63 protein-coding genes, 1 tRNA gene and 1 pseudogene (1 of these 65 only partly in view) are annotated in these 53,401 nt (G+C 63.0%); 46 read left to right on the forward strand and 19 right to left on the reverse strand.

Annotated elements, in window-relative coordinates:
- On the reverse strand, positions 1-814 hold an 814-nt coding region (locus tag HMPREF2886_RS20395; protein WP_168172028.1), incomplete at its 3' end, for an STN domain-containing protein.
- 119 nt (positions 815-933) lie between these two features.
- On the reverse strand, positions 934-1,740 hold the full coding sequence (gene vqsR / locus HMPREF2886_RS20400) for a transcriptional regulator VqsR (RefSeq protein ID WP_033973495.1): 807 nt from the start codon (positions 1,738-1,740) through the stop codon (positions 934-936).
- A 152-nt stretch (positions 1,741-1,892) separates the two neighbouring features.
- Here vqsR and HMPREF2886_RS20405 point away from each other — a divergent pair, with 152 nt between their 5' ends.
- Positions 1,893-2,996, forward strand: coding sequence for a polyamine ABC transporter substrate-binding protein (locus tag HMPREF2886_RS20405; RefSeq protein ID WP_033978109.1), 1,104 nt, complete (start codon positions 1,893-1,895; stop codon positions 2,994-2,996).
- 206 nt (positions 2,997-3,202) lie between these two features.
- Positions 3,203-3,775, forward strand: a complete 573-nt coding sequence (gene qteE / locus HMPREF2886_RS20410) for a quorum threshold expression protein QteE (protein WP_003090369.1) — start codon at positions 3,203-3,205, stop codon at positions 3,773-3,775.
- 66 nt (positions 3,776-3,841) lie between these two features.
- On the opposite strand, the gene HMPREF2886_RS20415 is transcribed toward qteE, so the two are convergent.
- From HMPREF2886_RS20415 to HMPREF2886_RS20450, 8 genes are all read right to left on the reverse strand, one after another.
- Positions 3,842-4,801 carry an aliphatic sulfonate ABC transporter substrate-binding protein gene (locus tag HMPREF2886_RS20415; protein ID WP_033973493.1) on the reverse strand — a complete coding sequence of 320 codons (960 nt, stop codon included), beginning with the start codon at positions 4,799-4,801 and terminating at the stop codon, positions 3,842-3,844.
- 134 nt (positions 4,802-4,935) lie between these two features.
- A complete protein-coding gene (locus HMPREF2886_RS20420) occupies positions 4,936-5,892 on the reverse strand; it encodes an ABC transporter substrate-binding protein (RefSeq protein ID WP_033973492.1) in 957 nt (318 codons plus the stop codon).
- A gap of 11 nt (positions 5,893-5,903) precedes the next feature.
- A complete protein-coding gene (locus tag HMPREF2886_RS20425) occupies positions 5,904-6,890 on the reverse strand; it encodes an aliphatic sulfonate ABC transporter substrate-binding protein (protein WP_070748204.1) in 987 nt (328 codons plus the stop codon).
- A gap of 107 nt (positions 6,891-6,997) precedes the next feature.
- On the reverse strand, positions 6,998-8,149 hold the full coding sequence (locus HMPREF2886_RS20430) for an acyl-CoA dehydrogenase family protein (protein ID WP_033978106.1): 1,152 nt from the start codon (positions 8,147-8,149) through the stop codon (positions 6,998-7,000).
- A gap of 4 nt (positions 8,150-8,153) precedes the next feature.
- Complete coding sequence (locus HMPREF2886_RS20435; protein WP_033978105.1) at positions 8,154-9,236, reverse strand: LLM class flavin-dependent oxidoreductase; 1,083 nt, start codon at positions 9,234-9,236, stop codon at positions 8,154-8,156.
- Between the two features lie 9 nt (positions 9,237-9,245).
- Complete coding sequence (locus HMPREF2886_RS20440; protein WP_033973486.1) at positions 9,246-10,190, reverse strand: ABC transporter substrate-binding protein; 945 nt, start codon at positions 10,188-10,190, stop codon at positions 9,246-9,248.
- A gap of 9 nt (positions 10,191-10,199) precedes the next feature.
- Positions 10,200-11,267: an LLM class flavin-dependent oxidoreductase gene (locus HMPREF2886_RS20445; RefSeq protein WP_003130938.1), complete on the reverse strand. Its 1,068-nt coding sequence runs from the start codon at positions 11,265-11,267 to the stop codon at positions 10,200-10,202.
- Positions 11,268-11,606: 339 nt separating this feature from the next.
- Positions 11,607-12,503, reverse strand: coding sequence for a LysR family transcriptional regulator (locus tag HMPREF2886_RS20450; RefSeq protein WP_057388990.1), 897 nt, complete (start codon positions 12,501-12,503; stop codon positions 11,607-11,609).
- Between the two features lie 112 nt (positions 12,504-12,615).
- Here HMPREF2886_RS20450 and HMPREF2886_RS20455 point away from each other — a divergent pair, with 112 nt between their 5' ends.
- The 5 genes from HMPREF2886_RS20455 to HMPREF2886_RS20470 all read left to right on the forward strand — a co-directional run bounded on the left by HMPREF2886_RS20455 (position 12,616) and on the right by HMPREF2886_RS20470 (position 17,819).
- Entirely contained in the window at positions 12,616-13,221 is a 606-nt protein-coding gene (locus HMPREF2886_RS20455) for a 3-mercaptopropionate dioxygenase (RefSeq protein ID WP_003097613.1), read from the forward strand.
- Entirely contained in the window at positions 13,218-14,801 is a 1,584-nt protein-coding gene (locus tag HMPREF2886_RS20460) for a rhodanese-related sulfurtransferase (RefSeq protein ID WP_070748206.1), read from the forward strand. Before HMPREF2886_RS20455 ends, HMPREF2886_RS20460 begins: the two co-directional genes overlap by 4 nt.
- A gap of 855 nt (positions 14,802-15,656) precedes the next feature.
- Positions 15,657-16,025, forward strand: a complete 369-nt coding sequence (locus tag HMPREF2886_RS34345) for a hypothetical protein (RefSeq protein WP_128722327.1) — start codon at positions 15,657-15,659, stop codon at positions 16,023-16,025.
- 79 nt (positions 16,026-16,104) lie between these two features.
- Positions 16,105-16,698, forward strand: a complete 594-nt coding sequence (locus HMPREF2886_RS20465) for a hypothetical protein (RefSeq protein WP_031634371.1) — start codon at positions 16,105-16,107, stop codon at positions 16,696-16,698.
- A 5-nt stretch (positions 16,699-16,703) separates the two neighbouring features.
- Entirely contained in the window at positions 16,704-17,819 is a 1,116-nt protein-coding gene (locus HMPREF2886_RS20470) for a helix-turn-helix domain-containing protein (RefSeq protein ID WP_023083466.1), read from the forward strand.
- A 16-nt stretch (positions 17,820-17,835) separates the two neighbouring features.
- On the opposite strand, the gene HMPREF2886_RS20475 is transcribed toward HMPREF2886_RS20470, so the two are convergent.
- Positions 17,836-18,897: a phage portal protein gene (locus tag HMPREF2886_RS20475; protein WP_058128931.1), complete on the reverse strand. Its 1,062-nt coding sequence runs from the start codon at positions 18,895-18,897 to the stop codon at positions 17,836-17,838.
- Positions 18,897-20,657, reverse strand: coding sequence for a terminase ATPase subunit family protein (locus HMPREF2886_RS20480; protein WP_070748284.1), 1,761 nt, complete (start codon positions 20,655-20,657; stop codon positions 18,897-18,899). Before HMPREF2886_RS20480 ends, HMPREF2886_RS20475 begins: the two co-directional genes overlap by 1 nt.
- A 155-nt stretch (positions 20,658-20,812) precedes the next feature.
- Here HMPREF2886_RS20480 and HMPREF2886_RS20485 point away from each other — a divergent pair, with 155 nt between their 5' ends.
- The 12 genes and pseudogenes from HMPREF2886_RS20485 to HMPREF2886_RS20535 all read left to right on the forward strand — a co-directional run bounded on the left by HMPREF2886_RS20485 (position 20,813) and on the right by HMPREF2886_RS20535 (position 27,148).
- Entirely contained in the window at positions 20,813-21,634 is an 822-nt protein-coding gene (locus HMPREF2886_RS20485) for a GPO family capsid scaffolding protein (RefSeq protein WP_015967183.1), read from the forward strand.
- Between the two features lie 35 nt (positions 21,635-21,669).
- The gene (locus HMPREF2886_RS20490; protein WP_022580433.1) at positions 21,670-22,686 is read left to right on the forward strand and encodes a phage major capsid protein, P2 family; all 1,017 of its coding nucleotides are present in this window, start codon (positions 21,670-21,672) and stop codon (positions 22,684-22,686) included.
- Positions 22,687-22,691: 5 nt separating this feature from the next.
- On the forward strand, positions 22,692-23,393 hold the full coding sequence (locus HMPREF2886_RS20495) for a phage terminase small subunit (RefSeq protein WP_022580432.1): 702 nt from the start codon (positions 22,692-22,694) through the stop codon (positions 23,391-23,393).
- A 103-nt stretch (positions 23,394-23,496) separates the two neighbouring features.
- On the forward strand, positions 23,497-23,958 hold the full coding sequence (locus HMPREF2886_RS20500) for a head completion/stabilization protein (RefSeq protein WP_022580431.1): 462 nt from the start codon (positions 23,497-23,499) through the stop codon (positions 23,956-23,958).
- Positions 23,958-24,170 (forward strand): tail protein X, encoded by a 213-nt coding sequence (locus HMPREF2886_RS20505; protein ID WP_003098378.1) that lies wholly within the window; start codon positions 23,958-23,960, stop codon positions 24,168-24,170. Before HMPREF2886_RS20500 ends, HMPREF2886_RS20505 begins: the two co-directional genes overlap by 1 nt.
- Positions 24,171-24,194: 24 nt before the next feature.
- Positions 24,195-24,548, forward strand: a complete 354-nt coding sequence (locus tag HMPREF2886_RS20510) for a putative holin (protein WP_023127747.1) — start codon at positions 24,195-24,197, stop codon at positions 24,546-24,548.
- 1 nt (position 24,549) lies between these two features.
- A complete protein-coding gene (locus tag HMPREF2886_RS20515) occupies positions 24,550-24,822 on the forward strand; it encodes a phage holin family protein (protein WP_015967189.1) in 273 nt (90 codons plus the stop codon).
- A complete protein-coding gene (locus HMPREF2886_RS20520; RefSeq protein WP_023127748.1) occupies positions 24,819-25,625 on the forward strand; it encodes an N-acetylmuramidase domain-containing protein in 807 nt (268 codons plus the stop codon). Before HMPREF2886_RS20515 ends, HMPREF2886_RS20520 begins: the two co-directional genes overlap by 4 nt.
- Positions 25,511-25,984 (forward strand): annotated as a pseudogene (gene lysB / locus HMPREF2886_RS35060) (Rz-like lysis system protein LysB); the annotation flags it as partial. The gene HMPREF2886_RS20520 and the pseudogene lysB, both read left to right, overlap by 115 nt.
- Positions 25,908-26,177: an Rz1-like lysis system protein LysC gene (lysC, locus tag HMPREF2886_RS34855; RefSeq protein ID WP_228482461.1), complete on the forward strand. Its 270-nt coding sequence runs from the start codon at positions 25,908-25,910 to the stop codon at positions 26,175-26,177. The pseudogene lysB and the gene lysC, both read left to right, overlap by 77 nt.
- Complete coding sequence (locus tag HMPREF2886_RS20530; protein ID WP_070748210.1) at positions 26,161-26,697, forward strand: phage tail protein; 537 nt, start codon at positions 26,161-26,163, stop codon at positions 26,695-26,697. The genes lysC and HMPREF2886_RS20530 overlap by 17 nt, the downstream gene beginning before the upstream one ends.
- A complete protein-coding gene (locus HMPREF2886_RS20535; RefSeq protein ID WP_023089204.1) occupies positions 26,690-27,148 on the forward strand; it encodes a phage virion morphogenesis protein in 459 nt (152 codons plus the stop codon). The genes HMPREF2886_RS20530 and HMPREF2886_RS20535 overlap by 8 nt, the downstream gene beginning before the upstream one ends.
- Positions 27,149-27,157: 9 nt before the next feature.
- Here HMPREF2886_RS20535 and HMPREF2886_RS20540 read toward each other — a convergent pair whose 3' ends face one another.
- A complete protein-coding gene (locus HMPREF2886_RS20540; RefSeq protein ID WP_070748212.1) occupies positions 27,158-27,586 on the reverse strand; it encodes a helix-turn-helix domain-containing protein in 429 nt (142 codons plus the stop codon).
- Between the two features lie 177 nt (positions 27,587-27,763).
- On the opposite strand from HMPREF2886_RS20540, the gene HMPREF2886_RS20545 reads away from it, so the two are divergent.
- The 14 genes from HMPREF2886_RS20545 (at position 27,764) to HMPREF2886_RS34350 (ending at position 39,928) form a co-directional block, all read left to right on the forward strand.
- Positions 27,764-28,336: a phage baseplate assembly protein V gene (locus HMPREF2886_RS20545; RefSeq protein ID WP_070748214.1), complete on the forward strand. Its 573-nt coding sequence runs from the start codon at positions 27,764-27,766 to the stop codon at positions 28,334-28,336.
- Positions 28,333-28,677 (forward strand): GPW/gp25 family protein, encoded by a 345-nt coding sequence (locus tag HMPREF2886_RS20550; protein WP_070748216.1) that lies wholly within the window; start codon positions 28,333-28,335, stop codon positions 28,675-28,677. The genes HMPREF2886_RS20545 and HMPREF2886_RS20550 overlap by 4 nt, the downstream gene beginning before the upstream one ends.
- Positions 28,674-29,591 (forward strand): baseplate assembly protein, encoded by a 918-nt coding sequence (locus HMPREF2886_RS20555; RefSeq protein ID WP_070748218.1) that lies wholly within the window; start codon positions 28,674-28,676, stop codon positions 29,589-29,591. The genes HMPREF2886_RS20550 and HMPREF2886_RS20555 overlap by 4 nt, the downstream gene beginning before the upstream one ends.
- Positions 29,588-30,205 (forward strand): phage tail protein I, encoded by a 618-nt coding sequence (locus HMPREF2886_RS20560; protein WP_033985172.1) that lies wholly within the window; start codon positions 29,588-29,590, stop codon positions 30,203-30,205. The genes HMPREF2886_RS20555 and HMPREF2886_RS20560 overlap by 4 nt, the downstream gene beginning before the upstream one ends.
- Positions 30,202-32,019 (forward strand): phage tail protein, encoded by a 1,818-nt coding sequence (locus HMPREF2886_RS35065; protein ID WP_070748220.1) that lies wholly within the window; start codon positions 30,202-30,204, stop codon positions 32,017-32,019. The genes HMPREF2886_RS20560 and HMPREF2886_RS35065 overlap by 4 nt, the downstream gene beginning before the upstream one ends.
- A gap of 9 nt (positions 32,020-32,028) precedes the next feature.
- Positions 32,029-32,463, forward strand: a complete 435-nt coding sequence (locus HMPREF2886_RS20570; protein WP_070748222.1) for a phage tail assembly chaperone — start codon at positions 32,029-32,031, stop codon at positions 32,461-32,463.
- A gap of 100 nt (positions 32,464-32,563) precedes the next feature.
- Complete coding sequence (locus HMPREF2886_RS20575) at positions 32,564-33,739, forward strand: phage tail sheath protein (protein ID WP_070748223.1); 1,176 nt, start codon at positions 32,564-32,566, stop codon at positions 33,737-33,739.
- Positions 33,740-33,795: 56 nt separating this feature from the next.
- Entirely contained in the window at positions 33,796-34,311 is a 516-nt protein-coding gene (locus tag HMPREF2886_RS20580; protein ID WP_023093077.1) for a phage major tail tube protein, read from the forward strand.
- Between the two features lie 54 nt (positions 34,312-34,365).
- A complete protein-coding gene (locus tag HMPREF2886_RS20585) occupies positions 34,366-34,695 on the forward strand; it encodes a phage tail assembly protein (RefSeq protein ID WP_034070824.1) in 330 nt (109 codons plus the stop codon).
- 8 nt (positions 34,696-34,703) lie between these two features.
- Positions 34,704-34,823 (forward strand): GpE family phage tail protein, encoded by a 120-nt coding sequence (locus HMPREF2886_RS33610; protein WP_083318584.1) that lies wholly within the window; start codon positions 34,704-34,706, stop codon positions 34,821-34,823.
- Positions 34,813-37,527, forward strand: coding sequence for a phage tail tape measure protein (locus HMPREF2886_RS20590; protein ID WP_070748225.1), 2,715 nt, complete (start codon positions 34,813-34,815; stop codon positions 37,525-37,527). Before HMPREF2886_RS33610 ends, HMPREF2886_RS20590 begins: the two co-directional genes overlap by 11 nt.
- Positions 37,528-37,532: 5 nt before the next feature.
- Positions 37,533-37,973 (forward strand): phage tail protein, encoded by a 441-nt coding sequence (locus tag HMPREF2886_RS20595; protein WP_015967206.1) that lies wholly within the window; start codon positions 37,533-37,535, stop codon positions 37,971-37,973.
- Positions 37,970-39,241 carry a phage late control D family protein gene (locus HMPREF2886_RS20600; RefSeq protein WP_070748227.1) on the forward strand — a complete coding sequence of 424 codons (1,272 nt, stop codon included), beginning with the start codon at positions 37,970-37,972 and terminating at the stop codon, positions 39,239-39,241. The genes HMPREF2886_RS20595 and HMPREF2886_RS20600 overlap by 4 nt, the downstream gene beginning before the upstream one ends.
- 123 nt (positions 39,242-39,364) lie before the next feature.
- Entirely contained in the window at positions 39,365-39,928 is a 564-nt protein-coding gene (locus HMPREF2886_RS34350) for a hypothetical protein (protein ID WP_139148416.1), read from the forward strand.
- 93 nt (positions 39,929-40,021) lie between these two features.
- On the opposite strand, the gene HMPREF2886_RS34355 is transcribed toward HMPREF2886_RS34350, so the two are convergent.
- The 5 genes from HMPREF2886_RS34355 to HMPREF2886_RS20615 form a co-directional block, all read right to left on the reverse strand.
- A complete protein-coding gene (locus tag HMPREF2886_RS34355; protein ID WP_126453141.1) occupies positions 40,022-40,618 on the reverse strand; it encodes a hypothetical protein in 597 nt (198 codons plus the stop codon).
- Positions 40,611-41,477, reverse strand: a complete 867-nt coding sequence (locus tag HMPREF2886_RS34360; RefSeq protein ID WP_126565998.1) for a hypothetical protein — start codon at positions 41,475-41,477, stop codon at positions 40,611-40,613. Before HMPREF2886_RS34360 ends, HMPREF2886_RS34355 begins: the two co-directional genes overlap by 8 nt.
- 216 nt (positions 41,478-41,693) lie before the next feature.
- Positions 41,694-42,101: a hypothetical protein gene (locus tag HMPREF2886_RS20605; protein ID WP_070748230.1), complete on the reverse strand. Its 408-nt coding sequence runs from the start codon at positions 42,099-42,101 to the stop codon at positions 41,694-41,696.
- Between the two features lie 145 nt (positions 42,102-42,246).
- Entirely contained in the window at positions 42,247-42,714 is a 468-nt protein-coding gene (locus tag HMPREF2886_RS20610) for a hypothetical protein (protein WP_058128948.1), read from the reverse strand.
- A 36-nt stretch (positions 42,715-42,750) separates the two neighbouring features.
- Complete coding sequence (locus tag HMPREF2886_RS20615; RefSeq protein WP_226342740.1) at positions 42,751-43,182, reverse strand: helix-turn-helix domain-containing protein; 432 nt, start codon at positions 43,180-43,182, stop codon at positions 42,751-42,753.
- Between the two features lie 325 nt (positions 43,183-43,507).
- Between HMPREF2886_RS20615 and HMPREF2886_RS20620 the strand changes: the two genes are divergently transcribed.
- The 10 genes from HMPREF2886_RS20620 to HMPREF2886_RS20665 all read left to right on the forward strand — a co-directional run bounded on the left by HMPREF2886_RS20620 (position 43,508) and on the right by HMPREF2886_RS20665 (position 51,722).
- Positions 43,508-43,978: a YmfL family putative regulatory protein gene (locus HMPREF2886_RS20620; RefSeq protein ID WP_034086376.1), complete on the forward strand. Its 471-nt coding sequence runs from the start codon at positions 43,508-43,510 to the stop codon at positions 43,976-43,978.
- The gene (locus HMPREF2886_RS20625) at positions 43,975-44,268 is read left to right on the forward strand and encodes an ogr/Delta-like zinc finger family protein (protein WP_034063875.1); all 294 of its coding nucleotides are present in this window, start codon (positions 43,975-43,977) and stop codon (positions 44,266-44,268) included. The genes HMPREF2886_RS20620 and HMPREF2886_RS20625 overlap by 4 nt, the downstream gene beginning before the upstream one ends.
- Positions 44,265-44,615: a hypothetical protein gene (locus tag HMPREF2886_RS20630; protein ID WP_070748232.1), complete on the forward strand. Its 351-nt coding sequence runs from the start codon at positions 44,265-44,267 to the stop codon at positions 44,613-44,615. The genes HMPREF2886_RS20625 and HMPREF2886_RS20630 overlap by 4 nt, the downstream gene beginning before the upstream one ends.
- Positions 44,616-44,686: 71 nt before the next feature.
- The gene (locus HMPREF2886_RS20635) at positions 44,687-44,920 is read left to right on the forward strand and encodes a hypothetical protein (protein WP_003098410.1); all 234 of its coding nucleotides are present in this window, start codon (positions 44,687-44,689) and stop codon (positions 44,918-44,920) included.
- The gene (locus HMPREF2886_RS20640; protein ID WP_070748234.1) at positions 44,917-47,634 is read left to right on the forward strand and encodes a toprim domain-containing protein; all 2,718 of its coding nucleotides are present in this window, start codon (positions 44,917-44,919) and stop codon (positions 47,632-47,634) included. Before HMPREF2886_RS20635 ends, HMPREF2886_RS20640 begins: the two co-directional genes overlap by 4 nt.
- Before the next feature lie 44 nt (positions 47,635-47,678).
- Positions 47,679-48,032, forward strand: coding sequence for a DUF7673 family protein (locus HMPREF2886_RS20645; RefSeq protein ID WP_070748236.1), 354 nt, complete (start codon positions 47,679-47,681; stop codon positions 48,030-48,032).
- An 11-nt stretch (positions 48,033-48,043) separates the two neighbouring features.
- Entirely contained in the window at positions 48,044-48,250 is a 207-nt protein-coding gene (locus HMPREF2886_RS20650; RefSeq protein WP_083318585.1) for a TraR/DksA family transcriptional regulator, read from the forward strand.
- A gap of 59 nt (positions 48,251-48,309) precedes the next feature.
- Complete coding sequence (locus HMPREF2886_RS20655) at positions 48,310-48,561, forward strand: hypothetical protein (protein WP_070748238.1); 252 nt, start codon at positions 48,310-48,312, stop codon at positions 48,559-48,561.
- Positions 48,554-50,332, forward strand: coding sequence for a DNA cytosine methyltransferase (locus HMPREF2886_RS20660; protein ID WP_070748239.1), 1,779 nt, complete (start codon positions 48,554-48,556; stop codon positions 50,330-50,332). Before HMPREF2886_RS20655 ends, HMPREF2886_RS20660 begins: the two co-directional genes overlap by 8 nt.
- A 220-nt stretch (positions 50,333-50,552) precedes the next feature.
- Complete coding sequence (locus HMPREF2886_RS20665; protein WP_015967222.1) at positions 50,553-51,722, forward strand: Arm DNA-binding domain-containing protein; 1,170 nt, start codon at positions 50,553-50,555, stop codon at positions 51,720-51,722.
- A 121-nt stretch (positions 51,723-51,843) separates the two neighbouring features.
- Here the strand turns inward: HMPREF2886_RS20665 and HMPREF2886_RS20670 are convergent.
- Positions 51,844-51,933: transfer RNA gene (locus HMPREF2886_RS20670), tRNA-Ser, on the reverse strand.
- 129 nt (positions 51,934-52,062) lie between these two features.
- On the opposite strand from HMPREF2886_RS20670, the gene HMPREF2886_RS20675 reads away from it, so the two are divergent.
- The 3 genes from HMPREF2886_RS20675 to tusC form a co-directional block, all read left to right on the forward strand.
- Positions 52,063-52,731, forward strand: a complete 669-nt coding sequence (locus HMPREF2886_RS20675; protein ID WP_033978087.1) for a Bax inhibitor-1/YccA family protein — start codon at positions 52,063-52,065, stop codon at positions 52,729-52,731.
- Positions 52,732-52,841: 110 nt separating this feature from the next.
- Positions 52,842-53,237: a sulfurtransferase complex subunit TusD gene (gene tusD, locus HMPREF2886_RS20680; protein ID WP_033973479.1), complete on the forward strand. Its 396-nt coding sequence runs from the start codon at positions 52,842-52,844 to the stop codon at positions 53,235-53,237.
- On the forward strand, positions 53,234-53,401 hold the beginning of the coding sequence (gene tusC, locus HMPREF2886_RS20685; protein WP_003090389.1) for a sulfurtransferase complex subunit TusC. 192 nt of this gene lie beyond the right edge of the window; 168 of the gene's 360 nt are visible here — the first part of the coding sequence; its start codon is at positions 53,234-53,236; its stop codon lies beyond the right edge, outside the window. The genes tusD and tusC overlap by 4 nt, the downstream gene beginning before the upstream one ends.

The following is a 53,401-nucleotide window of genomic DNA, read 5'->3' on the forward strand; positions in this document are numbered from 1 at the left end:
GGATGACGTTGATCACCCCGGCGATGGCGTCCGAACCATACTGTGCCGAAGCGCCGTCGCGCAGCACCTCGACCCGTTCGATGGCGTTGATCGGGATGGTGTCCAGGTCGACGCCGGTGGAGCCCTTCTCCAGCCCCCCGCTGATATTGAGATTGGCCGTTTCGTGGCGACGCTTGCCGTTCACCAGCACCAGCACATGGTTGGGGCTCAGCCCGCGCAGCGACTGCGTGTGGGTCAACGCCGAGGCGTTGAACGGCTGGGCCTGGCGGGTCAGCGAGGGCAGCAGTTTGACCAGCGCATCGCGCAGGTCGACCGCGCCGCTGCTGCGTAGCTGGGTAGCGCTGACCACATCGATCGGGCTCAGGCTGTCCTGCGCTCTCACATCGCTCTTGCGCGTGCCGGTGACCACCACGGTGGACAAGGTCGGCGCCACCGCCGCACCTCGCGTCTCCTGCTCAGGCGCCTGTCCGCGGCGCAGGACGAAGGCACCGCTTTCGTCCTGCGCGTATGCCAGCCCGCTGCCGGCCAGGGCACGCCGCAAGGCATCCTCGACACTGAGCCGGCCGCGGATATCCGGTCCGCGCAACCCCGCCACCAGGCGCTGGTCGAAGGCGATCGGCACATGTCCCTGGCGCACGATGTTCAACAACACCTCGGCCAGTTCGCCGGGCGCTATGTCGAATACCCGGGGCGCCGTGGCCACGTCGCGCGGCCCACCGTCGGCGGCCTGCACCTCGCCCTGCAGCGCGCAGGCGAGCCCCACCGCACAGAGCACGGGGGTCAACGAACGAGAGGAAAGACGTACATCGGGCATGGTCGAATCGTCCTGGATGGAATTCGCCCATGAGTGCAATCCGACGCCGGCTTTTTCAGCATCGGGCAATATGAATTTCGCATAACCTTATGCGCCCGGATTCCTCCGCAGGCGGCACACTAGCGTGCGTCGGCGAGCCGCGGCGCGGGCGGGTTGATCAATAGCGCGAATATCTCGGAGTGGGACTTCACGTTCAGCTTCGCGTAGATGTGCCGGCGATGCACCTTGATGGTGGCGATCGACAGCGTCAGCCGATCCGCTATTTCCTTGTTCGAATATCCATCCAGCATCAGCCGGATGACATCTGACTCCCGCGCGGTCAGCGGCGATATCAACCCTCTCCAGGGCTGGACTTCCACCTCCGCCGCTGCGATCGGTTTCGCCTCCTCCCTGACCGCATCCTCGAAGTGGATGCGTTTTTTCATCAGCGCGATAACCCACGGGCGAAGCAACTCGAACAGAGCGATCTGCTCTGCACCGAAGCGGCTCTCGCTGCCCAACGACAGGCACAGGGTTCTTTCGCCATCCAGCGGGACGTTATATTGAACTTCGTCCGTCACCACATAGTGCGCAAAGTACGTATTGTAATATTCGGTCGTTTCGAAATCTTCGGAGACGATATCCGCAAGATGAAAAAGCCCGCCGCGCCGACAGTTTCTGGATACCTGGTAGAAAGGATCTTGCAGATAGAGTCCGGTTATATATCGACTGATCAGCGGGTCCGGCTCGACTTCTTCTCTCTCCTCCTCCATGAAGGAAAGAATCAAGGGACTGGAATCGCTGAATATCAGGGCCGCCCAGTTGTCGACGGGGGCGAACTGGCCGAGGGTCTGCGCCAGGAACCGCCAGAAGAGCGGCCGGTCCAGCGCTTCGAGCAACTTTCCCAGTGACTCGTGCCAGGCGCCGCCGTGCAATGCGATATCCACACAACTACTCCTCTGGGATTAGTCACTCGGCGTTATGTCATGAAGAGTTCCAATGTGCATAATATCGATGCCTTCGAAGATAGCCACAGGTCAGAACTACCAGTTCTGGTAGGTGCAAAATCCAACTTGTTTCGTTTCGGAAAGGGAATCCAATGAAAAAAGTTTGTGCACTGGCGTTATCGATCCTGACGACGATCGGTGCGACAGCGGCGGACAGTGCATGGGCTGCGCAAACCAGCGTCCATCTTTACAACTGGTATGACTTCATCGCCCCGGAAACGCCCAAGGCCTTCCAGCGGGAGACCGGCACCCGTGTCGTCCTCGACACCTTCGACAGCGCCGAGACCGCGCAGGGCAAGCTGATGGTCGGCCGCTCCGGCTACGACGTGGTGGTGATCACCTCCAACATCCTGCCCGGGCTGATCAAGGCGGGCGTCCTTCAGGAACTCGACCGCGACCGGCTCCCCCACTGGAAGAACCTCGACGCGGACATCCTCGGGAAGCTTCAGGCCAACGATCCCGGCAATCGCTATGCCGTACCTTATCTCTGGGGAACCACCGGGATCGCCTACGACGTGGACAAGGTCCGCAAGCTGCTCGGCCCCGACGCGCCGGTCGACTCCTGGGACCTGATCTTCAAGGAGGAGAACATCTCCCGCCTCAGCCAGTGCGGCGTGGCCACGCTGGACTCCTCCACCGAGCTGGTGTCCATCGCCCTCAACTACCTGGGCCTGCCGCACAACAGCCAGAATCCCGAGGACTACCAGAAAGCCCAGGAACTGTTGCTGAAGGTTCGCCCCTACATTCGCTATTTCGACTCCTCCAGAGTCGACACCGACCTCTCCAACGGCAACGTCTGCGTGGTGGTCGGCTGGCAAGGCACGGCGTACATGGCCCAGGTCAACAACGAACAGGCCGGGAACGGTCGCCATATCGCCTACAGCATTCCCCGGGAAGGCTCGCTGGTCTGGGCCGAGAACATGGTGCTGCTCAAGGACGCACCGCATCCGCAGCAGGGTTATGCGCTGATCGACTACCTGCTGCGTCCGGAGGTCATCGCCAGGACCTCCAACTACGTGGGCTATCCGAATGGCAACCAGGCGGCGCTGCCGCTGGTAGAGCGGAAGCTGCGGGAAAACCCGGCGGTTTACCTGAGCAAGGAAACCATGGCGACCCTCTTCCCGCTGGAAACCCTGCCACTGAAGGTCGAGAGAATCCGTACCCGGGTCTGGAGCCGGGTCAAGACCGGGAGCTGACACCCGCCCGAGACGCCCCCTGGAAGCAGGGGAGCGCCCGGAGCCAGAAAAATCCAGCGAGGTCCGCCAGGACCGGCGCTCGCGCTCTTCACCGGGCGAGGCTCTGCCTCGTCCGTCAGGATGCGGCTTGCCGGCTGACCTGCGACCGATAGAGATACCTCTCCCCCAGGGCGGGAAAGCCCCGGGCATGCCTGATGGAGAAAACCATGCTTATCCATTTCTGCCCCAGGCTGCTGACGCCTGCGGGGTTCGACCTGCCGTGCGAGCTGATCGACATCCGCATCAAGGAGTTCGACCTGCACCTGCTTGGCGGGCGCGACGTGGTGGCGCGTCACCCCCTCCCCGACAAGCGCTACCACGTGGCCTGCCGCAAGTCCGGTTGCAAGGCGGTGAATGGCCTGCTGGTGGACGTCGAAAAGCACGTTCCGCTGTTCACCGTGGACACCCGCTGGAGCATCGACGCCGAAGTGGTCCTGCGCCACCGCGTCGAGTACGTGGTGCTCGACGCCGAGCACGATGCGGTGAGCGACTACATGCTGCTGTGGTGCGACGAGGTGCCCAACTACTTCCTCGGCCAGAGCACCCCGGCCATGCAGGTTCCGTTGATGGAGTTGATGCGCGGCAATGCGTTGCAGACCGAGCGGCAGGATGTGTTCCGCCTGCCGACGCTGAGGTCCGAACGCCTGCGCCAGGGCAACGCCGATGCCAACCAGCATCTTCCGAGCCGTGAGCAGGCATTCCACGTCAAGGCCGAGCAGATCAGCTATGGGCTGGCTTGAAGGACACGCGCCAGCGGCAAGCTACGCTGGCCGCCGGTGCCGCGCATCACAGGGCAGCCGCGCCGCTCAGTGCCGCGGCTGCCATATCTCCACGGCGCGCGCATCCACCGGTTTGGGTAGCAGTCCCTGGGCGTGGAAGGCGTCGGCGATGCGCTGTTGCTCGTCGAGGCCGTCTGCGCTCACCGGTTGCACGTCGTAGCTGCGCCGCGCATTAGCCTGCTCGACGGTAGCGGCATCGAGATTGCCCCACAGCGGCCCCAGCACCTTGGCCGCGTCGGCCGGGTGGCTCTTGAGCCAGCGCCCGGTGCGCTGCAGTTCGGCGAAGACCTGCTGGAGCACTTCAGGATGTTTCCTGGCGTAGTCGCTGGAGGCGAGGTAGTAGCGCTGGTAGCTGGCCAGGCCCTGGCCGTCGGCCAGTACCCGCGCGCGTTGTTGGCGCTGGGCGCTTGCCACGTAGGGGTCCCAGGTCACCCAGGCGTCGACCTTGCCGTTCTCGAAGGCGGCGCGGCCGTCGGCTGGCGTCAGGTAGGCTGGCTGGATGTCGGAGAACTCAAGCCCCGCGCTGGCCAGCGCGGCGATCAGCAGGTAGTGGCTGCCGGCGGCCTTGGTCACGGCGATGCGCTTGCCCTTCAGCTCGGCCAGGGACTTCAGCGGCGAATGTTCGCCGACCAGTATCGCCTGCGCCGCGGGCGAAGGTGTTTCGCGGGCGAAATAGGTCAGGCGAGCGCCCGCCGCCTGGGCGAACACCGGCACGGTGTCGGCGACGTCGGCGGAGAGATCGACGTTGCCGACATTGAGCGATTCGAGCAACGGCAGGCCGCTGGGGAACTCATGCCAGGACACCCGGATGCCCTGCCTGGCCAACTCGCGCTCGAAGGTGCCCTGGCTGCGGATCAGGGTCAGCAGAGTCGAAGATTTCTGGAAGCCGATGCGCAGGACCTCCTCGGCCTGTGCGCCACCAATGCCCGAGAGGACGACGGAAGCGGCAAACACGATGGCCAAGCGACGCAGGAATAGACGAGACATGCGATGACTCCTCGGATAGGTGCGAGCGCCCGCAGGGACGGAGTTCCGGCTGCCGGCGACGGAATGGATAGATTATTGGAATAAAAAACAATCGATGAATAACTTATGGTTATCCATTAATGCCCGGGCAGCGCCTACCGGATATCCGCATCCGACGCCTGCCAGACCGCAAAGCCGCTGGCGAAGGTCGGCCGCACATCGAGGCGCTGCGGCATCAATCCATGGGCCTGGTAGAAATCGGCGGTCTCCTGCTGCTGGCCGAGCGTTCGCTCATCCAGCGCCTGCCAACGCAAGCGCCGGCGTTCGAACTGCAAGCGCGCGGCGTCCTCGGGGAAGCCGATGACCTGCGCCAGGCTTCGCGAATACTCGTCCAGGTGCAGGTACGCCCAGCGCTGGGCGCTGGCCAGGCGTTGCAGGTAGTCCTGCAGCACGGCGCGCTTCGCCGGATCGGCCAGTGCGCTATCGGTAGCAGCGAGGAAGCTGTTGCCAGCCCACAGGCCGCGACCGTCGACCAGTACCCGAGCCTTGTCGGCGGTCTCCGCGAACGCGGTGTAGGGCTCCCAGGTCGCCCAGGCATCCACGGAACCATTGGCGAGGGCCATTTTCGCGTCCACCGGGCCGAGGAAGCGGAATTCGACGTCCTTCTCGCCCAGCCCGACCGAGGCCAAGGCCTTGAGCGCGACGAAGTGGCCGATGGAACCGCGCCCGGTGGCAATGCGCTTGCCTTTCAGGTCGTTGGCCGAGCGCAGCGGCGAATCCCCTCTCACCAGCACGGCGGTACCGTAGGGATCGGATTTGTCGACGGCGATGGCCTTCAGCCGGGCACCGGCGGCCAGGGCGAAGAGCAATGGCGCGTCGCCGATGATGCCGGCATCCACCGCACCGGCATTGAGTGCTTCGGCGAGGGGGGCGGCGGCGGGGAATTCGAACCAGCGGATGTCGTAGGTCAGGTCGTCCAGCGCGCCGGCAGCCTCCAGCTGGGCGCGCATGTTGCCTTTCTGGTCGGCCAGGCGCAGGGTCACGCGCTCGTCGGCACAGGCCTGGCCGACGAGCAGGCAGAGAAGCAGGAACAGGCTCAGGGTCTGACGCATTCCGTAACTCCTCAACGCTGGCCGACGCGGAGGTCGGCGGGCAACTGGCGGGCTACTTCGGCAGCACCGGCGGACAGGCTGAAGTCGAACGCCGGGGCGACCTCCAGCGACTTCGGCAGCACGCCTTCGGCATGGAAGAAATCGGCGGCGGTCTGCAAGGTGGCGGCAATCTCCGGACCGAAGACCACAGGACTGATGCGCGCCTCGCCAACCCAACGCCGAGTGACTTCGCGCGGCATGTTCAGATCCTTGGCCAGGGCCTCGGCGAACGCCTCCGGGTGCCTCAGGGCCCATGCCTGGGCACGCGCCAGGCGGGTCAGCAGGTCGCTGATCGCGGCCTTCTTGCCGGCGATCGCAGCGTCGCTGGCCAGGGCATAGGAGTAGCCGGTCATGATCCCGGCTCCGTTGTCGATGACCCGCGCCTGATCGAGCAGCACGGCGCTGGAGGTATAGGGCTCCCAGGGTACCCAGGCATCTACCGAGCCACGCACGAGGGCGGCGCGGCCGTCCACCGGACCGAGGAAGGAAAAGCTTATGTCCTGCGGTCCGAGGCCGGCGCGACGCAACGCGCCAAGGGCGAGGAAGTGCCCCCAGCCACCGCGATTGACGGCGATGCGCTTGCCCTTGAGGCCGGCCACCGAACGGATCGGCGAGTCCTTGCCGACCACCAGCGCCACGGTCGCCGGGTTGAAGTGCCAGGCGCCCACCGCCTTGAGCGGCGCGCCGGCAGCGTAGACGAAGAGAAACGGGATGTCGCCGGTAAAGCCTATGTCCAGGGCCCCGGCGTTGAGCGCCTCGAGCACCGGTGCACCGGAGGGGAACGCCGACATTTCCAGCTTGTACGGCAGGTCGTCGAGCTCGCCGGACGCACGCAGGGCGGCGTAGCGGTCGCCTTTCACATCGCCCAGGCGCAGGCTGATGAGGTCGGCGGCGCTGGCGGCTCCAGCCAGCAGGGTCGCGGCCAGCAGGCCGGCAAGCACACACAGGGGTCGTTTCATGGGCAATCTCCAGGCAGCTCCGCACGGAGCCGGGGCTATCCTGGGCTATCCGTTCCGCCGGTGCGGTCGCCGACAAGGCCAGGGTCGAGAATCGTGGGAGGTACGTTTCAAAGACTCAGCGCCGCCCTCCCCGCCGCGCTCCAGACGCTATCTTTCTGCGGCGTGTGGACACGTCCGCAAAGCACGTCGCGGTAGTGCCGCTGTAGCGGATTGTGCCGGCTGAGGCCATGGTTGCCGCTCAGTTCCAGGGCCTTCTCGACCACCGCCAACGCGTTGTCGATGACCGCGACCTTGAGCAACCCGGAGTCGCTGGCGGGCAACTGTCCGCAGCACGCGGCATCGAGCAGCAGGCGATTCTGCAGGAGCAGGCCGTCGATCCCGCCGAGCGCCTCCTGCATCCTCGGCAGGCTCGCCAACGGCGCGCCGAGACTGGCCGGCACGCGCTCGCGCAGCCAGCCGACGAGCCACTCGCGGGCGCTCCCGGCGATACCGTCGTAGAGCGCACCAAGCAACACCGCGCTAGCCTGGGCGAAGTCGCGCAGCACGGCCTGGTCCGGCGCCGGAGGCTGGTCGTGGGGATGCAGGCCGATGGCGTTTTCCAGAGGCACCGCCACCTCTTCGAAGAGCACCTCATGGCTGCCACTGGCGCGCATGCCCAGATGGTCCCAGCTCTCCACGATACGGATGCCTGGGCTGTCGCGGCGCACCAGCCAGGTACCCAGGCGTGGGATCGGCTCGTCGCTGCGCGCCCATACCGCCAGCCAGGTCAGGCCGGGAATGCCGGTGGTGTAGAGCTTGTGCCCGGACAGCCGCCAGCCGTCGCCGACACGCCGCGCCAGCGTACCCGGCAGACCGCCGCGTGATGGCGAACCCAGCTCGGGCTCCACGCGCAGGCTATTGATCAACGCCCCCTGCTCCAGCACCTCGCGCGCCACGCGCCGCTTGAGCGCGCCGGGCCAATCGGGGTTATCGGCCAGGCGCCGCAGATGCAGGTACTGCATGCACAGCACCAGCGCCGTGGAGGGCTCGCCGCGGGCCACCGCGCCGATTACCCGGCGCAGCTCGCCGAGGCTGGCGCCGGGACCGCCGAGCGCAGGCGGCAGGGCCAGGGCGAGCAACCCGTGGTGTCGCAGCAGGGCCAGGTTGGCATGGGGAAAATCTCCGCTGCGGTCATGGGCATCGGCGCTTTCCGCCAGTTGCCGGGTCAGTTCCGGCAGCCGTTCGTCGAACGCCGCCGAGGGAGTCTGCAGGACGGCCATGGGATCAGGCCGTAGCGCGCCGGCGCTCGCGCTCGGCGACTTTGGCGCGGGTCAGCGGGATCAGCTCGCGGCCATATTCCACGGCATCGGCGAGGGGATCGAAACCGCGGATGAGGATATTGCGCACGCCCAGGTCGTAGTAGGCGAGCAGCGCATCGGCCACCTGTTCCGCGGTACCGACCAGGGCGGTGGAGTTGTGCCCGCCGCCGACCAGCCTGGCGATTCCGGTCCAAAGGCGCTCGTCGAGGCGCTCGCCCTGCTCCACCGCCTTGAGCAGACGCTGGGCGCCGACGCTCTGCGGCTTGCCCTTGGGGAAGCCGGCCTCGCCCAGGCGCGCGCCGGCGCTTGCGCGTATCGCCTCGGCCTTGGCCCAGGCCTCGTCCTCCGTGCGCCCGAGGATGGGCCGGAACGACAGGCTGAATTCCACTTCGCGACCATTCGAGCGCGCCTGTTCGCGCACAGCGGAGATGGTTTCGGCGGCCTGTGCCAGGGGTTCGCCCCAGAGCATGAACACATCGGCCTGCTTGCCGGCGACCTTCAGCGCGGCTTCCGAGGAGCCGCCGAAATACACCGGGATGTGCGGTTTCTGCTGCGGACGGATGGCCGAGAAGGCTTGCTCCACGCGGTAGTGCGCACCGTGGAAATCGAAGGGTTCGGTGCTGGTCCAGGTACGCTTGAGCAGTTCGATGAATTCGTCGCTGCGGGCATAGCGCTGGTCGTGGTCGAGATAATCGCCGTCCTTGCGCTGGTCGGCGTCGCTGCCGCCGCTGATGATGTGCACCGCCAGGCGCCCGTCGAGGAGGTGTTCGAGGGTCGCCAGCTTGCGCGCGGCCAGGGTCGGGGCGACGAAACCGGGGCGGTGCGCCAGCAGCAGACCGATCCGGGAAGTGGCCAGGCCAGCGGCGGCGGCCACCAGGAATCCATCCGGCTGGTCCGACCAGTAGCCGACCAGGATTCGATCGAAGCCGGCCTCTTCGTGGGCACGGGCGAAAGCGGCGATATAAGGCTTGTCGAGGATAGGTCCGACCGGCTCGAGGGTCTCCGAGGCCAGGCGATGGCCGATCATGCCGAGAAACTGGATGCTCATGGTCCGTACTCAGTGGAAGGCTTCGTTGAAGGACGTGTCGATCACCGTGGAGGTGTCGAACGGCTTGGGCAAGGCACCGGTCTGCAGCAGGAAATCCGCGGTCTCCTGGTAGTCGGCGGCGGCCTGGGCGTCTACCGGGCCGACGCTCATGCCGGCCTGGCCGATCCAATGGCGGGAGACTGCCCGGTCGAGATTGGCCTTCTGCGCCCAGAGGTCGGCGTACTGCTCCTTGTGTGCCTCGACCCAGGCCCGTGCCTTGCGCAGGCGGCCGAGGAAGTCGGCGATCTGCGCGCGCCTGGGCTCGATGGAGGCAGCGTTGGCGGCGATGCTGGACAGCCCCGGCATCAGGTCGCGGGCGGTGAGAATCGGCCGTGCGCCGGAAACCACGATCTGCTGCGAGATATACGGTTCCCACACCGGAAAGGCATCGATGCTGCCGCGCGGCAAGGCGGCGGCGGCGTCGATCGGCATCAGCTTGACGAACGCCACGTAGTCCTTCGGCAGGCCGGCTTTCTCCAGCGCGCGCAAGGTCAGTTGCTGGCTCCAGGCACCGGGCCAGTAGGCGACTTTCCTGCCCTTGAGATCGGCAATGCTGCGCACCGGAGAATCCTTCGGCACCAGCAGGGCTATGGTATCGGGGTTCTGCCGCGAGACGCCGACCAGCTTCACCGGCGCCCCCTTGGCGGCGAGGAAGATGAAGCCCGAGTCGCCGAGGAAACCCAGGTCCAGCGCTCCGGCCTGCAACCCTTCGGCCACCGGCGCGGCGGACTGGAAATGCTTCCATTCGACCTGGTACGGCGCGCCTTCGAGAACTCCCGAAGCCTCCATGGAAGCCCGCACGTTGTAGTAGTTCTGGTCGCCCACACGCAACGTCGGCAGGTCTGCGGCCTGGGCCAGGGAAGCGCCGAGCAGAAGCGTGACGAAGCTGGCTAGCAGGTATTGCTTGAGTTTCATCGGAGTTCCTCAACCGGCGTGCCGCAACAGCGGCAGGCGGGCGATATGGTCGTGTATGGCGGGAATCAGGCCCTGGCCGTAGCGCACGGCGTCGCCGAGCGGATCGAAGCCTCGAATCAGGAAGGTCGAGACGCCCAGCCGGTAGTACTCGCCAAGCGCAGCGGCGACCTGCTCGGGGGTGCCTACCAGGGCGGTGGAATTCCAGCGCGCCCCGGTCAGCCGGGCCACACCGGTCCACAAACGGCTGTCGAGCACCTCGCCCTGCTCGGCGGCGGCCAGCAGGCGCTGCGAACCGACGTTCTGCGGCTGGTGGTCGCGCAGCGGCAGGCCGAGGCGCGCACGGTTCTCGCGGACCTGTTCGAGCACTTCGGCGGCACGCTTCCAGGCGGCCTCCTCGGTATCCGCGACGATCGGCCGGAATGACACCGAGAAGCGCGGATCACGTCCCTGGGCCTTGGCGGCGGCGCGCACTCGGCGGATATGCCCGTCGACTGCGGCCAGCGGCTCGCCCCAGAGCATGTAGGTATCGGCGTGCCTGGCGGCGACCTCGATGGCTGCGTCGGAGGAGCCACTGAAATAGATCGGTATGTGAGGCGACTGGCGCGGGCGCACCGCTGGCGAGGCGCCCTGGAAGCGGTAGAACTCGCCGTCGAAATCCACCGGTCCCGTGGCGGTCCAGATAGCACGCAGGGCTTGCAGGTATTCGTCGGTACGGGCGTAGCGGCGATCATGATCGAGGTAGTCGCCATCGCGCGCGAGATCCTCGTCGTTACCGCCACTGACTACGTTCAGGGCCAGGCGGCCCTCGCTGAACTGATCCAGGGTGGCCAGTTGGCGTGCCGCCAGCGGCGCTGCGATCACCCCCGGGCGATAGGCCAGGAGAACGCCAAGGCGCCGGGTGGCAGCGGCGACGAAGGAACTGACCACCGCGCCCTCGGCGGCATTGCTGAAATACCCCACCAGCACCCGGTCGAAGCCGGCGTCCTCATGGGCCTGGGCGAAACGCCGGACGAAACCGGCGTCCACTGCCTCCCCCAACGGCTGGTCCACCTCGGAACTCGGTGTGGCGGTGATCATGCCGAGAATTTCCACGCTCACGCTGTTGCCCTCGCCTGGGCCGCTCGACTGATAAGGTTGGCGGCTGTCGTTATAAGAAAAACATCTGCATGGGTGCTTTTCTTAGAAGCTACAGGCTGAAACTACATGATGGAAATTCATTTTTGTCATATCTTAATATGCTAAATACGCATATTTAGCTTTTCCGTCTTTGCGTTTCCCAGGGCGGACACTATGCGTAGCCGCCCTCGCTCCCTCTTCCCTCTTAAGCGAAAAGGGGCTCGCAGGGGAATGTTGATCCCGACTGCCGCCCCTTCTCATTCACGCGCCCGTCTCCCGGGGATCTCCCGGCGCCGCTACTCAACCGGCTTGCATATCCAACCCCTCGGCCACCGCCCTGCCGAACAGCCGTGCCGGCGTTTCGAGGTTGCCCAGCAGGCGCGGACGCACCAGCCAGAGCTGGATCAGCGGCTGGAAATCCTCCAGTTGCAGCACCCGCAACTGATCGCGGTAGCGGCTACGCGCCAGGGCCGGCGCCGGCACCAGGCCGAGCCCCCGGCCCGCGGCCACCAGGCCCAGTTGCAGCTCGCTGCCGAAAGTCTCGAGGTTCAGTTGCAGGCCCAGGCCCTGGTCGGCCAGGGCCCGTTGCAGGCCGGCACGGAAGCCGCAGCCATCGGGGTTGAGCACCCAGCCATGGTGGTAGCAATCGAGCAGGCGTCGCGCCTGGATGGCACTGTCGCGGGCGACCACCACGCAGAGATCCATGCGCCCCAGGGGCGTGGCGCCGAGTTCTTCGGGGAACACCTTGCTTGGCGGAAACAACACCACTGCCGCGTCCAGTTCGGCATTCTCCAGGCGCGCCAGCAAATGGCTACCCCAGCCAGTGCCGACCTGCGCGCGCAGCTCCGGGTACTCGTCGGCCAGCCGCCGAAGGGCATCCAGCAACACCACCTCGCCGATACTCTGCGGCACGCCCAGGCGCAGCACGCCACTTGGTGCGGCGTCACCGGCCACCAGTTCGCGCAGGCCATCCACCTCGCGCAACACCCGCCGGCACTGTTCGTAGACCCGCAGTCCGCTGGCGGTGGGTTTGAGCGGCTTGGTATTGCGGTCCAGCAATGCCACTCCGAGGGACTCCTCCAGGCTCTGCACCCGCCGGGTGATCGCAGACTGGGTCAGGCCCAGGCTCTCGGCGGCCTGGCTCAGGGAAGCGTTGCGGATCACCGCGACGAAGGCGTCGATGTCATCGATTTTCATGGGGCCGGCACCAATTGCATTTCTCGCATATTAGCTTAGATTCAAAATGCATTTCAGGAATAAAAAAGCGTTTGCTACCGTACCGCCAGAACTTCCCGGAGTGAATCCCCGCATGTCATCCATCCTGCGCCTCGACCGCCTGCGCCAGTTCATCGGCGAGCTGGCGACACTGCTCGACAGCCGTCCCGACGAATCCACCCTGCTCGCCCAAGCCCACCCCCTGCTGGCCGAGCTGGTGCGCCAGGACGACTGGCTGCCGGAAGACTGCGCCCGTCCCGATCCACAGCGCTACCAACAGTACCTGCTGCATGTCGACTCGCGGCAGCGCTTCTCGGTGGTCAGCTTCGTCTGGGGGCCGGGCCAGATCACACCGGTACACGATCATCGGGTCTGGGGCCTGATCGGCATGCTCCGCGGGGCCGAATACTCGCAGCCGTACGCCTTCGATGCGGGTGGGCGTCCGCATCCCAGCGGAGCCCGTCGACGCCTGGAGCCCGGCGAGGTCGAAGCGCTGTCGCCACGCATTGGCGACGTGCACCAGGTCAGCAACGCCTTCAGCGACCGCACATCCATCAGTATCCACGTCTACGGCGCCAATATCGGCGCGGTACGGCGTGCCGTGTTCAGCGCCGAAGGTGAGGAAAAACCCTTCATTTCCGGCTATTCCAACAGCCGCTTGCCCAATATCTGGGACCTGTCGAAAGAGAACCCCGCATGAGCCAGATCGCCGTACGCACCTTCCACGATATCCGCGCCGCTCTCCTCGCCCGCCGGGAGCTGGCGCTGCTCGACGTGCGCGAGGAGGACCCGTTCGCCCAGGCCCATCCCCTGTTCGCCGCCAACCTGCCGCTGTCCAGGCTGGAACTGGAGATCCATGCCCGGGTGCCGCGCCGCGACACGCCGATTACCCTCTACGACGACGGCGAAGGCCTGGCGCCGGTCGCCGCGCAACGCCTACTCGACCTCGGCTACAGCGACGTGGCCTTGCTCGATGGCGGCCTGTCCGGTTGGCGCAACGCCGGCGGCGAGCTGTTCAGGGATGTGAACGTGCCGAGCAAGGCCTTCGGCGAACTGGTGGAGGCCGAGCGCCACACGCCATCGCTGGCCGCGGAGGAAGTACAGGCTTTGCTCGACGCCAGGGCCGACGCGGTGATCCTGGATGCCCGTCGTTTCGACGAATACCAGGCCATGAGCATCCCCGGCGGCATCAGCGTGCCCGGCGCCGAACTGGTGCTGCGCGTCGCCGAACTGGCGCCGGACCCGCGCACCCGGGTGATAGTCAACTGTGCCGGGCGCACCCGTAGCATCATCGGTACCCAGTCGCTGCTCAACGCCGGCATCCCCAACCCGGTGGCGGCACTACGCAACGGCACCATCGGCTGGACGCTGGCCGGCCAGCAACTGGAACACGGCCAGACGCGACGCTTCGGTGCGATCTCGCAGGACACTCGCAAGGCCGCCGCCCAGCGCGCCCGTGCCGTCGCCGACCGCGCCGGCGTCGAACGCCTCGACCTGGCCGGACTGGCCCAATGGCAGGACGAGCACGACCGCACCACCTACCTGCTCGACGTACGCACGCCCGAGGAATACGAAGCCGGCCACCTGCCTGGCTCCCGCTCCACGCCCGGTGGCCAGCTGGTTCAGGAAACCGACCATGTCGCCAGCGTGCGCGGCGCGCGCCTGGTACTGGTGGACGATGATGGCGTGCGCGCCAACATGAGCGCCTCCTGGCTGGCCCAGATGGGCTGGCAGGTCGCGGTACTGGACGGGCTCTCCGACGCCGACTTCAGCGAGAGAGGCGCCTGGAGCGCGCCGCTGCCGAGGCAACCCCGGGCCGACACCATCGACCCGACCACCCTTGCCGGCTGGCTGGGCGAACCGGGCACCCGGGTGCTCGACTTCACCGCCAGCGCCAACTATGCGAAACGCCACATCCCCGGCGCCGCCTGGGTATTGCGCAGCCAGTTGAAGCAGGCACTGGAACGGCTGGGCACGGCCGAGCGCTACGTACTCACCTGCGGCAGCAGCCTGCTGGCGCGCTTCGCCGTGGCGGAAGTCCAGGCACTCAGCGGCAAGCCGGTGTTCCTTCTCGACGGCGGCACCAGCGCCTGGGTCGCCGCCGGCCTGCCGACGGAAGACGGCGAAAGCCTGCTGGCGTCGCCGCGCATCGACCGCTACCGCCGCCCCTACGAAGGTACCGACAATCCGCGCGAAGCGATGCAGGGCTACCTGGACTGGGAGTTCGGCCTGGTGGAACAACTCGGTCGCGACGGAACCCACGGCTTCTTCGTGATCTGAAGCCATTACCCGGCGAAATCGGAGAGTCATCGAATCGACGCCGGGCAGGCTGCGGAAACGATCCGGAAGAGCAGCACCCCGAAAATGCAAAAGCCCCGCTCAGCGGGGCTTTTCAGTACGCGGATATGGCGGAGGCGGTGAGATTCGAACTCATATGAAACGCCCCAACCTCGCTAGAGGCCGCATTATTCCTGGGCCCTACTGTTCATTTTCACTCGCGTTTGTTCCCAGAGTGTTCCCAGCGTGTGCAAGAGAGCCTGGAAGCCTCCCGTCAGACCTGCCGTCCCAGGGCAACAGCCGGATTTCATGTTGACCCATTGAAATGGGGTAATTTTGGTAATCTCTCTTTGAAAAATAAATTTTTACCTTTAATTTCAATAGCTTATGAAAAATCCTTAAAGGTAATAATATGGTAATTTTGAGGTAATCGAATTACCTTTCTCGAAGGTAAGCTCCTCAATTCACCACCCCCTTAAAAATCAATAAGTTACAGAAAAATTACCTTTTCAATTACCCTAAATTACCTTTCAAGGTAATCGCTGAAAGCCAGGAACCACGCGGCCTTCAATCATCTTCAACTGTCAAATTACCAAAATTACCTTTTCCCAAGGGGTCGAGAGAAAACCAGGCAAGGAGAGGGCTTTGGCCGCTCCCAGAAAAGCACCTGCTCTGCAGGGTTTCGCAGGGATTCATCACCGCAGAAAGCCACCAGCAGCGCCCCGCCAAGCCTGCTGGCTGGGGTCCGCAGAAAGTGCAGAAAAAGAGGTCTATTTAGAGCGGAGGCGTGGCGGGGGGACGACTGCGCGCGCCAACTGATATTCTGGCTCCAGACGCCTGTTTGCGAAGGGGATATGGATGGGAGAAGCAAAAAATCGTGGCTCGAAGGCTGAGCGAGTCCAACAAGCAAGAGAACGGCAAAGCCAGGTAGCAGAGTCGCTAGGCCTCAAACGCCGTCCACTTTCAGACATCAAAGCCGAGCTTGGCCTACCCGACTCAGCCGCCTTCCACGGTTACGCGGTTCACATACCTGCCTCTGATGAGTTCCTATGCAATATCAAGGAAAGCGATCTCCAATCTGCAAGGCAGTGGATCAAAGGTCCAGCAGCAGCGCTCTGCTTCGATGAGATCGACGAAGCCATCGCACTCGTGCGACAGGATCGTGGAGAGATGGTTGTCGGCGTTTTCGAGACCGAGAGTCAATACCACGTCGCAGAGGTGTTCTGACTCCGCCCACCTGGTTGACAAAAGTAGAAATTTGCCAGATTCTTTGGTTGACAAAAATCCGTTTTTGCCAGGAACCCTCATGAGCAGCCGACACCCATCTTCGTTTTTCCCTGACCTGACTGACGAGCGCCTGGCAAAAATTGCCGAACTCCTGCTCGACATCCGCTTCAACACTCTGCGTGAAATGGATTCGCCTTATGACGACTCCTATACCCGGGAGGCAACCGTTTTCGGACGGTCCCGAAACCTGCTCATTGAGCAGTGTCTGAGCCGCAGATACAGTTGGTTGAGTTTGGCAAACCCTGGCATGGACGTCACCTTCCGCATTGGCAGTGTTCCATGCCGTTTTTTCCGAGATGACCCAGAAAACCCTGACAAGAAGGGTTTCTTCAAGCGCAACGCCGTTGATGACTTGCTTGCTGAAGACGATAGCACTCCAGTGATGTGGCGATTCGTAGTCGAGCGGGCATTGACCGACGAAGACGAAGACAGAGTCTTCTTCATCGGATACAACGTTTACCAAGATAAAGTGTCTCAATGGGCCTACGGTGCTTCGGGTCCAGTACTTCACAGTGTGGATCACGAAACTCCTGCTTCCAGAGAGCTGCAGCCTGCTGAGGTTGACGTCCGTGATGACTCCATTGAAAAGAGCGATAAAGCTCAATCTGAGTGAAGTAGATGAACACCGTTTTTGACGGAGCATCTCTCAGACTAGCCCGCGTTTTTAGCGGGCTAGCTCTTGAAGAGGTAGCGGAAAAGGTCGGCAAAACTCGCCAGTACCTTCATAAACTAGAAACAGGGCAAGGATCGCCAACAGAGCAACTTATGGGCGACCTCGCAGAGGCCTTAAAGGTAGAGGTCGGTTTCTTCGCGCCTAAGCCACACCGATTGAATGAGGACCAATTTCACTTTAGGAAGCTACTCACCACCAAAAATACCATCAAGCAGGTTGCTATCGCCCGAGGCGAAATGATCGACTCTTTGATCAAGTTTCTTGACCAAGAGCTTCGGCTGCCCCCCATAGGTATTCCTAGCATTCCAATGGTACAGTCCTTTGAGGACATCGAGCGCGCAGCCGAGCATTGCCGAAAAGAATGGGAGCTTGGTCTAGGCCCTATAGCCAATATGACTCGACTCGCAGAGAACCTGGGAGCTTTGGTAACTACATTCCAAGGGTTATCGAAGGAAATCGACGCCCTCTCAGTGTCCGTTGAGCGCCCTTTCATCGTACGTAACTCTGCGAAAGAGAGTGCTTGTCGGCAGCGGTTTGATATTGCTCATGAACTAGGACATCTAGTCATGCACGAAGGTATTGTTACCGGCGACCGGGTTACTGAGGGGCAAGCCAATAGGTTTGCCAGCGCCCTACTTCTACCTCGTTCCATGATGGCTAAACTATTCCCACGTCCCAATGGTAGTAGGCTTGACTGGAAGGGAATGCGTGAGTTCAAGTTGACTTGGAAGGTCAGCAAGGCCGCAATTCTTTATCGAGCAAAACAACTGGATCTCATCACCGAGACTCAGTATAAGACTGGGGTAATGACACTAAAAAAATATGGCGAGTCAGATGGAGAGAAAGATGATTATCTGATCGACCAAGAGCCGCCAGAGATGCTTGCCCGATCTTTTTTCATTCTTGCAGAAAAGAAGGGTATACGTGCAACTGAAATCGCAAAGGCTCTTCAAGTTAAGCCGGAATTCCTTCGAGAACTTACGGGCTTGGAGTCCTTGGTTTTAGGACCTACGACCGCTCCTCCCACTCGGGGAGCGGCCTATCTAAGATTGGTGAAGTGACCCTGACCAGCTAGCTCTAGTTCAACTTAGTGCTAGCTGGTTCGAATTGTCGAAACCTAACAACCTCCTCCTCGATAATTTCATTTAATTGCTGCAAGCGCGCCTGCATTGGCTCCAGTTCCAGGCTAGCCCAGACCGCTGCCGCGTCGCTGATGGATCCGAACCCACCAGCGTTCTGCGGCACCACCCCCATCAGCTGCGGATATACCCGCAGGCCGGCAAGTTGGTCGTCGCGGCTGATGTTCTTGATCGAGCCGAACTCATCCTTCGCTGCCACCTCGCTGACCGGAATCAGTTGGATCCCCTCCTTCTTCCCGTTCGGCGCGTAGACGAACAGGTTGCGGAAATTGCCCGGCCCCTTCGCGGTCTTCAGCGCCGTGCGCAGCGCGTCGATGTCTTCCTCGTTCTGTGCGGCGTCGGTCATGTAGAGGATGAAGCCGGCGTGGCTCCCGTTGTTGTAGTACTTACGCCGGAACAGCGTGGCCGACTCGTTCAGCAGGGCACTCTGCAGGGCGCAGAACCACTCTGGCACTCCGTAGATTTCCTGATTGATGTCGGCCTCGCGCAGCTGGATCACGCTGCCCTTCTCGAATTCGTGCTCATCCTTCCAGCTACGCACCTGATAGAACGTCTCCAGATCGGTGCCGCGGCGCATGTACTTGGCCAGCGGCGCCTGCAGCGGCATCCGCGTACCCAGGCGAGAACGAGGCTGCTCGAGGTAGGCCGAGCCGAATGTCAGCCAGTCCAGGGAGAACTGCTCGAACGTCGCCCGGCTGAGCAGGCGGTGCGGGATGAAGGTCTTGGCCAGCATGTTGCGCTTGAACTTCAAGCCCGACTGCAGGTAGACGCTCGACCCCACCGCCTTGGCCAGCCCCTCCATGGAAAGCGGCGGCTCGTACCACCGCCCGTTCGACCAGCACTCGAGATAGTCGAGGATGCCCCGGCCGTCGAGCACAGGCATCGGATCACCGAAGGTGAAGGCCTCGGCACGGCCGCCCTGGCGCGGGATGAACTCGCCTTCCTGGGCGGACTGGACTGTAACCGGCTGCTGGCGGCGGTGGCTGCGACGTTTGCTCATCAGAAAATCTCCATGCGCCCGGTATTCGCGGGGGTCTGCCCCTCGAGCGGCTCGTTCTGCAATGCGTGGAATAGCGCCCAGGCCAGATCGGCGTGGCCGGTGTTGTCGTTGCGGCCGGCGGTGTAGGTGAACTGGCGTCCACCGGCCGTGATGGTCTTGCGGATAGCCATCAGCGCCTGGGCCAGGTCGGTCCAGCCGGCGTCGAATTCGAGGCGGCCGTTCTTGATCACCGACCAGGCCTTCATGACCAACTGCGTCTTCACCTCAGGCGAGTAGCTGAAGGTGCGCACCCCCGGGAAGAACTGGCGCACCAGTTGCGCGACGCCAGACCCCATCCCGGTGGTGTCGACGCCAATGTAGGTGACCCAGTAGCGCTGGGTCATCTTGCGGATGAATTCGGCCTGCTCGGCGAAGTCCTTGCCGCGGAACTGATGGCGCTCCAGCACGCGGAACTTGCCGCCCGGTACCGCCGGCGGCGCCACCACCACCAGACCCGCAGTGTCGCCCGTCTCGGCGGGGTCATAGCCCAGCCACACCTGGCGATCACCGAACGGCCGCAGCGCGAACGGCTTGTAGTCCTCCGACCACAGGTCCCAGCTATCGACCATGCATGGCTGCAGCATGGTCAGCGGGAAAATGCTCGCGCCGTCGTCGACGAACTGGCACATCAGCAGGTTCTGGAAAGCCTCGGCGTCGTACTCGAGACGCAGCTCGTCGATGTCGAACAGGTCGCAGCCACGGGCCTCGGCATCGAGGATCGTGACGATCTGGCGCCAGATGCGGTCCTCGCACAGTCGCCCTTGCTGCAGGGCGTCATGACTTACGTCGATCTTGATGCGATCGGCGGCCGGCTTGCCCTTGTTGAAGCGCTCGCCAGTCCAGAATGCGTAGGCCTCATGCGCCATCGAGCTGGGCGTCGAGAAATAGGTCCGCCGGTAGCGCTTCTGCATCGCCATACCGCTGGCGACCTTGTTCAGCTCCTTGAACTTGAACGTCCAGAAGAACTCGTCGAAGTAGAAGTTACCGTGGTAGCCCTGGGCAGTCCGCGCATTGGTACCGAGGAAGTGCAGTTCCGCGCCGTTCGGCAGGATGATCGGGTCGCCCTTCAGTTCGACACCTACCGCATCGCGCGCGAAGGCCTGGATATACGCCTTGAAGATGTGTGCCTGGGCCTTGCTGGCCGACAGGAATATCTGGTTGCGCCCCGTTTCCAGCGCGTCGATCAGCGCCTCGCGGGCGAAGTAGAACGTGGCGCCGATCTGTCGCGACTTGAGAATCACGCGGGTTCGCTGATTGCCCGCGCGGTACCAGTCTTTCTGGTAGTCGAAGCAACCGTCGAGGAAGGCCTCGACCAGTTTCTCGGTCAGTTCCTCACTGATGTCGTTGCGCTTCGGCTTGCGCTTGGGACCTTCGTTACGCTTGGCAAGCTCGGGGTTCAGGTCGGTTTCCGTACCACCGCCCTGGTAGCGCTGGATCCGCGCCTGGCGCTCAAGCTGCCGATGCAGCAGGTCGATTTCCTTGTAGTCACCGCCGGTCTTGCCGTCCTTCAGGATCAACTGAACCAACCGGGCTTCCAGGGCGCCCCCGATCCGTTCTACGCTGTCGGCCCGGTCCCATCCGTCGCGGTCCTTCCATGAGTGAAGGGTCTTGTCCTTCTCGCCCAGGTGGTCGGCGATGTCGCAGACACGCCAGCCCATCCAGTACAGGAATTTGGCCTGGCGGCGGTTGTCACGGATGGGAATTTCGACGGCAGCGTTCATGGCGCAGATGCTGCCGCCCACCCTCGCCCCTCAGTAGCGCCGCCCCTTGTAGCTCCGCGCCCTACAATCCCGCTTGATTGCTGGGCCGCGCGCGCGTCCCGAACATGCCCCTCATTGCCATGCACCCCGCATCAGCCGCATTGAGGACTCCCGGCATGAAGAAATTCCGCAGCAAATGGTTCCGCATCGCCGTCGAAGGGGCGACCACGGACGGCCGCAACATCGAGCGCGACTGGATCGAGCAGATGGCCGCGCAGTACGACCCGAACACCTACGGCGCGCGGATCAACTGCGAGCACATCAAGTGGGCCTGGCCGGCTGGTGAGTTCGGCGCCTATGGCGACGTGCTGGCGTGCAAGGCGGAAGAGATCGACATCAACGGGCAGAAGAAGCTCGCCCTCTTCGCCCAACTGGAGCCCAACCAGGCGCTGCTGGAACTGAACAAGCAGCGGCAGAAGGTCTACACCTCGGTCGAGATCGATCCCAAGTTCGCCGACACCGGCAAGGCCTACTTGGTCGGCCTGGCCATTACCGACTCGCCCGCCAGCCTGGGTACCGAGGCGCTCTCCTTCAGTGCCAAGAACGGGACCCTCGCCAGCCGCAAGACCAATCCCGACACCCTGTTCAGCGCTGCCGAAGAGGGCACCCTTGAGTTCGAGGAATACGAGGACAAGCCCTCGGTCGGCGCAGCGCTGTTCACCAAGGTCAAGGAATTGCTCAAGGGCAAGGAAGCCCGCACCCAAGCCGAGTTCGGCCAGGTCGGCGAGGCCGTCGAAGCGATCGCCGAGCACAGCCGCGACCTGGGCGAGCAACTCGGCGAGCAGAAGAAGCAGACCCAGCAACTGGCCAGCCAGCTGGACAAGGTCACCAAGGAACTGGCGGACCTCAAGAGCACCCTCGATAGCACCCGGGACCACAGCCAACAGCAGCGGCCCCCGGTCACCGGTGGCGGCAGTGTCGCCCTGACCGACTGCTAACCGTCCCCCGCCCCGGTATCCAAAGGAAAAGCACCATGCGCAACGAAACCCGCAAACAGTTCGACGCCTACCTGGCGCAGCTCGCCAAGCTCAACGGCGTGAACTCCGCCGTCCAGACCTTCGCCGTCGAGCCGAGTGTCCAGCAGAAGCTGGAGCAACGTATTCAGGAGTCCAGCGAGTTCCTGAAGCAGATCAACGTCTACGGCGTCGACGAGCTGCAGGGCGAGAAGATCGGCATCGGCGTCAGCGGCACTATCGCCAGCCGTACCGATACCACTGGCGACGGTGTACGCAAGCCGCGCGACGTGTCCGCGCTCAACAACCAGCGTTACGAGTGCAAGCACACCGACTTCGACACCGCCATCACCTACGCCATGCTCGACGCCTGGGCCAAGTTCCCGGAGTTCCAGGCCCTGCTGCGCGACGCGATCCTCAAGCGCCAGGCCCTCGACCGCCTGATGATCGGCTTCAACGGTACCAGCGCCGCGGCTACCACCAACCGCGCCGCCAACCCACTGCTGCAGGACGTGAACATTGGCTGGTTCCAGCAGTACCGCAACAACGCTCCGGCACGGGTACTGAAGGAAGGGAAGACCACCGGCAAGGTGGTAGTCGGCAACGGCGCCGACGCCGACTACAAGAACCTCGACGCCCTGGTGTTCGACGTGGTCAGCAGCCTGATCGATCCCTGGCACCGCCGCGACCCGGGCCTGGTGGTGATCCTCGGCCGCGAGCTGGTCCACGACAAGTACTTCCCGATGGTGAACAAGGACCAGCCGGCAACCGAGAAGATCGCCACCGACCTCATCCTGTCGCAGAAGCGCATGGGCGGCCTGCCGCCGGTGGAAGTGCCCTACGTGCCCGAGAAGGGCCTCATGGTCACCACCCTGAAGAACCTGTCGCTCTACTGGCAGATCGGCGGTCGACGCCGCTACCTGAAGGAGGTACCGGAGAAGAACCGCATCGAGAACTACGAGTCCAGCAACGACGCCTACGTCGTCGAGGACTACGGCCTCGGCTGCCTGGTCGAGAACATCGAAGTCGCGGAGTAGATGACATGGCCTTCAGTCCCGCCAAGGCGCACTTCCTGCGCGTGACCGCCGCTCAAGAGGCGGCGGCCACTGCCCCGCACCAGGGCATGGAAGGCGCGAACGCCTATGAGCTGCAGCTCGCCCAGCTGTATCAGGATCGCAGCCGACTGAAGAACATCCAATCCGGCGAAGGCAAGGCAGCGCTCAAGGTCGAGCTGCTGCCGGCCTACCAGCCGTACATTTCCGGCGTGCTGCAGGCCGGCAAGGGCGCCCAGGACGAGGTGGTCACCACTGTCATGCTCTGGCGCATCGATGCCGGCGATTACGCCGGCGCCCTGGACATCGCCGACTACGTGCTCGCACACGACCTGGTCATGCCCGACCGCTTCGCGCGTACCTCCGGCTGCGTCATCGCCGAAGAGATCGCCGAGGCCGCGCTCAAGGCACAGAAGACCGGCGGCAGCTTCGACCTTGCGACCTTGCATCGCACCCTCCTGCTCACCGACCAGGCCGACATGCCCGACGAAGCCCGCGCGAAGCTCTACCTCGCCGCCGGCCATGCCACCCTGGAAGGCCTTTCTGTGGAGAGCCCCGGTCAACCCGGGCAGGTGCAAGCCGGCATCGATCTGCTCAAGCGCGCGATCCAACTGCACGACAAGTGCGGCGGGAAGAAGGATTTGGAGGCCGCCGAACGGCTCCAGAAGAAACTGACCGCCTCTGGCGGTTGACCTAGCGTACCCCGCGCCCCGCCGGCTCGGGGCCGATCTGCCAGGTCCTCTCCTTCCTGAGCAGTGACGCCCCGACCACCGGCGACCTCAAGCGAGCAGCAGCATGAGCGGATTCATCGCCAACGGCCCGGTCCCGAGCGGGCACATCAACAGCGATCCCTTCTGGCCCACCATCGAACTCGAGCATGTGCGGGAGAACCTGCGCATCGACTCCAGCGTCGATCCGGCGCGCCTCGAAGTCGCGGTCATTGCCGCGGTGATCAGCGTCAACCGCGAGCTGCGGGCCTGGCGCCTTGAGAAGATCGCGGCCGGCTATGCCGAACTCGCCCAAGTGCCGTCCGACAAGGTGCGGGACACCTCCGAACTGGTGCAGCTGTATCTGCGCGCAGTGCAGTCTGCCACCGCCGCCGAAGTGGCCGAGCGCTACCGCTGGTACGACACCACCACCAGCGGCAACGACAAGGCCCAGGACATCGCAACCACCATCGACGACTACCGCCGCGACCAGCGCTGGGCGATCCGCGACTTTCTCAAGCGTCCCCGCACGACGGTGGAGCTGATCTGATGGCCGCCGTCGCGATCGCCCACCAGAACGACACCGTGGAGGCGCTGTGCTGGCGGCACTACGGCCGCACCGCCGGCGTGACCGAGGCGGTCCTCGAGGCGAACCACGGCCTGGCCGACCACGGCCCCACCCTCCCCCCTGGCCTCAAGGTCACCATGCCGGACATTCCGACAGCCGCCCCGGAACGGCAGATGGTGAACCTATGGGACTGACCACTTTGCAAGGAACCACCCCGCATGGCTGACCTCACCACCACCGCCACGGCCGGCGCCATCATGGGCCTCGGCCTGGGCGTAACCCTTCCGGTCGACGGCGGCATGCTGTTCGGCGCCCTGCTCGGTGCCTGGCTGACCACCGGCACGAAGCAGGACCTGAAGGCCTGGTCGCGCCTGCTGTCGCTGATCCTGCCGACCTGCGTCGGCTACCTGTTCGCCGATGTCGCCCTCGCCCGTGTGCCCTGGCTGACCAACCTGGCCTTCTCTGCCTTCGTCTGCGCCCTGGTAGTCATTCCCCTCAGCCTCAAGGCGGTCGCCTGGGTCGACAAGGTCGACTTCGACGACCTCTGGCGCCGCATCCGAGGAGGTCGCTGACATGCTCATGACTGCCGTTCCGTTGATCGCCGCCCTGGCCTACATCGCTGCCGCGCTGCGCCTGGTCTGCTACCAGCGCTGCGGCGCCCGCTTCCGCCGCAGCGTCTCGTTGCTCGCCAGCCTGCTCGGCGCATCCATGGCCATCTGCGGCCTGGAAATCCTGCTCTACCGCCCACCGGTCAGCATCTGGCACGCCATCGTCGCCACCCTGCTGTGCCTGCTGATCTTCCGTTCCCGCGGCAACGTCGCCGCCCTGCTGAGGCCATCCGCATGACCCTTCGATATGGTGACCGTTCTCAAGAGGTCCTCCAGCTTCAGCGTCGACTGAACACCTGGGCCGGCGCCAACCTCTACGAGGACGGCCACTTCGGCGCCGCCACCGAGGACGCGGTGCGTGCCTTCCAGCGTTCGCATGGACTGGTCGCCGATGGCATCGCTGGCCCGAAGACACTGTCCGCCCTCGGCGGCGCTGACTGCTCGCACCTGCTGCAGAACGCCGACCTCGTCGCCGCCGGAGCTCGCCTCGGCCTGCCGCTGGCGACGATCTATGCAGTCAACCAGGTCGAGTCGAACGGCCAGGGGTTCCTGGGCAACGGCAAGCCGGCAATCCTGTTCGAACGCCACATCATGTACCGCCGTCTCGCCGCCCACGATCAGGTCACCGCCGACCAACTGGCCGCACAGTTCCCCGCGCTGGTGAACCCTCGCCCGGGCGGCTATGCCGGTGGAACCGCAGAGCACCAGCGCCTGGCGAACGCGCGCCAGATCGACGATACCGCCGCCCTGGAGTCGGCCAGTTGGGGCGCCTTCCAGATCATGGGTTTCCACTGGCAACGCCTGGGCTACGTCAGCGTGCAGGCCTTCGCCGAGTCCATGGGGCGCAGCGAGTCGGCCCAGTTCGAAGCGTTCGTCCGCTTCATCGACACCGACCCGGCGCTACACAAGGCGCTGAAGGCTCGCAAATGGGCCGACTTCGCCCGCCTCTACAACGGCCCCGACTACAAGCGGAACCTCTACGACACCAAGCTCGCGCGAGCCTACGAGCAACACGCCAACTGCGCCGAGGCCAGCACGTGAGCCTTCTGCGCCAGGTGTTGTACAGCGCCGCCCTGCTCGGTGCCCTCGGCTTGCTCCTGTGGGTACAGCAGCAGCGCATCGACCTGGCGCAGGCCCGCCTGGCCCAGGCCGAGTTGGCGAGGAAAGCCAGCGACGCCCAGCTTTCCCGCCAGGCCGGCACCATCACGGCCCTCGAGGCCGCCCTTTCCCGCGAGCGCCAGGCCCAGGCCGACCTGGACCAACAGCGGCAGCAACTGCGCCAGGCGCTGGCCATCCGCGAACGCTTGATCGAGGACCTGAAACGTGACGATGAACCCTATCGCCAGTGGGCTGACCAGCCTCTGCCTGATGCTGCTCGCCGGCTGCAACAGCGCCCCGCTATCACCGGAGCGGCCGCTTATCATCAGTGGCTGTCCCGCCGTGACGCCCTGCAGCCTGGAGTCAGCGGCACCGAAGGACAACGGCGGTCTACAGACTGAGGTCGAGCGTATCGGCCTGGCCTGGGCCGAGTGCGCCGCGAAGGTCGACATGATCATCCGCACCCAAGGGGCTACCCATGAACAAGCCCGATAGCCTGAAAGCGCATCTGCTCGCCGCCGTGCCGGAACTCAGGAACAACGGCGACCGCCTGGTGATATTCATCGACAACGGCCGGGTCCGCAGCACCTCGGCCGAGAGCCTGTCCTTCGAATACGCCTATGACCTGCAGGTGATCCTCACCGACTTCGCCGGGCACCCCGACAGCGTGTTTCTGCCGCTGCTCGGCTGGCTGCTGGTGAACCAGTCGGATCTGCTGGCCAACCTCACCAAGGTGCAGGACGGCATCACCTTCGAGGCCGACATGCTCGACCGCAGCAAGGTCGACCTCGGTATCGTCCTGCCACTGACCGAGCGTGTCGTCGTCAAGCGCCGCGAGGATGGCCGCTACGACGTGAGTCACCCGGAAGAGCCCCAGCTCACCGAGGCCATCGCGGTCGATGGGCCGATGCAGATGCTCGCCAACGGCGAGCTGCTGGCCGAGTGGACGCCGCCGACGCCTACCGAGGCCGTCATGCTCGAGACGCCGCAGATCAGGCGCCCGGCCAATGGCTGACAGCCTCGAGGCTCTGGAAGACTGGGCAGGGCCGATTCTACGCGCCCTCGAGCCAGGCCCTCGTGCTGCCCTCGCGCGTTCGCTCGCCCGCGATCTACGGCGCAGCCAACAGAAGCGCGTGATGGCACAGCGCAACCCAGACGGCAGCGCCTACGAGCCTCGCAAGAAGCGCGAACTGCGCGGCAAGCAGGGCCGTATTCGGCGCAAGATCAAGATGTTCCAGAAGCTGCGCACGGTGCGCTATCTACGCGCCAAGGGCGACGCCCAGGCGATTACGGTTTCCTTCGCTGGTCGGATCGCACGCATCGCGCGGGTTCACCAGTACGGGCTGAGGGACCGTGCTGAGCCTGGCGCTCCTGAAGTCCAATATGCGCAGCGCTCCCTTCTAGGGTTCACCGCCGCGGATCTAGACAGCATCCGCAGCGGTGTCCTAAAGCATCTCCCCCCCTGACATCCAACATCAATCCCACTGCCGATGGCGCTCGGCAAATTTCAGTACGTGTTCGTTGTAAGGCTTCAGCTTGAAGCGAGTACGGTGAATGTACTGGCGGCCAGTCTCGCGACTCACAGCCATGGAGCTGATCTCATACTCCCCCTGTCCTTGCTCCCTGAGGTTCAGGAAGGTGTCACTCGAAACGACATCCAACGGCGCTTGGTTATCGTCAACAACCACAAGCAGCTCGCGCTCATCAGTCGGAGTGATGCCATGGGTGATCTTGTAAACAAAGAGCTCCCAGGACGCTTCCGGCATTTCGCGCTGGCCGGACTCCCAGAGTTCCCAGGTGCGTTTGGAGACATGTACCAGCTGCGCAGCTTCCGCTGTGCTAGCTCCGAGAACTGATCGCGCTTTACGCGCCAACTCTCCCCTTTTCGCAGAATCGCTGTTCATAAAAGCCCTCCTGGGCATCATTTAATAACCGCTCAAAACAAGCGGACAGAGAAAAAAATACGCCATAACCCCAATACTGCGCAAGAGCGAATTTTTGTGAATATATAACCTTTGTACGCAAGGCTCGTACAAGCCCCGATGCCCGCATCCTTTCCCATAACAGCACATGCTTAGCGCATGGCTGACTTTGCGACCCTCTCCCGCATGATCGAGAACCTGATCCGCCTCGGCACCATCGCCGCGGTGGACCATGCCGCGCAGCGCGTCCGTGTGTTGACCGGTGACCTGCTGACCGGCTGGCTGCCCTGGGCATCGCCGCGGGCCGGCGCCGACCGCGAATGGAACGCCCCCACCCTGGACGAGCAGGTTCTGCTCTTCAGCCCATCCGGGCAGACCGCCAATGGCGTGGTCCTGACCGGCTTGTTCAGTGACCTGATCCCGCCCAACGGCGACCGCGACGCCCTGCATCGCACCACCTACCGTGACGGCGCGGTGATCGAGTACGACAGCGCCGCCCACCACCTGCGCGCAGTTCTTCCCGCCGGCGGTACCACCGAGCTCATCAGCGACGGCGGCATCCACATCGTCGGCGACATCACCCACCAGGGCGACTACATCCAGACCGGCAACCAAACCGTCACCGGCAAGGTCACGGTGAGCGTCGACGTGATCGCCAAGGGCATCAGCTTGGTCGGTCATACCCACGGCGGCGTCATGCCGGGCGGCGCTACGACGGGGAAACCGCAATGAATGCCCATACCGGCGGCGCCATCGACCGCTTGGCACACATCCGCCAGTCGATCGCCGACATCCTCACCACTCGCATCGGTAGCCGCGTCATGCGGCGCGAATACGGCAGCCAGTTGCCGGAGCTGATCGATGCTCCGTTCAACGACACCACCCGCCTGCAGATCTATGCCGCCACCGCCATGGCCCTCATGCGCTGGGAACCGCGCATCCGCCTGAGCCGTGTCCAGATCACCGGCCAGAACCTGGCCGGCCAGGTGCTCATGGAGATTGACGCCACCCTGGTGGACAGCAACGAGCCGCACAACCTGAGCATCCCCCTGCAGATGGGCGCCAGCGCATGACAACGAACTTCGTCGCCATCGACCTCAGCCAGTTGCCACCACCACACGCGGTGGAGCAGCTGGACTACGAGCAGATACTCGCCGAGCGCAAGGCCTACGCCATCAGCCTCTGGCCGGAGGATCAGCAGGCGGAAATCGCCGCCCGCCTCGCCCTGGAGTCCGAGCCGCTGACCAAGCTGCTCGAGGAAAACGCGTACCGCGAAATGCTCTGGCGCCAGCGGGTCAACGAGGCGGCTCTCGCCAACATGCTGGCCAGCGCCCAGGGCGCCGACCTCGACCAGCTCGCCGCGAACTACAACGTCAGACGCTTGGTCATCCAGCCCGGAGATCCGTCGAAGGTGCCGCCCGTGCCGGAACTGCTGGAGTCCGACGACAGCCTACGCGAGCGGGCGCAGATGGCCTGGGAAGGCCTCAGCACCGCGGGACCGCGTAACAGCTACATCTTCCACGCCCGCGCCGCCGACGGCCGCGTCGGCGATGCCTCGGCCGTCAGCCCATCGCCCGCGGTCGCCGTTGTCACCGTGCAGTCGGCCATCGGTAACGGCACCGCGCCAGCAGAGCTGCTGGCCGTCGTAGAGCGCTATCTCTCAGACGAAGATCGCCGCCCAGTCGCCGACCGACTGATCGTCCAGAGCGCCGAAGTCATCGAGTACAGCATCAGCGCATCGCTGTTTCTTACGACCATCGGCCCCGAAGCCGAGCCGATCCAGGCCGCCGCCCGCGCGCAGCTCGAGGCCTATGTCTTTCAACGACGGCGGTTGGGGATGGAAGTATCAGAGTCGGCGATCCATGCCGCGCTGCACGTCGAAGGGGTTCGTAAAGTCGAACTCGCCGGCTGGGAAGACATCGCCGCCACTGCAAGCCAGGCGCCGTACTGCACGAACATCACGCTCACTATCGGTACCGAGCCATGACCGCGCTTCCACTGCTGCCTCGCAACGCCTCCGAGCTCGAACGCCTGGCAGCCCAGGCGCTGGCGGAGATACAGCGGGTACCGATCCCGCTGCGCACGCTCTGCAACCCTGATACCTGCCCTGCGAATCTTCTGCCGTACCTCGCGTGGGCGTTTTCCGTTGACCGCTGGAGCAGCGCGTGGCCTGAATCGGCACGCCGCGGCGCCATCCGCTCGGCATTCTTCATCCATTCGCGCAAGGGCACGATCGGCGCCTTGCGCCGCGTAGTTGAACCACTGGGGTATCTGATCGAGGTCCGTGAGTGGTGGCAGCAGGCGCCGGCCGGCATCCCCGGAACCTTCGAACTGCTGGTCGGCGTACTCGAAACCGGTATCACCGAAGAGATGTACGAGGAACTGACCTGGCTGATCGACGACGCCAAGCCGTTGACCCGGCACCTCGTCGGCCTCGCCATCAGCCTTGAGAGCACCGGCAGCGTGCGCCTGGGCGCCGCCGTCTACGACGGCGACGAAATCGACGTTTATCCCCCGAGCCCCCGCGACATCGAAGTCACCGGCACCATCGGCCGGGGCGGTCGCGATCACACCATCGATACCCTGGATGTGTACCCATGATCGATCAGAATTCACAGTTCTTCGCCATCCTGACCAACATCGGCGCGGCCAAGCAGGCCAACGCCGATGCGCTGGGCATCCCATGGAAGATTACCCAGATGGGCGTGGGTGACGCGGGCGGCACCGACCCGATTCCCTCCCCCACCCAGACCGCGCTGGTCAACGAGCGACGCCGGGCGCCGCTCAACCAGTTGAAGGTGGATCCGCAGAATGCGGCGGTGATCATCGCCGAACAGATCATCCCGGAGAACGTCGGCGGCTGGTGGATCCGTGAAATCGGGCTCTACGATGCCGACAACGACCTTGTCGCGGTCGCAAACTGCGCGCCCAGCTTCAAACCGTTGCTGAATCAGGGATCGGGACGTACGCAGGTTGTGCGCATGAACCTGATCGTCAGCAACTCCGCCAACGTCGAGTTGAAGATCGATCCTGCAGTGGTGCTTGCCACGCGCGCCTATGTACTCGACCAGTTGAAGAGCTACGCCCCGCTCTTCTCACCGGCATTCAGCGGAGCACCAACAGCCCCCACCCCACCATTGTTCGCACACGACCAGAAGCTTGCGACGACCGAGTACGTCAGAATGGCCCTGGGTAGCGCCGCGCGCGCAATCTCATACACCGGCAATACGGTGCTGGATGAACCGGTAATCGGTTCGATCCTCGTCGCGGGCTCGCATGACCGCGATTTCACATGGACCACGCCGAACCTATCTGTTCTTCCAACTGGCGCGTCGTTCCACATCGTCAACATCAGCGGTTCGACACTGACGCTGGTCCAGCGTACCGCTGCGGATCACTACATCAGCGCGGACGACCCGTCCGGCGTCGCAATCTCGTACACGATACCGAACAACGTCACCGCAACTATCTCGAAGTACCAGCCAGGCCTGTGGCTAATCAGCCATGTGTCACGCCCGACCGCCGCGCTGAAGAGTCTCGTGGATGGGCTGATCGACGGAACGAAGCCCGCAGGGAAAGCCGTGCAACTCGTGAACTCTCGCAAACTCACGCTGAGCGGCCAGGCCAGCGGCAGTGTTCAGTTCGATGGCTCGAGCGACGTAACGATAGATGTCCAGCTCGCCGATAGCCTCACCCTGACAGGCTCCCCCAACGCGCCGACACCGGCGGCGTTCGATAGGGATTCGTCGATCGCCACGACCGAATATGTGCGTGCCGCTCTCGGTAGCATGGCCGGCGCAGCGGTGCTGACGGGCGATGCTATCCTCGACGCCCCCCTCGTCGGCCTGACTGTGGTGGCCGGCGCACATAACCGAGAGGCGACGTGGACGACTCCGCAACTTTCGGCGCTCCCACAAGGCGCCTCGCTGCGCTTGGTCAACCTGAGCGGCTTCACCGTAACGCTGGTGCAACGCTCGACAACCGACCGCTTCATCAGCGCAACCGACCCCTCCGGGACTGCTACCACCTACATCATCCCCAACGGCACGTCGATTTCCCTCACGAAATACCAGGCGTCGATGTGGCTTATCGAAGCCACCCCGGCATTCCCCGCGCTGCGCTCGTCGCCGGGCTATCAGAAGCTGCCGAGCGGCCTGATTCTGCAGTTCGGCAGCGTCAGCATTCCGCCCGGCACCGGCGAAAGCACCGGATGGGCCACGCTACCCATCGCGTTCCCCAACGGTCCATTGACTGTCGTGCCGTCGCTGCAATACGGCGGGACCAGTTCGAGCTGGTACGGGTTCAGCGTCTGGTCAGGAAGCATTACGCCCACGGCGATCGCCTGCTCACTGAACAGCGGATCGACGCCACGCGAGATGGCCGGCGTCGTGAACTACGTCGCAATCGGTTACTGAGGACAGACCATGTCGCACTTTTTCGGCACGAAACCCATCGCCTTCTACGACACAGCGATCAACACCGATATCCCCGACGACGCAGTCGAGATCACCGCAGACGAGCACGCGGACCTGCTCGCGGCTCAGGCACGTGGCAAACGCATCGCGGTCGGCAAAGACGGGCGGCCGATCCTGCTGGACCCACCAGCTCCCACACGGGACGAACGGGAGAGCTTCGAGCGCATCTGGCGCGACGCACGGTTGCGCGAAACAGACTCACTGGTTGCCCGGCACCGCGATGAGATCGAGGCCGGGGACGTGCCCACGCTCGACGCCGAGAAATACAGCGCACTACAGACCTACCGGCGCGCACTCCGGGACTGGCCGGAAGCTGGAGAGTTTCCGCTCGCAGAACACCGGCCGAGAGCGCCGGAATGGCTGGCAGGCGAACTGGCGTCCTGACATTTTGTAGAGCGCCGTGCCACAAGGCGCCTCGCTCGCTGTTCCACCGCGCGCGCGGCAGCCTGTGCAGTGTCATCCAACCACTGCACAGGCACACCCCATGGCCGCTGACCAATACCATCACGGTGTCCGGGTCCAAGAGATCAATGACGGGACCCGCCCCATTCGCACCATCGCCACCGCGATCATCGGCCTGGTAGCCACCGCCGAAGACGCCGACGCCACCGCCTTCCCGCTCGATACGCCGATACTCATCACCAACGTGCAGGCTGCCATCGGCAAGGCGGGCACCAGCGGCACGCTGGCCGCCAGCCTGCAGGCGATCGCCGACCAGGCCAACGCCGCCACTGTGGTGGTGCGGGTGAAGCCGGGCGAAGATGAAGCCGCGACCAATAGCGCCGTCATCGGCGGCGTCAGCGCCGAAGGCAAGTACACCGGCATGAAGGCCCTGCTCGCTGCCAAGGCCCGCTTGGGCGTGGTACCGCGTATCCTCGGCGCGCCGGGTCTGGACACCCAGCCGGTCGCTACCGCACTCATCGCCATCGCCCAGCAACTGCGCGCCTTCGCTTATGTCTCCGCCAGCGGCTGCAAGACAAAGGAAGAGGCCACCGCCTACCGCGAGAACTTCGCCGCGCGCGAAGCCATGGTGATCTGGCCGGACTTCCTGACTTGGAGCACCGTGGTCAACCAGACCGTGCCTACGCCAGCTGTTGCCCAGGCCCTGGGCTTGCGCGCCCGGATCGATCAGGAGGTCGGTTGGCACAAGACCCTGTCGAACGTCGCCGTCAACGGCGTGACCGGCATCAGCGCCGACGTGTTCTGGGACCTGCAGAGCCCCAGCACCGACGCCAACTACCTCAACGAGAACGAGGTCACCACCCTGGTGCAGGAAGGGGGATTCCGTTTCTGGGGTTCGCGCACCTGCAGCGATGATCCGCTGTTCGCCTTCGAGAACTACACCCGCACCGCCCAGGTGCTGGCCGACACCATCGCCGAAGCGCACATGTGGGCGGTCGACAAGCCCATGCACCCGTCACTGGTGCGCGACATCCTTGAGGGCGTGAACGCGAAGTTCCGCGAGCTCAAGGGGCTCGGTCTGATCATCGACGCCCAAGCCTGGTACGACCCCAACATGAACGACAAGGACACGCTCAAGGCCGGCAAGCTGCGCATCACCTACGACTACACCCCGGTGCCGCCGCTCGAGGACCTGACCTTCTTCCAGAAGATCACCGACAGCTACCTCGTCGACTTCGCCAGCCGCGTCAACGCCTGACACCCAGCGCTCCCCGGACGGGGAGCCGACCCACCTGATTCCCGGAGAGCCCTACCATGGCCATGCCGCGCAAGCTCAAGAACATGAACCTCTTCAACGACGGCGGTAGCTACCAGGGCGTCGTGAAGTCCTGCACCCTGCCCCCGCTGGCCCGCAAGATGGAGGCCTTCCGCGGGGGCGGCATGAACGGCCCGGTCAAGGCCGACCTCGGCTTCGACGATGACGGCATCCAGTTCGAGTGGACCCTCGGCGGCCTGGATCTGACAGCCCTCAAACAGTACGGCGCAGTCAGTGCCAGCGGCGTCATGCTGCGCTTCGCCGGCTCATTCCAGCAAGACGATACCGGCGAAGTCACGCCCGTCGAAATCGTCGTTCGCGGCCGGCACGAGACCATCGAAATGGGTGACGCCCAGCCCGGCGAAGACACCGAGCACAAGATCACCACCACCTGCAGCTACTACAAGCTCGTCGTCAACGGCGAGGAAGTCATCGAGATCGACCTGCTGAACTTCGTCGAGAAGGTCAACGGCAAGGACCTGCTCGAGGCACAGCGCAAGGCCATCGGCCTGTAATCCCTTCCCGCCGGCCCGGCCGGCGGTTTCTTTCCCCCTTGGATACCGACGCCCATGAAAACCGAACAGACTCCCGCTGACCTGCAGAACGCTCCCGACAACGTCGTCCCCCTCGACCAGCCGATCAAGCGCGGCGCCCAGTCCATCGAATCGCTCACCCTGCGCAAGCCCTCCTCTGGCGAACTGCGCGGCCTGCACCTGCTCGACCTGCTGCAGTTCGATGTGGCCGCGACCATCAAAATCCTGCCGCGCATCAGCCAGCCGACCATCACCGAGCCCGAGGCCACCGGCATGGACCCGGCCGACCTGCTCGCCTGCGGCCAGGTGATCGCCGGTTTTTTGCTGCAGAAGCGGGCGAAGGCGGCAGCCTCCCTGATCGCGTAGAAAACGCCATGGCCGACCTGGCCGTGACGTTTCACTGGGCGCCGGACCATATGGACCGGCTCTCGCTCACCGAACTGATGGAATGGCGCGAACGCGCCCGGGTACGGAGTTCCGCCTATGGCGAATGACCTGCAGCTGCGCGTGCTGCTCAGCGCGATCGACAGAGCCACCGCTCCCCTGCGTCGCATCATGCAAGGCAGCGACGCGACGGCCCGGGCGCTCAAGGCAACTCGCGAGCGCCTGAAGCAGCTCAACGCTCAGCAGAGCGACGTGCGCGCGTTCCGTACCCAGCGCGGCGCTCTGGAGCAGGTCAGCACCGCGCTGGCCGCGCAACAGGCCCGGGTGAAAGCGCTGGCCCAGCAGATGGCCACCGCCGGCAACCCCACCCGTGCGCTCACCCGCGACTACAACCGGGCCATCCGTGAAGCTGGTTTCCTCAAGCAGCAACACCTGCAGCAGAGCCAAGCCCTGCAGCAACTGCGCACGCGCCTCAGCAACGCCGGCATCAGCACCCGCAACCTCGGCCAGCATGAGCGCGACTTGCGCGCGCAGATCCAGGCGGCCAATGGCGCCATCAACAGCCAGGCGCAGCGCTTACGCAACCTCAGCCAGCAGCAGGAACGCCTGACCCACGCCCGCAACTCCTACAGCCGTGGCATCCAGAGCGCTGCCGCGCTGGGCGGAACCGGCATGGCTGCGCGCGCAACTGGGATGTACACGGGCGGAGTGCTGAAACAACTGCTCAATGTCGGCTACGAATTCGACGCCACGATGTCGGCGACCCAGGCCGTCACCCGTATCGAGCGCAAGGACGACCCACAGATGCAGGCCCTGCGGCAGCAGGCCCGGACCCTGCCACTGTCGAGCAAGTTCACCGACAAGGAAGTCGCCGAGGGTCAGTACTTCTTGGGCCGCACCGGCTACACCCCGCAGCAGATTCTCGGCGCCATGCCCGGCATGCTTAACCTCGCCGCCGCCGGTAACATGGACCTGGGGTCAACCGCCGATATCGCCTCCAACATCCAAACCGCCATGGGCATCCCTGCGGAAAAGATGAACAAGGTGGCCGACGTCATGACCGCAGCGTTCACTCGCAACAACGTCGATATCCGCATGCTCGGCGAGTCGCTGAAGTACTCCGCAGGCGTCGGTCGTGAGTATGGCCAGAGCCTGGAAACCGTCACGGCGGCCACCGCGCTGCTGGGCAACGCTGGCGTGCAAGGCAGCCAGGCCGGCACCTCGATGCGTTCAGTGCTGACCCGCCTGGGCCTGTCCAAGGCGGTGGCCAAGCTGGGTGTCACTACCCAGGACAGTGCCGGCAACATGCGCGACATGTTGGATATCCTCAAGGACATCAACGACAAGACCCGCTCGATGGGCAACCTTCAGCGCGGTGCGATTTTCAAGGATATCGCCGGCCAGTACGCGGTGACCGCCTTCGGCACCCTGATGCGCGCGGTGCAGAGCGGCCAGTTCCAGACCATGCGCGGCAACTTGGACAACAGTGAAGGCGAAGCAGCCCAGGTCGCAGCTACCCAGTTGGACAACCTCCGGGGCGACATGACCATGCTGCATGCCGCCTGGGAAAACATTTCGGTCGAGCTGTTCGACAAGAACAACGCCTGGATGCGCGAACTCACCCAGGACTTCAGCCACCTGCTGCACGAGGTCGGCGAGTTCCTCAAACAGAATCCTCTGCTGAGCAAGGCCATCGTCATCACCATTGCTGCGTTCTCGGCGCTGATGGCCACCGTCGGAAGCCTGTTGATCGCTGTGGCTGGAGTCCTGGGGCCGATGATCGCGCTACGCTTCATGTTCGCCAGTATTGGCATTCGCCTGCCCGGCCTGATCGGCCTGCTGAAATTGCTGTTCGCACCGATCCGCATGCTGGCCGGCCTGTTGATCGGCCCGCTGGTGACCGCCCTGCGCGTCGTGAGCATCGCGCTGTGGGGCCTGGCCGCCAACCCGGTGGTCCTGGCAATTGCCGCCGTCGTGGCGGTGCTGGCCGGCGCCGCGTACCTGATCTATCGCAACTGGGACGCCGTCAAGGCGTACCTGCTCGGGATGTGGGAAGAGATCCAGGCGGGCCTGAACGGCGGGATCGGCGGGATCATCCGCATCCTCCTCGACTTCAACCCACTCGGCCTGATGTACCGCGCCTTCGCCGGCGTCCTGGGCTACCTGGGCATCGACCTGCCGGCGCGCTTCAGCGACTTCGGCAACATGATCGTCCAGGGCCTGGTGAACGGCCTGCTCGCCGGCATAGGGCAGATCAAGCGCGCGGTCCAGCGCGTCGGCGGCGCCGCGATCGACTGGTTCAAGGACAAGCTCGGCATCCATTCGCCGTCGCGGGTATTCGCCGACCTGGGCGGGTTCACCATGGACGGCCTGGCCCAGGGCCTCGGCGCCGGCCAGGCCGGCCCGCTGGGCGTGATTGCACGTCTCGGCCAAGGCCTGGTCAGCGCGGGCCGTCAGGCTGTCGCCGGCCTCGACGGGGAGTTTGCCCGAGGCCCCCGCCCTGCGATCACGCCGCCGACGTTCGACCAGCCGCTACTGGCCATGCTGGGCGCCCTGGGCAAGAGCGCCGGCGCCATCGGCGCCCTGGTGCTCGGCGCCAGCGCCCCGGCGCAGGCCATCACCATCGACAACCGTCCCCCGGTCAGTTCGGCGCCAGCAGCGATCAGCGTCGGCGGCGACACCTACTACATCACCATCCAGGCCGGCGCGGGCAGCGACACCGCAGACCTGAAACGCACGCTCAGCCAACTGCTGGACGAGCGCGAACGCAACAAGGCGGCACGCCTGCGCGCCCGCCTGCAGGACCGGGAGTAACCACCATGATGCTGTCCCTCGGGATGTTCGTCTTCAGCCTGCACACGCTGGCCTACCAAGAGTTCCAGCGGCAGACCGAGTGGCGACACGCCAGCAGCAGCCGCATCGGTGCCCAGCCGGCGCGCCAGTTCGTCGGTCGCGGCGACGACGCGATCACCCTGCCCGGCGTGCTGCTGCCGGAGCTGGCCGGCAGCGCGTTGAGCCTGGACGTGCTGCGGCAGATGGCTGACACCGGGTCGGCCTGGCCCATGGTCGAGGGCACCGGACGCATCTACGGCCTGTGGGTGATCGAGCGCGTCACCGAGACGCGGACACTCTTCTTCGCCGACGGCACCCCGCGGCGGATCGAGTTCTCCCTCGAGCTCAAACGCATCGACGACGGCCGCACCGATCTGCTCGGTTCGGTCCTCGGTACCGCCGGCAACCTGCTGAGACGCATCCTGTGATCGATGTCGCCCTCGCCCGCGTAACGGGCTACCTGACCAGCGCCGTCGAGCAGCTGCAGCGCGACGCCGGCTACCCGGTGCCGGTGTTCCGGCTCACGGTCGACGGCAACGACATCGCCCAGCTCATCAGCCCACGACTGATCGCCCTGGACCTGACCGACAATCGCGGCCTCGAGGCCGATCAGTTGAGCGTGACACTCAGCGATCATGACGGGCTGCTCGCGATCCCACCGCGCGGCGCCGTGCTGCACCTCTGGCTGGGCTGGAGTGACAGCGGACTGGTCGACAAGGGCACCTACACCGTCGACGAAACCGAGCACAGCGGCGCGCCGGACGTGCTCAGCATCCGTGCCCGCTCGGCGGACCTGCGCAAGGGCCTGAAGGTCAAGCGCGAGCGCAGTTGGAGCAGCCCGAAGACGCTGGGCGACGTGCTCACCGACATCGCCCTCGGCAACAACCTGAAGCCGGTGCTCGCGCCGGCGCTGGCGGGCCTGCCGATCCTGCAGCTGGACCAGGCCAACGAGTCCGACGCCAACCTGCTGACACGCCTGGGCGAGGACTTCGATGCGGTGGCCACCGTGAAAGCCGGCTGCCTGCTCTGCCTGCCGGCCGGCGGCGGCAAGACTGCCAGCGGCCTGGCGCTGCCGCACATCAACCTCACCCGCCAGGATGGCGACCAGCACCGCTACCTGCAGGCCGACCGCGACAGCTACGACGGCGTGCGCGCGTACTTCTACGACGTGAACAGCGCGAAGAAGCAGGAGGCAATCGCCGGCGCCAAGGGCGACAACCTGAAGGACCTGCGCCACACCTACAGCGACCGCCAGAGCGCCCTGCGCGCCGCCCGCGCCAAGTGGAACCGCCTACAGCGTGGCAGCGCCACGCTCAGCTACGTGCTCGCCAAGGGGCGGCCGGACCTGATCCCGGAACTGACCTACACCCTGCAGGGCGTGAAGACGGAGATCGATGCGATCATCTGGTACGGCGGCAATGTGCAGCACAGCCTCAGCGCCGACGGCGGCTACATCACCAGCCTGGAGCTGGAAAGCAAGCTGCCAGAGGACCTGGTCAGCGACTTGGCCGACGACACCGGCGGCGACTACACCGGCATCATCGCCTACTACCGCGACGAGAAGAGTGGGACGGAGAAGACCATCACCGCGGGAGACCAGAGCAAGCCACGCCGCCTGCGCTACTTGTACAGCACCAAGGGCAGCGCGAAGCGGGCTGTGGATCGGGAGTGGAAGCGCCTGCAGGCGGCTCGCTAGCCGCTCGATTCTCCATATTACAGGGATTTGCGCATCCGGTTAGGAGAGAAAGTTAATAACTTCCTCTGGAAATCTTCCTGAAGAAGATGTAAATAAGTTAAGCGTACCTCGGGAGGATCGGAAATGGAAAATTCCAAGTCAACCGCAAAAAAGCCAACAACCACTTTTGGCAGCGCCATTTTAGAAGCTCTGGAGAAAGGGAGAAGCTGCACCTCAACGGCACCCAAGCCCACCAACCAAATAGCAGAAATAAGTAATGAGACGTCAATGATTGACTCTTTACTTAAAGTGGCGCTGAAGAAAGAGGAGTCTCGAAAGGAAAAGCTTGCTAAAAGGCGCGCTAAGATAAATAGTGCAAAAGCCAACCCTCCCAACCCTAGAAAAAAGCTATCCGAAGTAGAAAATCTTAAAAACCAAGTTTCGATACTAACAAAATCAAACAACGATCTAAAAAAAAGAATTTCCGATATTCTTTTCGGTAACTCAGAAAAAGATAAGAAAGAAAAGATAGAAAAATTACTAAACAAAGCCCTACAGGAGATAAGAGAAGTTAAAAAGAGGAACAAGGCCCTAGAGGTGGAGAACGAAACCCTCCGTAAGATGCTAATAAAACATTATGCAAAGACGCTTGACCTAAAAAAGGAAACTGTGTTTTACGGGGGACAATATTCCGATCCAGAGACATAGATCAAAGCATCTAAAGCCTCTGAAATCAAAAAAGGCAACGATAAAAATGAAGCGCAACACTCAACGAAGGAGTCATCCTAAGACGCCTCAAAATCACTGCACTTCTTTAAATCCGTCCATAATATTTTTTACCTTATCTTTAGCTTGCTCCTCTTTCTCCAGTACTAGAGAGTCCAGCGCAAAAGAATGAACATCGTATATTTGAAAAGGAAGAAATATCGTCCGATAAACGCCTAAAGAAAAGTACCCCATTGCCAAAGAAAAAAGCAATAACGAATCAAGCAAGTTAACCCTTGAATTCTTAATCATTATTGTTAGCAAGCAAAACCCCACACAAAACAGGAAAGCAATTAAGGTCTGCGTCTGAGAGAGCAATATATATTTTGTCTTCAGAGCATATACCTTTGCCTGCTCATACCTCAACTTATCAGCAGCAGGGTTCCGCCCAGAAAAGAGCATTGCAGTAATAACAAAACCAATAATTATTCCACAAAAACTTATTATTGAGTCAAGTACCTTATCCTGTGCCGAGAGACTCAGGCTATAGCCGACCCCACACCCGCACAACATAAAGACCATATTAATCAACAGTGAGAATATTCGATTATGAGCCTCTCTTGAGACAGTACCAAACTCCCTAACAACAAGCCATACATTAATTAGTTCTTCAGGAAGCCAGTTCTTAGCCATTTCCTATCATGTTACCCTCATCGTCAATAACTCGATTGCCTTTCTTATCGGGAGCCATAAGGAGCCCAAGATAGTGAATCATGCTCTCTCGAATCTCTGCATGATCAGGGTTCCTTCCGCCAGCATCCCGAACAGTTATAGGCATAGATATTTTATACCTTGAAAGCCCTTTAATACTTCCATGCTTTAGCTTAATAAATATTCGATCAAACTCATCATCTTTAGCTGTACAAGCTTCCTCTACAACTTCCTCAGTATCGAGAACGCTATCCTTCTCTGCCGTCCAACTTAACGCAACCAAGCCTGTCTTACTGAAAACAGAATGGGCCCTCGAGAGAAGTCCTGCAACTCTATTTTCATTTTGCTCTTGTGCCGCAGAGATACCAAGAGAAACGGAAACGGCGCCACCCCCTTGCTCAATCTCCTTATCTAGATCAGAAGAAATAGCCGTCGTCAGCATGACAGTAGGAGGCCTAGGTGCACATTTTGCGCGCAGAAGCTTGTTGATATACTTCTGAATAAGAAAAGAGCCACCCGTCCCTTTACTAGCTTCAACTATCACTACATTTCCAAATATTAAAACATGTGATATTTGAATAAGCTCCTTTGGATTTCCTCGGCCATCTACAATCTGCGCAATATCATATGAGGCATTATTTACATTAGGGTCAGGGGTAAACCCAGCGGGCATACGTCCAGGTATATAGGACCAAAGCTCAAAAAACACAGCACCATTGCCATAATTCCTCAGATTATTATAGAAATAAGTCTGATCAATCTCAGGGCCTTCTGGCCCAATATGTTCATCATGGACTTGTCTATCTCCAACAGTGATACACGCAGCTGAGGCCTCTGCCATGAGATCTGATAGACTCCTGCCTATCTCTTTTGCGAAAATCGCAGGTCTCAGAGCCAATGTTCTGCTTAAAGGTTTACGCTTCACCTTGTCCCCACACAATTTTCCAAATAAGCATCAACCAAAAGATAGAACCTTCAAACTCTACAGCGAGCTCTCTTGATTACATCTTTATGTAATTAGCCTACACAATTAGAGCAGACCAGAGACACACAGACCTCATCCAAGCTTGTTCTTATAGGCCTCAGTCAACTTACTCTTTCTCGCTTCATTCTTTGCCTCATCATGCTCTCTTAGGGTTTTCTTGCCCATGTATAAAAACACTCCACCAATCGAGAAACCCAGAAACACCACCATCCAACCAAAGGTAAAAAGACTAGAAACCTGATAATTATAAAAAACAGGAGAATATTCCCAAACCCAACTCACGACTGGGTACTGGGTATTATGATAGAGATCAAGTATCGAATTCCTGACATTAACGAAGACACCGAGATCGTTCCCATCAAGACTAATAGCAATGCTCTTCATCGCCGAAATTAGAAAAACCAAGAAAAACAAAAACATCACCATTCGCCCAACCACCACAAGTATTCTGGCTCTGAATTTCTCTAGTTCTAAGTCCATATACCCTCCCATAACAAATCAAAAAAGCGCACAACAAAGAAAAACTCATTAAAGGCAGACACCCCCATAATTTAAAAACTTCAAGCAAGAACACAGTTACCCTTGAAAAGTTTTCTCATTGGGCGTTGCATTGCACAAGTCCTCATCAGAGCGCCACCTCAATGTACTCGCCTGCGGTGAGCCGTTGCCGCTCTACTTCAGTGAGCTGGCCTCTTACCTCGCCTACCCCGTGTGTTGCCGCCGAGATGAATGGCGCCCCGCTAAGAAGATTGAACTCCTCCGGCACGCTACGCTCGACCGGGGAATAGTAGATCTGCCGTGGCGGAGAACCATTCAGGTAAACCGCCAACTGGTAGTACTGAGCCTTGTAGGTGGGCAGGACTACCGCGGTGATACGGAGGTTTCGCCAGTTGCTGGTCGGCTGGACAGAGGCAAGTGACTTCAAAAGTGGGATGGAGAACCGGAGTTTTGTGGGCCGGACCTCATGGACGTGATTGAAGAGCCAGTACAGCCCCTTGCTCGTGAGGGAGTAGTAGGTACCGTAGACACCCGACACCACTTCAATCCCACGCTGTTGAAGCACAAGCCGCTCCCTGCTACCAAGCACCGCCATGACTTTCCGTCCATGCCCGTTCCTAATAAGAACAGATCATGCCAGCCTTTTAACATCAGCGACAACGGCCTCCAGCTCCGCAAGGCGCTGCTCCAGAATTTTCAGACGTTTCTTTTCCTCAGCAGCAAGCTGTATTTCTCGCTGCTCGCCCTCGTCTAGTTCGCGCCAAAGTGCCAACAGGGCCTGCTCACGAGGGTTCTCCGCCCCACCGGGCGCTTCTCCTACGGATACGCCTCTGAGCATCCGGCCATCCCCTGTAAGCAGCCAGTCAACAGAGATACCCAATCGAGAACTTATCGTTCCCAAGGCCTCAGCGTTCGGCTCCCGCAGCCCCAGGGTATAGTTCTGGAACGATCTGTACGGTATTCCGCAGGCTTCTGCAGCTTCCTTTATCGAAAGCCCCTTGGCTTCCAAGGCCGCACGCAGCCGCACAGAAGTTTCCATTTGTGCATTTTTATCTGTTGACATTTCCAAACGAGTGCCTAACATATGTCCGAGTGAGTACATCTTATCTATATGGGAACACTCGATCTATGACCCCTAATCAGATCCGTGCACGTCTCGTCGAAAAGGGCAGCAGTTACCGGAAGTTCGCCCTGGCTCGCGGCTACGAGCCACGCAATGTCACCCAGGTAGTGGCTCGCTGGGCAGGAGCGGATCGCTTTCCTAATGGCCGCCTCGCCTACGCGATTCTCAAGGACCTATCTGAAGAGATAGGGGCAGATGTTGTCCCCGGTATCCGCCGAGCTGCAGACAAACAGTAATGGCCACCGCCCTGGAGAGACACCAGAAGATGAAACGCCCGCTCCTAGAAACGCGGCGCCAGGTGGTCAGCGCGATCATCGGCGCCTACCCCGGCGGTCGTGAATGCGCCGCCGCCCGCCTGGGCCTCGATCTGAAGAAGTTCGACAACCACGCCTACGAGAACGCCGGCAGCAAGCCGCTCAGCGACGACCAGTTGCGCTTGCTCGAGCAGGAAACCGGCACCAGCCACTTCCCCGAGTACGTCGCACACCTGTATGGCGGCATGTTCGTGCAAATGCCCGATCCGGCTCAGCTGGACAACCTCGACCTGTACGCGAGGGGCGTCGCCACCGCCATCAAGCGTGGAGAGGTCGACCGCATCATCGCCGAGGCGCTGCGCGATGGTGAGATCGACGAAGCCGAACTCGCTGAAATCATTGTCGCTCACCGCCAACATCTGGCCGCACGGCACGCCGAGGTCGGCGCAGTGATCACCCTACACAGGAGGGTCAAGGCGTGAGCGTCTACAAGCTAGTCTGCCCCTGCTGCCACAGCCGGATGCGAATCCGCTCCTCCGAAGGCCAGACCCCGTGCTTCCGCTCGATGTACGCGCAATGCACAAACGCGCTCTGCGGCGCCACCTTCACCGGCTCCCTGAGCTGGGACTACCAGCTCAGCCCCTCGGGCCTCGAGCGGCCACTGCTGGTGCTCCCCATGGCACCTTCGAAAACCCGTCAACTGGCACACCGCGACCTCGCGGCCGCAACCAACCAGTTGGACCTGCTGGACCACATGGAGTGCATGCAATGAACGGCAGCAACGACTATCGCAGCACCATGCAACAGGCCGCCGCAGCCTACTTACGGAGCAACGCGAACCAGTACCTGTCCTCCGGCGCCGACCGGCTGTTCGGCGCCTGCGTCAATCATCTGGTCAAGGGCCTCGAGGTTCCCCAGTTCATGGCCGAGCGACTCGCCCAGCGCGCCTGGGACCAGGTATTTGCAGGTCCTGAGCCGATCTGGCTGGGTATCGACTGGGGCGAGGGTGACAACGAAGTGGTCTACCTGATCGACACCCGCAGCCACTGCCGCTTCCCGATCCCGGCCCGCTACCTGCCCGACCATCTGCTCAAGCAGCGCCCGCAGCACACCCCGTAACCACCCTGAGATCGACCCACCCACTGCCGTGGGTTTGGGGAAGTTACGCCCAGAATTCGAGGTATTCCGCTATGAGCGGCCACATTTCAATCACCGTCGAAGTTGACCAGAACCAGGCTGAGAAATACCTGCTCTGGCTGGTCAGCCAGTACGAGGCCGCCATGGCCGAGTGCTGGTACGACGATCGCTACCGCTATACGCCGCAGGGGCTGCGCGGCAAGCGCATCCTCGAGGACCGTCCACACATCGCCGGCATCTGCCGGACCATCCGCGAGCTGCGCAAGCAGATTCGGGGGCGCGCATGAAGGAAATGGACCGCGAGCTCAAGGCCGACGTGCTACGCCGCCTGCAAGACCAGTACGGCTTGACACCGATCAAGGGCACGAAGTACATGCGCAAGGGCGAGTGCCCGACGTGCGGCAAAAAGGAGCTCTACACCCTCGCCGACAGCCCCTGGTTCATCCGCTGCGGGCGCGGCAAGTGCGGCGACACTTGGCACATCAAGGAAATCTACCCGGAGCTCTTCGACGACTGGAGCAAACGAGCGCCAGCCACCGACAAGGAACCTGCAGCCTCGGCCCGGGCGTACCTGGCGCACGCCCGCGGCTTCGACCTGGCGCTGATCGATGGCTGGTACAGCCAGGAAAACTACTGGGACCGCGACCTTGAGATCGGTAGCGCGACAGTACGCTTCCCGCTGAAGAAAGGCGGCTACTGGGAACGTCTGATCGATCGCCCGAGCCGCTTCGGCAAGAAGAAGGCCCGCTTCAAGCCGGGCGACAGCCCGCGCGGCGTCTGGTGGTGCCCACCCAGCGTCGACCTGCAGGTGGTGAAGGAGCTGTGGATCGTCGAAGGCATCTTCGACGCCATCGCGCTGCTGCACCACGGCATCGACGCTGTGTCAGCCATGAGCTCCAACGCCTTCCCCGAGCAGTCCCTGCGCGAACTCGCGACAGCCCGTGGCGGCAAGCTACCGAAACTGATCTGGGCGCTGGACAACGAACCCGGCGCCCATAGGTACACCCGGCGATGGGTGACCGAGGCGCGTGCCCTGGGCTACGTCTGCGAAGCGGCCCAACTGCCGCAGCGCAACAACCGCAAATTCGACTGGAACGACCTGCACCAGCGCTGGATGTTCATCGATGACGCGGCCGAGCGTGCTGCAAAGATCGAGAAAGACCTCAAGACCGCACGTCATGAGGGCGCGCTGCTGATCGCCGAGAGTCCTGCCGAGAAAGCGCTGCTGATGTACGACTGGAACAGCCGCGGCGAATTCCACTTTCGGTTCGGCAACAGATTGTTCTGGTTCAAGCTGGACCTCGAGAAGTTCGACCGGGCCATGCGCGCGTTCGAAAACAGCGACGACCACGAAGATAAGTTGCTGAACGACAGACAGAAGCGCGACAAGGCGCTGCAGCAGTCAGGCAATGTGGTTGAAATCGCAAACTGCTTCCCCCAGGCCCTGTACTTCCAGCGCAACGAGGTCACAGACGAGAGCTGGTACTACTTCCGCATAGATCGTCCCGACGACGAGAGCGTGAAGAACACCTTTACCAGCGCCCAGGTCGCAGCGGCCAGCGAGTTCAAGAAGCGCCTGCTCGGCGTGGCGGCCGGGGCGATATTCACCGGCAGCGGCGCGCAGCTCGACCAGATCATGAAACTGCAGCTCACCGGCCTGAAGACGGTGGCCACCATCGATTATCTCGGCTACAGCCGGGAGCATGCCTGCTACGTTCTGGGCGACGTGGCGGTGCGAGGTGGCGTGATCGAGAAAGCCAACGCCGAAGACTTCTTCGAGTTCCAGAAACTGCGCCTGAAGACCCTGCAGCGTTCGATCAAGCTGCAGATCGCCACCGACGCCAAGGACTACCGTCCGGAGTGGCTGGACTGGCTGTGGACCTGCTTCGGCGCCAAGGGCCTAGTAGCGCTGGCATTCTGGTTCGGCTCACTGTTCGCGGAGCAGATCCGCGCCGAGTTCCAGTCCTTTCCGTTCCTCGAGGCCACCGGCGAGGCCGGTGCCGGCAAGTCGACGCTTATTACCTTCCTCTGGAAGCTGCTCGGCCGCGCCGACGAAGAGGGCCAGGACCCGTCGAAGATGACCAAGGCGGGCCTGCGCCGCTGGCTGACCCAACTGTCGAATATGCCGATGGTTCTGCTCGAGGCCGACCGCAGTGACAACAACCGCGGCACCGCCGCCAAGGCCTTCGACTGGGACGAGTTCAAACCCCTCTTCAACGGCCGCTCCCTCGGCGTGACCGGCCAAAAGACCGCCGGCAACGAGACCTACGAGCCGCCTTTTCGCGGAACCCTGGTGATCAGCCAGAACGCCACCGTCGTGGCCTCCGAGGCAATCATGACTCGCATCGTGAAGCTGCACTTCAGCCGGCCGGAAATCACCCGCGAGAGCCAGGCCGCGGCCGACAACCTCAACCATCTGTCAGTGCTCGAGGTCAGCCACTTCCTGCTACAGGTGATCCGCGCCGAAGGCCAAGTGCTGGAGTGCTTCCGCGAGCGGCTGAAGGTTCACAGCGCGACGCTGCGCGGTCTGAAGCAGATTCGTATCGAGCGGCTGATACTCAACCACGCGCAGATGATGGCCCTGGTCGACGCGCTGCGCCTGGTGGTGCCGCTGTCCGAGCACCAGCTCGCCTGCGCTCAGCAGACCCTGATGACGATGGCCCTGGAGCGCCAGGACGCCGTCAACGCCGACGCGCCCGAGGTGGCCGAGTTCTGGGAGGTCTACGACTACCTCGAAAACCTCAGCGAAGAGCCGGTGCTCAACCACAGCAAGAACCCCGGAACCATCGCCATCAACCTCAACGAGTTCGTGAAGCTGGCCGCCGACCACCGCCAGAAGGTGGCCGACGCGGCAACCCTACGCGACCTGCTGAAAGAGTCCCGCCGGCACAAGTTCATCGAATACAAGGCCGTCGACAGTGCCGTGCGTTCGGCACACGCCCGCCAGAACCCTCTCACCAACCGACCCAGCACCGTCAAGTGCTGGATTTTCCAAGCCTGACCGGCGCGGCAACGCCGGAACTGCAACCCCAAAGGAGAGACTCCATGCACCCCCTCCCCCACGACTATCTGCAACTAATCCACGATTTCCAGACCAGGCAGCAGGAGAACGAGGTAGCTGGCCTCACCGCGCTGAAACGCCTGCTGCCGATCGCCCAGCGCGACAGCGGCCAGAGCGGCGTGGTCGGTCGGTTCCTGCTCGGCCTGTACAACGGACAAGCCCACCGCTTCGACCTCACCGAGCTGCGCAGCCTCGACCCAGCGCTGTTCGATGCGTGCCTGTCCGTGCTGCGTATGGACTACGCCCCGAAACAGGAAGTGCATGAGTACTTCGAAGCCGGCGACGCGATCTGGCAGGACCTGAGCAGACGCTGGGCCGCAGCGACACTGCCGGCATAAGGGGGCTGACTGTGGATGTGATCGACCAGGCCAACGAACGGGCCGAGAACATGATCCAGGCCGCCCTGGCCCAGCGGATGACCACCCGCCCGGCGCCCAGCGCCCTCTGGTGCGAGGATTGCGGCGAGCAGATACCCGAGGCCCGCCGCCAGGCCGCCCCGGGCTGCGAATGCTGCATCAGCTGTCAGGAGCTGCGCGAGCACCCCGCGCGGCGTTGAAGAAGAGGCGCCAGGGAGCGGCAACTCCCTGGCGCCAACCACCCCAAAGGAGAGACACCATGCAAGCGAATCAGCCTCAAGGCGGCAGCGCCAAGGCTAGCACAGCCACGTCGGCCATCCGCACTCGTCCAGCGATGGCCAGCAAGCGGCTGGACCTTCCGAGCATCTGCGACATCTGCGGTAACGCGCGTTCCACCGGCAAGCACCAGCGCTGCAGCCGGATTCGCCAACAGGCCAAGGCGGTCGAGTGGGCCAGCTACATGGCCAACCTGGCGGCCAGGAAGGCGCAGGGAGGGCGGCGGCATGCTTAAGCGCACCCTCTACCACTTCCACTTCTGCTGCGGCCTGGGCGGTGGCGCCGCCGGCTTCAACCGGGCGCGGCCGCGGGTCGGTAACGTCGAGGCCGAATGGGTCTGCCTCGGCGGGATCGACGTGGACCCGGCCGGATTGCGCGACTTCGAGCACCTGGCCGGTGTCCCGGGCACCCTGCTGGACCTGTTCACCCGCGACCAATACATCCGCTTCCATGGAACGGAGCCTCCCGCCGGTTGGCGGGAGGCAACCCCGGAGGACATCCGCCGCGCCGCCGGTGGGCGCCGACCGGATGCCGTGTTCATCAGCTCGCCCTGCAAAGGCGCCAGCGGCCTGCTGTCGGAGAAGATGAGCCTGACTCCGAAGTACCAGGCGCTGAACGAGTTGACGCTGCGCTGCATCTGGCTGATGGGCGAGGCATGGGCTGATGACCCGGTGCCGCTGATCGTCTTCGAGAACGTCCCGCGCCTGGCGAGCCGCGGCCGGCACCTGCTGGACCAGATCAACAGCCTGCTCGGTGGCTTCGGCTACGCCGTGGCGGAAACCACTCACGACTGCGGCGAGCTGGGCGGTCTGGCCCAGTCGCGCAAGCGCTTCCTGCTGGTCGCGCGGCACGTCGAGAAAGTGCCACCCCTCCTGTACGAGCCGGAGAAGAAGAGCCTGCGCGCCGTCGGCGACATCCTCGGCCGCATGCCGCTGCCCGGCGATATCGACGCTGCCGGCCCGATGCACCGTGTGCCATCCCTGCAGTGGAAGACCTGGGTTCGCCTGGCACTGGTGCGAGCCGGCAGCGACTGGCGCAGCCTGAACGACCTCGCCGTCGAGGACGGCTACCTGCGCGATCTGATCATCGTCCCGAAATACCGGGCTGGCTACATGGGCGTGCACGGTTGGAACGACAGCACGGGCACCATCGCCGGTCGCAGCAGCCCCACTAACGGCGCATTCTCTGTCGCGGACCCGCGCGCGCCGGCAAACGCCCTGCAGTACCAGCAGTACGGCGTGCGCCGCTGGACCGACACCTCGGGCGCCATCATCGGCGTCAAGTCGCCCGGCCAAGGCACGTACTCCGTCGCCGATCCCCGCGGCCAGAGTTTCGGCAAGTACCCGGGCACCGACTGGGACGGCCCAGCCGGCACCGTGATCGCGGCCAGTGCTACCGGCCAGGGTGCATTTGCTGTCGCGGACCCGCGCCACCGTGGCCCTGCCAAACACTCTAACGAGTTCCGCATCGTGCCTTGGGACCGCCACGCACAAGCGGTCACCAGTGCCCATGGCACAGGCCAGTGCGTCGAAGACCCGCGCGTGCTCAGCCGGACGAAGGGAGACCCGTATCTCACTGGCGGCCACTACGGCGTAGTTGGGTTCGACCAATCCGCCGCCGCGGTGTCGGCCAGTGCGAGGCACGACAACGGTCGATGGAGCGTGGCCGATCCGCGCATGCCGGAGGCGAACGACCGGTTGACCTGCATCATCCAGTCGCTGGACGGCACCTGGCACAGGCCGTTTACCACCCTGGAGCTCGCCGCACTGCAGAGCTTGGTCGACCCCGAAGAGCAGTTGGTCCTCGACGGCCTGAGCGACAGCGACTGGCGAGAGCGGATCGGCAATGCGGTTCCGCCGGCTGCGGCCGAGGCCATCGCCGGCGTGATGGGCACCACCCTGTTGCTGGCTGAGGCTGGCGAGACCTTCCTGCTCAGTAGCACGCCGATCTGGGTGCGTCAGGTCGCCGTTGGACTGAGTATTTCAGAACCTGCTGGGAGTCTCTGAGGAGAAACAACATGCACGAACTATTGAAGATGTTAGACAGCCCGAGGAGCCTGCTGAACTTCTCGCTGGCAACCCTGGCCGTCCTGGCCTTGTACTTCGTAGTGGTGACCGGTCGGTAGAGAGCTACCAGAAACAGGCAACGAATCTTCTTGGCCCGCTTGCGGGCCTATTTTTTGGAGGCTTGGTAGCCTGAACGCTTGGTGTGGATCAGGGGAACCAGATGGCAGACGGAGTCGAGGTACGCGGAAAACGGATCAGGATCTACTTCCGCTACCAGGGCGAGCTGTGTAGGGAGTCCATACCAGGGGACGCAACGCCCGAGAATATAGCCAATGCCGAACGGCTGGCCGGCATCATCAACTACGAGATCAAGCAAGGAGTCTTCAGCTACAGCCGACACTTCCCGGACTCACCCCGGGTGAAAAGCAACACCTTGGGCCATTACATCGACCTCTGGCTCGATATCAAACGCAACCAGATTGCTGCCAGCGGCTTCCGCGGCTACACCAGCCGCGTGGAAACCCACATCCGACCTCGCTGGGGTGACAGCCAGGCCGACAGCATCGACCACCTGGATATTCAAGACTGGGTGCAGAACACGCTCATGCCCAAGCTGCACAACAAGACGGTGCGAGAGATCGTCAGCAACCTGCGGCAGATCTTCCGGCTGTATCGAACTCGGAACCGGAGCGCGCACGACCCAACAGACGGCATCGTGATCACTCTCCCGGATGCGGATGACCCAGACCCATTCACTCGAGAGGAAATCGACCTCATCCTCGGTACCGAAACCGCGCGCATCGGTGAGCTGAACCTGGCGGAATTCATGATCTGGAGCGGCCCCCGCGTCAGCGAGGCCATAGCTCTGGCCTGGGAAGATGTCGATTTGGACACGGGGACCGTGGTTTTCCGCCGCGCTCGTGTACGCAGCCAGTACAAGGTCACCAAGACTCGCCGATCGACGAGGAAGGTCCAGCTACTGGCCCCGGCGCTGCGCGCACTGCAGCAGCAGGCCAAGCTGACCAGACGCCTTCCGCCCGTACAGATCGAGGTGATAGACCGCGACAACCGGACCAGAAAGCCTCAACGGGTACGCTTCGTGTTCCACAACAGTGCTAGCGGGGCGGCGTACTCCACGTCGGATACGCTGCGCAACGGCTGGTGGCATGGCCACCTCAGGAATGCGGGCGTCCGCTCACGTGGTCCCAATCAGTGCCGCCACACCTTCGCCAGCCAGATGCTCAGCAGCGGCATCGCCACTCCCGAATGGATCGCGGACCAGATGGGGCACACCTCGACGGCGATGATCTTCAAGCATTACGCCAAGTGGATCAGCAAGGACGGCCCCGACATCGTAGGTCTGCTGAATCAGGCGCTGAAACTTTCCTGAAGCAACGAAAAAGGGGCCCTGCGGGGCCCCTTTTTTCTGCGCCTCGTTCCCAGTTTGTTCCCAAATCGTTCACTCCTGAGAGTGGGCCGAATGAAAACATCAATGAAAACAGTAGGTTATATGGCGGAGGCGGTGAGATTCGAACTCACGGAAGAGTCTCCCCTTCGACGGTTTTCAAGACCGTTGCCTTAAACCACTCGGCCACACCTCCGCATCGCGGGGCGCCATAGTACCGGATAGCAACACACTGTCAAACTCTATCGATTGGCCCTGGCAGAGGCTTTGCTATCATGCCCATCAGTACGTCATGGACCCGTTCCCGTTAAGGAGTACCCACACCATGCAAGAACAGCAATATCAGCTGAACCCCGCCGTCGCGGAACAGCGTGAAGTCAGCGGCGTTCTGCGCAATACCTACGGCCTGCTGGCACTCACCCTGGCCTTCAGCGGCCTGGTGGCCTACGTTTCGCAGCAGATGCGCCTGCCCTATCCGAACGTGTTCGTGGTGCTGATCGGCTTCTACGGCCTGTTCTTCCTCACCGTGAAGCTGCGCAACAGCGCCTGGGGCCTGGTCAGCACCTTCGCCCTGACCGGCTTCATGGGCTACACGCTCGGCCCGATCCTCAACATGTACCTCGGCCTGCCCAACGGCGGCAGCGTCATCACTTCGGCGTTCGCCATGACCGCCCTGGTGTTCTTCGGCCTGTCCGCCTATGTGCTGACCACCCGCAAGGACATGAGCTTCCTGTCCGGCTTCATCACCGCCGGCTTCTTCGTCCTGCTGGGCGCCGTGCTGGTATCGCTGTTCTTCCAGATCAGCGGCCTGCAACTGGCGATCAGCGCCGGCTTCGTCCTGTTCTCCTCGGCGATGATCCTCTACCAGACCAGCGCGATCATCCACGGCGGCGAACGCAACTACATCATGGCCACCATCAGCCTGTACGTGTCGATCTACAACCTGTTCATCAGCCTGTTGCAGATCTTCGGCATCGCCGGCGGCGACGACTGATAGAAAGCGCCTCCGAAAAAGCCCGTCCCCGCGACGGGCTTTTTCATTTGCGGACCGGCAAAACACAGGCATTGGTTTATCATTCGAAAAAATCCTTCGCGTATCGCAGCATGAAATTCGCCATCGCCCTATTCGACCCTCCCCACTCCCCCGCCGCCCGCCGCGCGCTGCGCTTCAGCGAAGCCGCCCTGGCCGGCGGGCACGAAATCGTCCGCCTGTTCTTCTACCAGGACGGCGTGCACAGCGCCTCGGCCAACGTCGTGAGCGGCCAGGACGAGTTCGACCTGCCCGCCGCCTGGCGCGAGCTGGTCGAGCGCAACGGCCTGGACGCCGTGGTCTGCATCGCCGCCGCCCTGCGTCGCGGCGTGCTGAACGCCGAGGAAGCCGAACGCTACGGCCGTCCCGGCGCCAGCCTCGGCGCACCATGGGAACTGTCCGGACTCGGCCAGTTGCACGAGGCGGCGCAAAGCGCGGACCGCCTGGTCTGCTTCGGAGGCGACCGATGAGCCAGTCGCTGCTGATCATCAGCCGCCAGTCGCCCTGGTCCGGCCCGAGCGCCCGCGAGGCGCTGGACATAGCCCTGGCCGGCGGCGCCTTCGATCTACCGGTCGGCATGCTGTTCCTCGACGACGGCGCGTTCCAGCTGGCTCCCGGCCAGCATCCTGCGCAC

Origin of the sequence: Pseudomonas sp. HMSC066A08 (genome assembly GCF_001813025.1) — a bacterium.
GTDB lineage: Bacteria > Pseudomonadota > Gammaproteobacteria > Pseudomonadales > Pseudomonadaceae > Pseudomonas > Pseudomonas aeruginosa.

Coding starts and splice junctions, on each gene's coding strand:
- HMPREF2886_RS20405 (WP_033978109.1), top strand. CDS start 1,893: ATGAAAAAAGTTTGTGCACTGGCGTTATCGATCCTGACGACGATCGGT.
- qteE (WP_003090369.1), top strand. CDS start 3,203: ATGCTTATCCATTTCTGCCCCAGGCTGCTGACGCCTGCGGGGTTCGAC.
- HMPREF2886_RS20415 (WP_033973493.1), bottom strand. CDS start 4,801: ATGTCTCGTCTATTCCTGCGTCGCTTGGCCATCGTGTTTGCCGCTTCC.
- HMPREF2886_RS20420 (WP_033973492.1), bottom strand. CDS start 5,892: ATGCGTCAGACCCTGAGCCTGTTCCTGCTTCTCTGCCTGCTCGTCGGC.
- HMPREF2886_RS20425 (WP_070748204.1), bottom strand. CDS start 6,890: ATGAAACGACCCCTGTGTGTGCTTGCCGGCCTGCTGGCCGCGACCCTG.
- HMPREF2886_RS20430 (WP_033978106.1), bottom strand. CDS start 8,149: ATGGCCGTCCTGCAGACTCCCTCGGCGGCGTTCGACGAACGGCTGCCG.
- HMPREF2886_RS20435 (WP_033978105.1), bottom strand. CDS start 9,236: ATGAGCATCCAGTTTCTCGGCATGATCGGCCATCGCCTGGCCTCGGAG.
- HMPREF2886_RS20440 (WP_033973486.1), bottom strand. CDS start 10,190: ATGAAACTCAAGCAATACCTGCTAGCCAGCTTCGTCACGCTTCTGCTC.
- HMPREF2886_RS20445 (WP_003130938.1), bottom strand. CDS start 11,267: ATGATCACCGCCACACCGAGTTCCGAGGTGGACCAGCCGTTGGGGGAG.
- HMPREF2886_RS20450 (WP_057388990.1), bottom strand. CDS start 12,503: ATGAAAATCGATGACATCGACGCCTTCGTCGCGGTGATCCGCAACGCT.
- HMPREF2886_RS20455 (WP_003097613.1), top strand. CDS start 12,616: ATGTCATCCATCCTGCGCCTCGACCGCCTGCGCCAGTTCATCGGCGAG.
- HMPREF2886_RS20460 (WP_070748206.1), top strand. CDS start 13,218: ATGAGCCAGATCGCCGTACGCACCTTCCACGATATCCGCGCCGCTCTC.
- HMPREF2886_RS34345 (WP_128722327.1), top strand. CDS start 15,657: ATGGGAGAAGCAAAAAATCGTGGCTCGAAGGCTGAGCGAGTCCAACAA.
- HMPREF2886_RS20465 (WP_031634371.1), top strand. CDS start 16,105: ATGAGCAGCCGACACCCATCTTCGTTTTTCCCTGACCTGACTGACGAG.
- HMPREF2886_RS20470 (WP_023083466.1), top strand. CDS start 16,704: ATGAACACCGTTTTTGACGGAGCATCTCTCAGACTAGCCCGCGTTTTT.
- HMPREF2886_RS20475 (WP_058128931.1), bottom strand. CDS start 18,897: ATGAGCAAACGTCGCAGCCACCGCCGCCAGCAGCCGGTTACAGTCCAG.
- HMPREF2886_RS20480 (WP_070748284.1), bottom strand. CDS start 20,657: ATGAACGCTGCCGTCGAAATTCCCATCCGTGACAACCGCCGCCAGGCC.
- HMPREF2886_RS20485 (WP_015967183.1), top strand. CDS start 20,813: ATGAAGAAATTCCGCAGCAAATGGTTCCGCATCGCCGTCGAAGGGGCG.
- HMPREF2886_RS20490 (WP_022580433.1), top strand. CDS start 21,670: ATGCGCAACGAAACCCGCAAACAGTTCGACGCCTACCTGGCGCAGCTC.
- HMPREF2886_RS20495 (WP_022580432.1), top strand. CDS start 22,692: ATGGCCTTCAGTCCCGCCAAGGCGCACTTCCTGCGCGTGACCGCCGCT.
- HMPREF2886_RS20500 (WP_022580431.1), top strand. CDS start 23,497: ATGAGCGGATTCATCGCCAACGGCCCGGTCCCGAGCGGGCACATCAAC.
- HMPREF2886_RS20505 (WP_003098378.1), top strand. CDS start 23,958: ATGGCCGCCGTCGCGATCGCCCACCAGAACGACACCGTGGAGGCGCTG.
- HMPREF2886_RS20510 (WP_023127747.1), top strand. CDS start 24,195: ATGGCTGACCTCACCACCACCGCCACGGCCGGCGCCATCATGGGCCTC.
- HMPREF2886_RS20515 (WP_015967189.1), top strand. CDS start 24,550: ATGCTCATGACTGCCGTTCCGTTGATCGCCGCCCTGGCCTACATCGCT.
- HMPREF2886_RS20520 (WP_023127748.1), top strand. CDS start 24,819: ATGACCCTTCGATATGGTGACCGTTCTCAAGAGGTCCTCCAGCTTCAG.
- HMPREF2886_RS20530 (WP_070748210.1), top strand. CDS start 26,161: ATGAACAAGCCCGATAGCCTGAAAGCGCATCTGCTCGCCGCCGTGCCG.
- HMPREF2886_RS20535 (WP_023089204.1), top strand. CDS start 26,690: ATGGCTGACAGCCTCGAGGCTCTGGAAGACTGGGCAGGGCCGATTCTA.
- HMPREF2886_RS20540 (WP_070748212.1), bottom strand. CDS start 27,586: ATGAACAGCGATTCTGCGAAAAGGGGAGAGTTGGCGCGTAAAGCGCGA.
- HMPREF2886_RS20545 (WP_070748214.1), top strand. CDS start 27,764: ATGGCTGACTTTGCGACCCTCTCCCGCATGATCGAGAACCTGATCCGC.
- HMPREF2886_RS20550 (WP_070748216.1), top strand. CDS start 28,333: ATGAATGCCCATACCGGCGGCGCCATCGACCGCTTGGCACACATCCGC.
- HMPREF2886_RS20555 (WP_070748218.1), top strand. CDS start 28,674: ATGACAACGAACTTCGTCGCCATCGACCTCAGCCAGTTGCCACCACCA.
- HMPREF2886_RS20560 (WP_033985172.1), top strand. CDS start 29,588: ATGACCGCGCTTCCACTGCTGCCTCGCAACGCCTCCGAGCTCGAACGC.
- HMPREF2886_RS35065 (WP_070748220.1), top strand. CDS start 30,202: ATGATCGATCAGAATTCACAGTTCTTCGCCATCCTGACCAACATCGGC.
- HMPREF2886_RS20570 (WP_070748222.1), top strand. CDS start 32,029: ATGTCGCACTTTTTCGGCACGAAACCCATCGCCTTCTACGACACAGCG.
- HMPREF2886_RS20575 (WP_070748223.1), top strand. CDS start 32,564: ATGGCCGCTGACCAATACCATCACGGTGTCCGGGTCCAAGAGATCAAT.
- HMPREF2886_RS20580 (WP_023093077.1), top strand. CDS start 33,796: ATGGCCATGCCGCGCAAGCTCAAGAACATGAACCTCTTCAACGACGGC.
- HMPREF2886_RS20585 (WP_034070824.1), top strand. CDS start 34,366: ATGAAAACCGAACAGACTCCCGCTGACCTGCAGAACGCTCCCGACAAC.
- HMPREF2886_RS33610 (WP_083318584.1), top strand. CDS start 34,704: ATGGCCGACCTGGCCGTGACGTTTCACTGGGCGCCGGACCATATGGAC.
- HMPREF2886_RS20590 (WP_070748225.1), top strand. CDS start 34,813: ATGGCGAATGACCTGCAGCTGCGCGTGCTGCTCAGCGCGATCGACAGA.
- HMPREF2886_RS20595 (WP_015967206.1), top strand. CDS start 37,533: ATGATGCTGTCCCTCGGGATGTTCGTCTTCAGCCTGCACACGCTGGCC.
- HMPREF2886_RS34350 (WP_139148416.1), top strand. CDS start 39,365: ATGGAAAATTCCAAGTCAACCGCAAAAAAGCCAACAACCACTTTTGGC.
- HMPREF2886_RS34355 (WP_126453141.1), bottom strand. CDS start 40,618: ATGGCTAAGAACTGGCTTCCTGAAGAACTAATTAATGTATGGCTTGTT.
- HMPREF2886_RS34360 (WP_126565998.1), bottom strand. CDS start 41,477: ATGGCAGAGGCCTCAGCTGCGTGTATCACTGTTGGAGATAGACAAGTC.
- HMPREF2886_RS20605 (WP_070748230.1), bottom strand. CDS start 42,101: ATGGACTTAGAACTAGAGAAATTCAGAGCCAGAATACTTGTGGTGGTT.
- HMPREF2886_RS20610 (WP_058128948.1), bottom strand. CDS start 42,714: ATGGCGGTGCTTGGTAGCAGGGAGCGGCTTGTGCTTCAACAGCGTGGG.
- HMPREF2886_RS20615 (WP_226342740.1), bottom strand. CDS start 43,182: ATGTCAACAGATAAAAATGCACAAATGGAAACTTCTGTGCGGCTGCGT.
- HMPREF2886_RS20620 (WP_034086376.1), top strand. CDS start 43,508: ATGAAACGCCCGCTCCTAGAAACGCGGCGCCAGGTGGTCAGCGCGATC.
- HMPREF2886_RS20630 (WP_070748232.1), top strand. CDS start 44,265: ATGAACGGCAGCAACGACTATCGCAGCACCATGCAACAGGCCGCCGCA.
- HMPREF2886_RS20635 (WP_003098410.1), top strand. CDS start 44,687: ATGAGCGGCCACATTTCAATCACCGTCGAAGTTGACCAGAACCAGGCT.
- HMPREF2886_RS20640 (WP_070748234.1), top strand. CDS start 44,917: ATGAAGGAAATGGACCGCGAGCTCAAGGCCGACGTGCTACGCCGCCTG.
- HMPREF2886_RS20645 (WP_070748236.1), top strand. CDS start 47,679: ATGCACCCCCTCCCCCACGACTATCTGCAACTAATCCACGATTTCCAG.
- HMPREF2886_RS20655 (WP_070748238.1), top strand. CDS start 48,310: ATGCAAGCGAATCAGCCTCAAGGCGGCAGCGCCAAGGCTAGCACAGCC.
- HMPREF2886_RS20660 (WP_070748239.1), top strand. CDS start 48,554: ATGCTTAAGCGCACCCTCTACCACTTCCACTTCTGCTGCGGCCTGGGC.
- HMPREF2886_RS20665 (WP_015967222.1), top strand. CDS start 50,553: ATGGCAGACGGAGTCGAGGTACGCGGAAAACGGATCAGGATCTACTTC.
- HMPREF2886_RS20675 (WP_033978087.1), top strand. CDS start 52,063: ATGCAAGAACAGCAATATCAGCTGAACCCCGCCGTCGCGGAACAGCGT.
- tusD (WP_033973479.1), top strand. CDS start 52,842: ATGAAATTCGCCATCGCCCTATTCGACCCTCCCCACTCCCCCGCCGCC.